The organism is Rhodocytophaga aerolata, from assembly GCF_030503435.1.
GTDB classification, from domain to species: Bacteria; Bacteroidota; Bacteroidia; order Cytophagales; family 172606-1; genus Rhodocytophaga; species Rhodocytophaga aerolata.
Map to the genome: position 1 here is coordinate 749,730 of NZ_JAUKPO010000001.1, position 57,671 is coordinate 807,400.

The 57,671-nt window shown below is 41.1% G+C and carries 50 protein-coding genes and 1 tRNA gene (2 of these 51 cut by a window edge); 16 read left to right on the forward strand and 35 right to left on the reverse strand.

The window, feature by feature from the left end; genetic code table 11:
- Together Q0590_RS02975 and Q0590_RS02980 are read right to left on the reverse strand one after the other, a co-directional pair.
- Positions 1 to 1,171, reverse strand: the 5' portion of a protein-coding gene (locus Q0590_RS02975; protein WP_302035985.1) for a leucine-rich repeat domain-containing protein. 47 nt of this gene lie to the left of the window's left edge; the window shows 1,171 of its 1,218 coding nt (coding positions 1-1,171); the start codon lies at positions 1,169 to 1,171; its stop codon lies beyond the left edge, outside the window.
- A 114-nt stretch (positions 1,172 to 1,285) separates the two neighbouring features.
- Positions 1,286 to 2,308, reverse strand: a complete 1,023-nt coding sequence (locus tag Q0590_RS02980; RefSeq protein ID WP_302035986.1) for an alkaline phosphatase D family protein — start codon at positions 2,306 to 2,308, stop codon at positions 1,286 to 1,288.
- 250 nt (positions 2,309 to 2,558) lie between these two features.
- Here Q0590_RS02980 and Q0590_RS02985 point away from each other — a divergent pair, with 250 nt between their 5' ends.
- Complete coding sequence (locus Q0590_RS02985; protein WP_302036285.1) at positions 2,559 to 3,518, forward strand: bile acid:sodium symporter family protein; 960 nt, start codon at positions 2,559 to 2,561, stop codon at positions 3,516 to 3,518.
- A gap of 135 nt (positions 3,519 to 3,653) precedes the next feature.
- The gene (locus Q0590_RS02990) at positions 3,654 to 4,550 is read left to right on the forward strand and encodes an aldo/keto reductase (protein ID WP_302035987.1); all 897 of its coding nucleotides are present in this window, start codon (positions 3,654 to 3,656) and stop codon (positions 4,548 to 4,550) included.
- 27 nt (positions 4,551 to 4,577) lie between these two features.
- Here the strand turns inward: Q0590_RS02990 and Q0590_RS02995 are convergent, their stop codons facing one another.
- The 5 genes from Q0590_RS02995 to Q0590_RS03015 form a co-directional block, all read right to left on the reverse strand.
- Positions 4,578 to 5,609, reverse strand: coding sequence for a carbohydrate-binding domain-containing protein (locus Q0590_RS02995; protein ID WP_302035988.1), 1,032 nt, complete (start codon positions 5,607 to 5,609; stop codon positions 4,578 to 4,580).
- Positions 5,610 to 5,867: 258 nt separating this feature from the next.
- Complete coding sequence (locus tag Q0590_RS03000; RefSeq protein WP_302035989.1) at positions 5,868 to 8,822, reverse strand: TonB-dependent receptor; 2,955 nt, start codon at positions 8,820 to 8,822, stop codon at positions 5,868 to 5,870.
- A 174-nt stretch (positions 8,823 to 8,996) separates the two neighbouring features.
- Entirely contained in the window at positions 8,997 to 10,172 is a 1,176-nt protein-coding gene (gene porV / locus Q0590_RS03005; protein ID WP_302035990.1) for a type IX secretion system outer membrane channel protein PorV, read from the reverse strand.
- A 111-nt stretch (positions 10,173 to 10,283) separates the two neighbouring features.
- Complete coding sequence (gene porU / locus Q0590_RS03010; RefSeq protein WP_302035991.1) at positions 10,284 to 13,706, reverse strand: type IX secretion system sortase PorU; 3,423 nt, start codon at positions 13,704 to 13,706, stop codon at positions 10,284 to 10,286.
- Positions 13,707 to 13,827: 121 nt separating this feature from the next.
- Positions 13,828 to 14,379, reverse strand: a complete 552-nt coding sequence (locus Q0590_RS03015) for a hypothetical protein (RefSeq protein ID WP_302035992.1) — start codon at positions 14,377 to 14,379, stop codon at positions 13,828 to 13,830.
- A 341-nt stretch (positions 14,380 to 14,720) separates the two neighbouring features.
- Between Q0590_RS03015 and Q0590_RS03020 the strand changes: the two genes are divergently transcribed.
- Together Q0590_RS03020 and Q0590_RS03025 are read left to right on the forward strand one after the other, a co-directional pair.
- The gene (locus Q0590_RS03020; protein WP_302035993.1) at positions 14,721 to 16,160 is read left to right on the forward strand and encodes an MBL fold metallo-hydrolase RNA specificity domain-containing protein; all 1,440 of its coding nucleotides are present in this window, start codon (positions 14,721 to 14,723) and stop codon (positions 16,158 to 16,160) included.
- 239 nt (positions 16,161 to 16,399) lie between these two features.
- Positions 16,400 to 17,392: an aldo/keto reductase gene (locus Q0590_RS03025; protein WP_302035994.1), complete on the forward strand. Its 993-nt coding sequence runs from the start codon at positions 16,400 to 16,402 to the stop codon at positions 17,390 to 17,392.
- A 45-nt stretch (positions 17,393 to 17,437) separates the two neighbouring features.
- On the opposite strand, the gene Q0590_RS03030 is transcribed toward Q0590_RS03025, so the two are convergent.
- On the reverse strand, positions 17,438 to 18,283 hold the full coding sequence (locus Q0590_RS03030) for an N-acetylmuramoyl-L-alanine amidase-like domain-containing protein (protein ID WP_302035995.1): 846 nt from the start codon (positions 18,281 to 18,283) through the stop codon (positions 17,438 to 17,440).
- Positions 18,280 to 18,993 carry a peptidylprolyl isomerase gene (locus tag Q0590_RS03035; RefSeq protein WP_302035996.1) on the reverse strand — a complete coding sequence of 238 codons (714 nt, stop codon included), beginning with the start codon at positions 18,991 to 18,993 and terminating at the stop codon, positions 18,280 to 18,282. Before Q0590_RS03035 ends, Q0590_RS03030 begins: the two co-directional genes overlap by 4 nt.
- A 135-nt stretch (positions 18,994 to 19,128) precedes the next feature.
- Between Q0590_RS03035 and Q0590_RS03040 the strand changes: the two genes are divergently transcribed.
- A complete protein-coding gene (locus tag Q0590_RS03040; protein ID WP_302035997.1) occupies positions 19,129 to 19,470 on the forward strand; it encodes a phage holin family protein in 342 nt (113 codons plus the stop codon).
- A 105-nt stretch (positions 19,471 to 19,575) separates the two neighbouring features.
- Here Q0590_RS03040 and Q0590_RS03045 read toward each other — a convergent pair whose 3' ends face one another.
- Positions 19,576 to 22,143 (reverse strand): PAS domain S-box protein, encoded by a 2,568-nt coding sequence (locus Q0590_RS03045; protein ID WP_302035998.1) that lies wholly within the window; start codon positions 22,141 to 22,143, stop codon positions 19,576 to 19,578.
- A 606-nt stretch (positions 22,144 to 22,749) separates the two neighbouring features.
- Here Q0590_RS03045 and Q0590_RS03050 point away from each other — a divergent pair.
- On the forward strand, positions 22,750 to 23,055 hold the full coding sequence (locus Q0590_RS03050; RefSeq protein WP_302035999.1) for a hypothetical protein: 306 nt from the start codon (positions 22,750 to 22,752) through the stop codon (positions 23,053 to 23,055).
- A 118-nt stretch (positions 23,056 to 23,173) separates the two neighbouring features.
- Positions 23,174 to 23,962, forward strand: a complete 789-nt coding sequence (locus Q0590_RS03055; protein WP_302036000.1) for an oxygenase MpaB family protein — start codon at positions 23,174 to 23,176, stop codon at positions 23,960 to 23,962.
- A gap of 63 nt (positions 23,963 to 24,025) precedes the next feature.
- Here Q0590_RS03055 and Q0590_RS03060 read toward each other — a convergent pair whose 3' ends face one another.
- Complete coding sequence (locus Q0590_RS03060) at positions 24,026 to 25,219, reverse strand: metallophosphoesterase (RefSeq protein ID WP_302036001.1); 1,194 nt, start codon at positions 25,217 to 25,219, stop codon at positions 24,026 to 24,028.
- 160 nt (positions 25,220 to 25,379) lie between these two features.
- Here Q0590_RS03060 and Q0590_RS03065 point away from each other — a divergent pair, with 160 nt between their 5' ends.
- Positions 25,380 to 25,919 (forward strand): NUDIX hydrolase, encoded by a 540-nt coding sequence (locus Q0590_RS03065; RefSeq protein WP_302036002.1) that lies wholly within the window; start codon positions 25,380 to 25,382, stop codon positions 25,917 to 25,919.
- 90 nt (positions 25,920 to 26,009) lie between these two features.
- Here the strand turns inward: Q0590_RS03065 and Q0590_RS03070 are convergent, their stop codons facing one another.
- The 3 genes from Q0590_RS03070 to Q0590_RS03080 form a co-directional block, all read right to left on the reverse strand.
- Positions 26,010 to 26,648 (reverse strand): hypothetical protein, encoded by a 639-nt coding sequence (locus Q0590_RS03070; protein WP_302036003.1) that lies wholly within the window; start codon positions 26,646 to 26,648, stop codon positions 26,010 to 26,012.
- A 4-nt stretch (positions 26,649 to 26,652) separates the two neighbouring features.
- Positions 26,653 to 26,988, reverse strand: a complete 336-nt coding sequence (locus Q0590_RS03075) for a PadR family transcriptional regulator (RefSeq protein WP_302036004.1) — start codon at positions 26,986 to 26,988, stop codon at positions 26,653 to 26,655.
- A 171-nt stretch (positions 26,989 to 27,159) separates the two neighbouring features.
- A complete protein-coding gene (locus Q0590_RS03080) occupies positions 27,160 to 27,768 on the reverse strand; it encodes a DNA-3-methyladenine glycosylase (RefSeq protein WP_302036005.1) in 609 nt (202 codons plus the stop codon).
- Positions 27,769 to 27,933: 165 nt separating this feature from the next.
- Between Q0590_RS03080 and Q0590_RS03085 the strand changes: the two genes are divergently transcribed.
- Both Q0590_RS03085 and Q0590_RS03090 read left to right on the forward strand, forming a co-directional pair.
- Complete coding sequence (locus tag Q0590_RS03085) at positions 27,934 to 28,449, forward strand: pyridoxamine 5'-phosphate oxidase family protein (RefSeq protein ID WP_302036006.1); 516 nt, start codon at positions 27,934 to 27,936, stop codon at positions 28,447 to 28,449.
- Between the two features lie 105 nt (positions 28,450 to 28,554).
- Positions 28,555 to 28,920 (forward strand): carboxypeptidase-like regulatory domain-containing protein, encoded by a 366-nt coding sequence (locus Q0590_RS03090; protein WP_302036007.1) that lies wholly within the window; start codon positions 28,555 to 28,557, stop codon positions 28,918 to 28,920.
- Between the two features lie 105 nt (positions 28,921 to 29,025).
- On the opposite strand, the gene Q0590_RS03095 is transcribed toward Q0590_RS03090, so the two are convergent.
- The gene (locus Q0590_RS03095; RefSeq protein ID WP_302036008.1) at positions 29,026 to 29,619 is read right to left on the reverse strand and encodes a hypothetical protein; all 594 of its coding nucleotides are present in this window, start codon (positions 29,617 to 29,619) and stop codon (positions 29,026 to 29,028) included.
- Positions 29,620 to 29,925: 306 nt separating this feature from the next.
- The gene (locus Q0590_RS03100) at positions 29,926 to 31,011 is read right to left on the reverse strand and encodes an aminotransferase class V-fold PLP-dependent enzyme (RefSeq protein WP_302036009.1); all 1,086 of its coding nucleotides are present in this window, start codon (positions 31,009 to 31,011) and stop codon (positions 29,926 to 29,928) included.
- A 279-nt stretch (positions 31,012 to 31,290) separates the two neighbouring features.
- On the opposite strand from Q0590_RS03100, the gene Q0590_RS03105 reads away from it, so the two are divergent.
- Positions 31,291 to 31,875 (forward strand): outer membrane beta-barrel protein, encoded by a 585-nt coding sequence (locus Q0590_RS03105; RefSeq protein WP_302036010.1) that lies wholly within the window; start codon positions 31,291 to 31,293, stop codon positions 31,873 to 31,875.
- A 92-nt stretch (positions 31,876 to 31,967) separates the two neighbouring features.
- On the opposite strand, the gene serA is transcribed toward Q0590_RS03105, so the two are convergent.
- From serA to sucD, 3 genes are all read right to left on the reverse strand, one after another.
- Positions 31,968 to 33,866, reverse strand: coding sequence for a phosphoglycerate dehydrogenase (serA, locus tag Q0590_RS03110; RefSeq protein ID WP_302036011.1), 1,899 nt, complete (start codon positions 33,864 to 33,866; stop codon positions 31,968 to 31,970).
- A gap of 58 nt (positions 33,867 to 33,924) precedes the next feature.
- Positions 33,925 to 34,890: a YheT family hydrolase gene (locus Q0590_RS03115; protein WP_302036012.1), complete on the reverse strand. Its 966-nt coding sequence runs from the start codon at positions 34,888 to 34,890 to the stop codon at positions 33,925 to 33,927.
- Positions 34,891 to 35,083: 193 nt separating this feature from the next.
- On the reverse strand, positions 35,084 to 35,962 hold the full coding sequence (gene sucD, locus Q0590_RS03120; protein ID WP_302036013.1) for a succinate--CoA ligase subunit alpha: 879 nt from the start codon (positions 35,960 to 35,962) through the stop codon (positions 35,084 to 35,086).
- Positions 35,963 to 36,207: 245 nt separating this feature from the next.
- On the opposite strand from sucD, the gene nhaA reads away from it, so the two are divergent.
- From nhaA to Q0590_RS03135, 3 genes are all read left to right on the forward strand, one after another.
- Entirely contained in the window at positions 36,208 to 37,548 is a 1,341-nt protein-coding gene (nhaA, locus tag Q0590_RS03125) for a Na+/H+ antiporter NhaA (protein ID WP_302036014.1), read from the forward strand.
- A 158-nt stretch (positions 37,549 to 37,706) separates the two neighbouring features.
- Positions 37,707 to 38,525, forward strand: a complete 819-nt coding sequence (locus Q0590_RS03130) for a DUF481 domain-containing protein (RefSeq protein ID WP_302036015.1) — start codon at positions 37,707 to 37,709, stop codon at positions 38,523 to 38,525.
- Between the two features lie 183 nt (positions 38,526 to 38,708).
- Positions 38,709 to 39,368, forward strand: coding sequence for a Hint domain-containing protein (locus Q0590_RS03135; RefSeq protein WP_302036016.1), 660 nt, complete (start codon positions 38,709 to 38,711; stop codon positions 39,366 to 39,368).
- A 410-nt stretch (positions 39,369 to 39,778) separates the two neighbouring features.
- On the opposite strand, the gene Q0590_RS03140 is transcribed toward Q0590_RS03135, so the two are convergent.
- The 14 genes from Q0590_RS03140 to Q0590_RS03205 all read right to left on the reverse strand — a co-directional run bounded on the left by Q0590_RS03140 (position 39,779) and on the right by Q0590_RS03205 (position 51,626).
- Positions 39,779 to 41,095 carry an MFS transporter gene (locus Q0590_RS03140; RefSeq protein ID WP_302036017.1) on the reverse strand — a complete coding sequence of 439 codons (1,317 nt, stop codon included), beginning with the start codon at positions 41,093 to 41,095 and terminating at the stop codon, positions 39,779 to 39,781.
- 250 nt (positions 41,096 to 41,345) lie between these two features.
- Positions 41,346 to 41,816 carry an ExbD/TolR family protein gene (locus Q0590_RS03145; RefSeq protein WP_302036018.1) on the reverse strand — a complete coding sequence of 157 codons (471 nt, stop codon included), beginning with the start codon at positions 41,814 to 41,816 and terminating at the stop codon, positions 41,346 to 41,348.
- 4 nt (positions 41,817 to 41,820) lie between these two features.
- On the reverse strand, positions 41,821 to 42,381 hold the full coding sequence (locus Q0590_RS03150) for an ExbD/TolR family protein (RefSeq protein ID WP_302036019.1): 561 nt from the start codon (positions 42,379 to 42,381) through the stop codon (positions 41,821 to 41,823).
- Between the two features lie 8 nt (positions 42,382 to 42,389).
- Positions 42,390 to 42,818: a hypothetical protein gene (locus tag Q0590_RS03155; protein ID WP_302036020.1), complete on the reverse strand. Its 429-nt coding sequence runs from the start codon at positions 42,816 to 42,818 to the stop codon at positions 42,390 to 42,392.
- Positions 42,819 to 42,826: 8 nt separating this feature from the next.
- The gene (locus Q0590_RS03160) at positions 42,827 to 43,657 is read right to left on the reverse strand and encodes a MotA/TolQ/ExbB proton channel family protein (RefSeq protein ID WP_302036021.1); all 831 of its coding nucleotides are present in this window, start codon (positions 43,655 to 43,657) and stop codon (positions 42,827 to 42,829) included.
- A gap of 106 nt (positions 43,658 to 43,763) precedes the next feature.
- Positions 43,764 to 43,850: transfer RNA gene (locus Q0590_RS03165), tRNA-Ser, on the reverse strand.
- A 160-nt stretch (positions 43,851 to 44,010) separates the two neighbouring features.
- Positions 44,011 to 45,081 (reverse strand): asparaginase, encoded by a 1,071-nt coding sequence (locus Q0590_RS03170; protein WP_302036022.1) that lies wholly within the window; start codon positions 45,079 to 45,081, stop codon positions 44,011 to 44,013.
- Positions 45,082 to 45,113: 32 nt separating this feature from the next.
- Positions 45,114 to 45,899 carry a TatD family hydrolase gene (locus Q0590_RS03175; protein WP_302036023.1) on the reverse strand — a complete coding sequence of 262 codons (786 nt, stop codon included), beginning with the start codon at positions 45,897 to 45,899 and terminating at the stop codon, positions 45,114 to 45,116.
- Positions 45,900 to 45,929: 30 nt separating this feature from the next.
- The gene (locus Q0590_RS03180; RefSeq protein WP_302036024.1) at positions 45,930 to 46,916 is read right to left on the reverse strand and encodes a glycosyltransferase; all 987 of its coding nucleotides are present in this window, start codon (positions 46,914 to 46,916) and stop codon (positions 45,930 to 45,932) included.
- 100 nt (positions 46,917 to 47,016) lie between these two features.
- Positions 47,017 to 47,631: a polysaccharide deacetylase family protein gene (locus Q0590_RS03185; protein WP_302036025.1), complete on the reverse strand. Its 615-nt coding sequence runs from the start codon at positions 47,629 to 47,631 to the stop codon at positions 47,017 to 47,019.
- 51 nt (positions 47,632 to 47,682) lie between these two features.
- Positions 47,683 to 48,909, reverse strand: a complete 1,227-nt coding sequence (locus Q0590_RS03190; protein WP_302036026.1) for a GAF domain-containing SpoIIE family protein phosphatase — start codon at positions 48,907 to 48,909, stop codon at positions 47,683 to 47,685.
- A gap of 6 nt (positions 48,910 to 48,915) precedes the next feature.
- Positions 48,916 to 50,154 carry an ABC transporter permease gene (locus Q0590_RS03195; RefSeq protein WP_302036027.1) on the reverse strand — a complete coding sequence of 413 codons (1,239 nt, stop codon included), beginning with the start codon at positions 50,152 to 50,154 and terminating at the stop codon, positions 48,916 to 48,918.
- Positions 50,155 to 50,159: 5 nt separating this feature from the next.
- A complete protein-coding gene (locus Q0590_RS03200; protein ID WP_302036028.1) occupies positions 50,160 to 50,414 on the reverse strand; it encodes a hypothetical protein in 255 nt (84 codons plus the stop codon).
- A 63-nt stretch (positions 50,415 to 50,477) separates the two neighbouring features.
- A complete protein-coding gene (locus Q0590_RS03205) occupies positions 50,478 to 51,626 on the reverse strand; it encodes a glycosyltransferase family 2 protein (protein ID WP_302036029.1) in 1,149 nt (382 codons plus the stop codon).
- Positions 51,627 to 51,788: 162 nt separating this feature from the next.
- Between Q0590_RS03205 and ruvC the strand changes: the two genes are divergently transcribed.
- Both ruvC and Q0590_RS03215 read left to right on the forward strand, forming a co-directional pair.
- A complete protein-coding gene (gene ruvC, locus Q0590_RS03210; protein WP_302036030.1) occupies positions 51,789 to 52,355 on the forward strand; it encodes a crossover junction endodeoxyribonuclease RuvC in 567 nt (188 codons plus the stop codon).
- 101 nt (positions 52,356 to 52,456) lie between these two features.
- Complete coding sequence (locus tag Q0590_RS03215; protein WP_302036031.1) at positions 52,457 to 53,176, forward strand: hypothetical protein; 720 nt, start codon at positions 52,457 to 52,459, stop codon at positions 53,174 to 53,176.
- A 6-nt stretch (positions 53,177 to 53,182) separates the two neighbouring features.
- Here Q0590_RS03215 and Q0590_RS03220 read toward each other — a convergent pair whose 3' ends face one another.
- Complete coding sequence (locus tag Q0590_RS03220; protein ID WP_302036032.1) at positions 53,183 to 55,246, reverse strand: thioredoxin domain-containing protein; 2,064 nt, start codon at positions 55,244 to 55,246, stop codon at positions 53,183 to 53,185.
- A gap of 174 nt (positions 55,247 to 55,420) precedes the next feature.
- On the reverse strand, positions 55,421 to 57,671 hold the 3' portion of the coding sequence (locus Q0590_RS03225) for an outer membrane beta-barrel protein (protein WP_302036033.1). It continues 521 nt past the right edge of the window; only the last 2,251 of its 2,772 coding nucleotides appear in the window; its start codon lies beyond the right edge, outside the window; its stop codon occupies positions 55,421 to 55,423.

A 57,671-nucleotide genomic window follows, 5' to 3' on the forward strand; every position in this document is an offset into this window, starting at 1 on the left:
TGCGGTAGGGTGTGTAGCTGGGCGATTTTTTGTCTACCGCATTGTTATTCAAATAGAGTAATTTCAGGTTAGGCAACTCAGCCAGTTTCAGGTCAAATTCTTCAATGGTATTGTTGGAAATATCCAGGTCTTTCAGGTTGTGTAATTCTACAATCTGAGCCGGAAATCTGGTAAAGTAATTATGATGGATATGCAGCACTTCCAGGTTTTTCAGTTGACCGATACTTTTTGGAAGCACCATTAACCGGTTGTGGTGGGCATATAAACCTTGCAGGTTAGGTAACTGGCCAACTTCCTGCGGCAATTCCACCAGTTTGTTGTACGACAAATATAATACTTCTAACTGTTGCAGATTTTTTATATCAGGCGACAGGGTTTGAATTTTGTTATGCGCTAGATCCAGTTCATATAATGTCTTTAACTGATAAATACTAGCCGGCACCGTTTGTAGATCGTTTTTATAAAGAATAATAGAAATCAATCCTTGCAACTGGCTTATCCGGTCTGGGATGGAAGTTAATTTGTTACCAGCCAGGTTCAGTTTTTGCAGGCCTGTAAAAGAAGTTATCTCCAGAGGTAGTTCGGTAAGTAAATTTGTATGGAGCACCAGTTCTTGCAGGTTTTTTAATCTGTGTAAGGTGCCAGGCAATCTGGTTAACCCGCTATTGGCCAGGCTTAGTTTTCCGATGCGCCCGCTTCTGGCAAACCTGATTTTCATATCTACTGGTTCTTCCCGCACAGCCGCCATCTGCTTAATCACTGAATCTCTTTTTTCTTCCTCCAGAAAATCTATTGTATTCAGTTCATCCATTAAGGTCTTTAGCCGTTCCCGCTGGGCTTGTGTTCCATTGCCCGACAAATTAACTTCATACAAAGCTTTTAACTTCCTCAGCTTTGCCGGTACTTTGCGGATAATGTTATTAGAAAGATTGATTCCCTGAAGGTTTTTAAACCGGTAAATGTTTTTTGGAATTTTTTTCAGATTCCGGTTACTTAGGTTAAGATAATAAACTGTATCCGGACGGTTGCTTTCCAGGGCTTTTTCAAAAGGTATCCAGCGTTCGGCTTGCTTGTCAAAGTTTAAGGATAGCTTCACTGGTTCCTGGGCGAAGGCGGTAATCTGAAGTAAAATAAAGGTAATTGCTAGACCAAACGCTGGGAAATACTTCATAGCTAAGCAGAAACTAAAATATTAGTTCAAGTTACGAAATACAACGTAGGAATCAAACCCGCCTTCTGCTTTTGTTCTCCTGAAACCATTTATCATGTATACAGAAACAGCTACTTAAAACTGGAATTTTTCTTCCTGCAGCAGTTTATTCTTTTCTCCCCGGATTTGCAGATGCACATTAAGCAGTTGTTGCCAATCTATAGTAATTACTCCAAAATTCAGCACATTCATAAGCTTGCCAACCCGGTAACGGTTTGGTTCTCCTTTATTATTAGTTGCGGAATGAGTAAGTCCGCTGGCCGTAACCTCATATAGGGGATAGGCAACACCCGGATATGTGTATTTAGATATTTCAGCAATATGCCTGTCGCCGCTGAGCAGAATTACACCGGGGGCTTTTGTACTGGAAATCAGCTCAAACAGACGTTTACGTTCCTGCGGAAAATTCGCCCACTTCTCATAAATATGTTCCTCAGGAATCATCTGTATACCACTGGCGATCAGGTGAATGGCTGCTTTGCTGTTTGTTAATTCTTTTTCCAGCCATTGCCACTGCGCTTCGCCCAGAATAGTACCAGTTTCATTGGGTATATACATTTTGTTTTGCTTCATTAACGTATCGCGGAAATACCGGGCATCCAGCAGAATTACTTTTACCTGCTTGCCTTCAGGCCCATAGGTATACGATTCATAGGCCCCCGCTCTGGTACGGCGTTCGCTTCCCGCCGGTACATCCAGAAAATCTAACATAAGCTGCTGGCTTTCTTCTTTTTTTGCATAGGCTTTTCCTCCGTCATTTATGCCGTAATCATGGTCGTCCCATATACCAATGATGGTAGAAGAAGCTGCCAGTTTTTGGTAATCTGCATGATTTTTCTGCACGTCATATTTCTGCTTCATTACCGACATATCGTGCGTATCGCCATAAATATTATCACCTAACCACATCCATAGCTGCGGCCTGTTTTTCAAAATGGGCTTCCACAAAGGTTGCGGATCATACTCGTGGCTACAGGAACCAAAAGCGATTTGTGTTAAGGGTTCAGTACGCAGATCGCTGGAAGTAGTAAGGCGGGGAGTACAGGCGTTTACCAAAACTACGATGATGGAAAAAGCAAACAGATTTTTGAGGTACATAGCCTAAAGGAATTAAACAACAAATAAATAATTTTAAAATTAGGTTGCCTAAACGAGGATTGCATAAAAACAAAGTAAAATTATTGTGAAATTTGCCTTCCAGAAAACCGGCATTGCTACACCAGATACCCGTACAAACCCAGATATGAAATCCATTTCCTCTGAAAAAACGAAAGAAGTTAGCGCACAGCCACCCTCCAGGTATACACACCTACGTAGGTTACTGGCCAGGGCGGGCTTCGATGGGTTTATGCTTTGCCTGTTGCTGATGCTTTTGCTGGCGTATTGGTTTCCCAAGTTTGGCACTGAACAAAGCCCCCTGCCTCTGGAGGAAATTACAACCTATGGCGTTTCGGTAATCTTCTTCTTCTATGGACTAAAGCTCTCTCCGGAAAAACTCCGGGCCGGACTTAGCAACTGGCGGCTGCATGTGCTTATTCACCTTACAACGTTTGTCTTGTTTCCATTGCTCATTTTGAGCACATATACTTTTGCTGATGGAGCTGAAAACCGCTTGCTCTGGCTGGCTGTTTTTTATGTAGCCATTTTGCCTTCCACGGTTTCTTCGTCGGTGGTTATGGTGTCTATAGCCGGGGGAAATATGCCGGCTGCTATATTCAATGCCAGTATCTCCAGCCTGATTGGCGTGTTTATTACACCTATGTGGATAAGTTTATTTCTGAATACCAGTGAGGGAGAGTACAACATCTGGCCGGTAATTGGCAAACTCACATTGCAGGTAATTTTTCCGGTTATAGCAGGTTTGCTACTCCATTCCCGCCTGGGGTCCTTTGCTGAAAAATACCGGCAGCAGTTAAAGTACTTCGATCAGTTTATTATTTTGCTCATTGTGTATACATCCTTTTGTGAATCGTTTGCCCGGAATTTGTTTGCCAGTTTGCGGATGACGGATTTGCTGCTGCTGGCTGTAGCTATGCTGGGTTTATTTTTTTTGGTGTATGGGCTGGTATTTGCTATCTGCCAACTCCTTCACTTCAACCGGGCCGACAGAATTACCGCCTTGTTTTGCGGCTCTAAGAAATCGTTGGTGCAAGGTACAGTTATGTCGAAGGTACTTTTCCGGGATGCCAATACAGTTGGTATTATTTTGCTGCCGATTATGCTGTATCATGCCTTGCAATTGATAGCCGCCAGTATTATTGCCCAGTCTATGGCAAGGAAGCACACAACAAGTATTAGTAGCAAATAAGACTACGGGTAACTGGAGCACATAATACAAGCTGAATACTATTTCTTAGTTCTATGCTCCTCATCGTTTTGATTGTGAAATTTTACATACCCAGATTTTTTACGAACAATATAAGCCTTCATCCGTCATATACTTATGAAATATAATCTATTAGGAAACTCCGGTTTACAGGTGAGCGAAATCAGCTTTGGTTGCATGTCGCTGGGAGAAGACCATGTGGAGAATGCCCGTATATTGCACCAGGCGTTAGATGAAGGAATTAACTTATTTGATACGGCTGACTTATACGGACAAGGGTTGAATGAAATTTCCGTTGGGCGTGCTTTTCAGGGTAAACGGGATAAAGTTATTCTGGCTACCAAAGTAGGAAATCAATGGCGCAAAGACGGGAGCGGCTGGGACTGGAACCCTACCAAAGCCTACATTCTGGAAGCGGTGGAACAAAGCCTGCAGCGGCTTCAAACCGACTATATTGATCTATATCAGTTGCATGGCGGCACGCTAGACGACCCAATAGATGAAACTATTGAAGCCTTTGAACTTCTGAAACAACAAGGCAAAATCAGGTATTATGGTATTTCTTCCATCCGGCCAAATGTCATTCGCGAGTATGTGAGGCGGTCTGGTATCGTAAGTGTGATGATGCAATATAGCTTGCTCGACAGGCGGCCTGAAGAAACGTGCCTGGGTTTGCTGGAGCAACACAAGATTGGTGTATTGGCTAGAGGAAGCCTGGCCAAAGGTATGCTGGTGAATAAGCCGGCTCAACCTTTTTTAGGCTATTCAGCTGAAGAAGTAAAGCAGGCGGCGGCAGCCATTCAACTGGTAAGTAATCCGCAGCGAAGTAAGGCTGAGACAGCTGTGCAGTATGTGTTACACCATCCGGCTGTTACAACGGCTGTGGTAGGTATACGCACGTTAACACACCTGCAAGAGATTACCGGCATACAACAGGCACCCTTATTGTCAGAAGAGGAGATACAACAGTTACAGAAAAGCATTAAAGCGAACAGCTATAGCGAACACCAGTAACTACTTGTTGTAAAATCAGCTCAGGTGTTATACAATATCGAAAAAGAATTGAATATAGGTGTATTTTAATGCTTCCCGTAGAATCATTTTCCGTGAGCGGCGGCTACGCCACCAGTTATCCGGATCATAGTTTTTATCTTCCAGCGCAATTACACCTATTTCCACCCCCTCATAATCCCGCATTACTTTTTTATACGAGAGGCAACTGCGCCGGGCGTGTGTGCCTAAAGAGAGCACATTTACAGAATGTATATTATGTTGCTTCAGCCATTCTTTTAAGGCAATAGCAGATGTATATGTTCTATGCACTCTTACGGGAGGAGAAGGCACGGCTGTTACCTCTGTATCTTTTAATCCCATCCGTTTCAGGTAAAAAGCGGCTGTTTCGGCCATGGTTTTTTCAGAAAAAGCAATAGTCTCTTTGCTATAGGCTGAATAATGCTCATACACCATATCGGCTGCCAGGTAACTGGTTCTATACTCGTTTATTTTTACATTTCTGATATACAAATCACGATTATCTGAGTCGTTTTCGGCATCATTATCGTATTTAATATGCACCGAATGGATAACCGGAATGCTGGGTTCAAGCGGAAAAAAGTACCTTTTCTTAGTCCACCACACAGAGGCTTCTCCTACACAAATGGTATCGTTTACCCATAGCGTAAAATGCGGATATGTTCTATCTAAGGGTGTACCCTGTGCTTCTACCATAATCCGGGAAGCAGAGGGTGTAGTATCAATAGAATCCGGCAATTGCAGATGCAAGGTTCCGTTGCTATGCATCCGGAAGGTACTATCTATGGGGCCGCCCGTTGTAACAATCTTTTTATAGGGATGCGATTTATATTCTTTAATGGCTTCTTCCAGCGCATATTCCGGCAACCAGCCTTCTACTACCAATATTTCAGCTTCTACCCGATCGTTTTGCGCCAGAAAACTATACATACCTAGTATTACCCAAAGAATACCTACGAAACCTAGTAGAGTAACTCCTATAATACTACCAAGAAAAATCTTTAGTAATTTTTTGCTTTTCAACAATCCGTTTATCTTCATTCTACCTGCTGCTAATCTAATTTTATGTGTGATATGAGCTACCTACCAACGCCATTACATACTCAAACAGTATATACGTAGCTGGACTTAGGATATTCCTAATGGGTACCTACCAATTACTCTATATTCTTTGGCCTTTACTGCTCCAGCCATATTTGGTTCATCAAGTTGGTAAGTACTACAAAATTACCAGACATTCAACAAAAAGAGGCCATGTAGCCTCTTTTTTATGGGTAGTATTTTCAGAAAAGTAGCTGCTTAATTTAATAATTCATCAAACGTTAATGAAATATAATATAAGCCACCAATACTTGGATTTCCAAAAGCTTGCGTATAATACTGGTTGAAGATATTAGAACCACCAATTTTTAAAATAGATTTCAGCGGAGCAATTTTATAGCTGATTTGTGCATCTATTGTATTGAAAGCTGGTACGATGGTATTCGTAGCTGGTATAGTGAAGGAAGATTCCCACAGGAAGGCATCCTGCCAACGCCAGGCGATATTAAATCCTATATTTTTAAATACATTCCGGTTGCCCAATGTTACATTGCTACGATAGCGAGGGGTGTTAAACTGAATCTGCCCAAGCTCACTATCTGCATCAATTAAGGCATTGTAAGCTACATTCCCACCAAGCGTATACCCTTTAGGCAACGAATAATCCAGGCCAAGTGCCCAGCCATGCGAATTTACCCGGCCCTCACTACTGGCATAGGATGCATAAATACCTCTTGTACCGGCTAAACCTAACAAGGCTAGCGGGTCAGAGGGACCATTAGTAGGATTGGCCTGTAATAATATTGGCTGGCGGACAAAACTTTTATAAGAATTGTAGTAATAATAGGCATCTATCATTAGTTTATTCGCAATCAGGCTTTTATAACCGATCTCATAAGATTGTACACGTTCCGGCTTAAATTCTTTGAATTGATAAGGTTGCAGAACACCAGAACTTAAGGCTAATTGATACCCAATTCCCAATGCATATAATTGTGCCTGGGCAGCAACCGCCGCCTCCGTAGCTGGAATTCTGCCTGCCTGCGCATCTGCCTGGGCCAGTTGTACCGCTTGTGCAATGGTACTCTGTGCTGTTGCATTTGTTTGAACAGCTGCACCAAATTCTTCTACATTTTGTAAGGTATACGCCGGGTTATTCACCAGATTAAACCGCTGCTGGAAAATAGGCAACCCACCAATTAACCGGGCTTGCGGCGTATTCAAGTCGATATATTGCTCTTGCGTGTTTGGAATACGGAAACCTGTCTGGTAAGATACCCGGAAGTTATGTGTGTTGGCTACTGTATACACGGCTGACAAACGGGGGGAGAACTGGCCCTTAAAATTCTGATTTTTATCATACCGGATAGATCCGGTAAGTTTTAACCGGTCAGCGAACAATTTTTTAGCTGCCTGAACGTATGCTCCATATTCGTTAATGTTAAATTCCTCTCCGTCATCGTCCTGCAAAAATAATGTACCCTCTGAATTCAGGTCGTATAAGCGGTAGTTAGCGCCTACTACTACTTCAGCAAAATTGAAATGTTTGTTAAAATTGTACATGGCTTCGGCATGGTACAAATTGGTTTTGTCGGTGAAGCGTGCTCCGCGTGGGATAGGGGTATTGATGATCTGATCTTTTGCGGCATTGAATTGAGCGGAACCTGGCAGAAAACGGCCCTGGTCGGCAAAAGTACGGGCGGAATTATGTGCCTGCTCCTGGCCCTGCCCTAGCAACCTGGCTTGCAGGAATGCCGCTGTGTATTCGGGAAACCACCGGGTTCCTGGCTTGTACGCTTCATTCATAAAAATACCCAACGTACCAGTAGAATAAGAATCGCCGGAGCGTTCCTGGGTCGTATAAGCCCGTACAAAAAAGTTAGATCCCTTTACTTCTGCCTTATACTGAGATAAATTAAACCCAGTCAGGGAATACCGGTCTATGCCGGTATACATCGTAGTGCCAGTTCCATAGTTACCTTGTAAAATAGCTTCTACGTCTTCTGTTATCCGGTAATGCAAGGCAGCGCTTAGCTTAATGCTTTCTGTATCGTAATTGGCCAATTCCCGTTCTTCATAGCCTGTGCGTGTGACTTCCTGATTCGGAATGATTGCTTGTAACTGGGCCACACTTAATCCGGTAGCAGCGGAGGCAGGCGTAAGGACTTGTTGTATAAACCCTTCATTATTAGCTACATTCTGTAAATTAAACGAATTAGCTGCTTCATCGCCGTAGGTATTTACGCCATTAAAATTCGGATTAGTTTGCCTGGTACTTCCCTCCTGCAACCCTGCGTTTTTGTCGCGAAAATCGTTGGCACGCCAGTCAACAGCTGCCAGGTAGGATGCATTTACTTTGAAGGCAAACTTATTGTTGAATGCTTTGGCATACCTGGCAGAAAACTCCCGCATAAAGCTGGGGTCTACCCCTTCTCTACCCACATTCATCAGTCCTACTTTCGCATTGGCACTCAATCCCTGGTATTGGAAAGGATTTTTGCTAGTCATTAAAATGATTCCCTGAATGGCATTTGGTCCATAGAGCGCAGACGATGCACCTGGCAAAACCTCTACACTTTCCAGATCTATTTCAGAAATACCTACAATATTGCCGACTGAAAAGTTAAGGCCAGGTGCCTGATTATCCATTCCATCTATCAGCTGCACAACCCGCACATTGCCATTCGCATTAAACCCACGGGTATTGACAGATTTAAATGTTAAGCTCTGGGTATTCAGGTCAATGCCTTTGATATTTGCTAAGGCATCGTAGAAATTAGCCGCAGGAGTTTCGCGGATGGTACGCAAATCCATTTTTTCAATGGATACTGGCGACTCTAGAATGCTTTCTTCCATCCGGGAGGCAGCTACTACTACCTCCTGGCCCATAATTACCTGTTCTTTTAAGGATACCGCAATGGCTGACTGATCTCCGCTAACCTCCACTTCCTGGGATTCAAAGCCCACTGTTGAAAAAACAAGCATAAATGGTGGAGGCGTATTGGTCGTAAGGGAAAAGTTGCCTCTCGCATCTGTAACTGTTCCAACCAGCTTACCTTTTACAGAGACATTTACTCCTACTAAAGGTTCATTGTTGGCGGCATCCGTTACATTTCCGGATAGGGTGGTGCTTTGTGAAAAACATGGTTGCATACCCAGGTAGAAGCTAAGGAACAAACAGATTCCAAAAAATCTGGCTAAAAGTTGGTTCATAGGTTTGGTGATGAAGTAAGAAAAAAATTTAACTATTTAAATGTTAAATATTACTAAAGCAATATTGTTAAAAAAAGCCAATAAAAAAAGGTGCTGATTAACTAAATCAGCACCTTTTGGGCATTTATAAAAATAGTATATATTCTTAAACTTTGTAAATGAAATACTTACACATTATTCTACCGGCACATTGGATTCTTCATTCTGTCCGAATTTTAGGTGAAGTGTAAAACGCAGGGTTTCGGCCAGGGGGTTCTGCCGCTGCATAGGTACCAGGTAGGCAAAATCTAAGCCCAGTTTCTGATACCGTAACCCTACGCCAAAGGTAGCATACCGCCGGTTGCCTTTTTCACGGCTTTCTGTAAAATACCCGGCACGTGCAGCAAACAAATCGTTATACCAGTATTCCAGGCCAGTAGCCAGCGATACTTCTTTAATTTCTTCGCTGAAGCCATTTGGCGCATCACCAAAAGATCCTAATGCACCGCTGATAAATGTTTTTTCGCTGTTTCTGTTTCTTCCGGTACTTGGATCAATATCTGGGGTAGGCACCAATAGTTTATTGAAATCTAGCAGCCAGGTTACTTTATTATACGGGTCAAGGTTAAAGGTTAAGCCGGTTCCTATTTTTAAATTGGTAGGAATAAACTCTCTTTCTTCTCTGGTAGTATACGAAATTTTAGCTCCCAGATTGGAGAGATTAGCACCAAAGGCAAAGTTTACATCATTGCCGCTAATATTCAGATCTTTGGTATAATATAATGAAATATCGCCAGCTACAGTATTTCCGGCTCTTACCTGCCCTACCGTATTAGTAAAGTTGAAATTACCCGCCAGGTTAGAGTGTATGTAACGCAAGGCAACACCCATACTCAGGTTTTCTGATAATTTACGTGCATAACTACCGCTAAAAGCAAACTCTCTGGAATTAAAATCGCGGATAGGGGCACCTACTTCGTCGGTAAACTGAATATCTCCCAGGTCAAAGTACGTTAATGAGCCACTGATAGCCTGTCGGTCATCAATTTTATAATATCCGGTGAGATAAGAAAGATACATATCGTTGACCAGTTTAGAAAGCCAGGGAGTTACCGAAAGAGCCATCCCAAACTTGCTTGGAGCAAAAGGTAACTTAGCCGGATTCCAGTAACTGGCATTAGCATCTGGTGAAAGTGCTGCGCCTGCATCCCCTAAGGCACCAGAACGGGCATCGGGAGAAATGGTTAAAAATGCAACAGGTGTAACAATAGCGCGGTTGGTGGTATCTTGCCCTCCAATAGCGCCCTGGCCTGAGGCATAGTTAAAAGCCATAAACAAAACAGACAGCAGCGAAAAGGAAAACTTATTCATCGGATAAAGTATATAATTGGATTGTAAATATAGCAAAGAATCAAATAAATGGATTCAGTAGATAAAAAAGTGCTGTTATTTGATTGTTTTTCTGCATGTACTTTTTGTAACCTATTGAAAGATAATTAATTTATTCATCTGAAAGGCAGATGAGTAGTCAGCCATAGAACGAACAGTGATCTTATAAATGTATATGCCTTTGCTTAATTTATTTCCTTTATCACTTATGCCATCCCAGGTTAAACTCCTAATATGTTCCGGACTATTAGCCACTTGTGTCTGCATTGTTTTTACCTGCTGACCAGCCGTGTTATAGACTTCAATACGGATTTCCAGCTCTTCTCCTGCCCGGTTATGGTCAAACTGAAAGGTTGTATATTCCCGCATAGGGTTGGGGAAATTGAATAAATTAGCTAGAACTAGTTTCTCGCTGCCCGCCACGATAAAATGGATAGATGCCTCGTTGGAATTATTATGTACATCCCAGGCCTTCAGGGTTAGCTGATAATTTCCGGGAGCCAGATTCTGGAATGGATAAACCAGTTGCCCTTGCTGATAACTTTCCGGACCGGCCGTGTAATACTCATTCAGAAGCAGGGTAGTATCTCTTCCACTGCTAAGTGTAACTCTAATGCCATGACCAATACCAGTACGGGTAATATTTATGCCGCTTTCGTCAGAAAAATACGCCAGCAACGATGTAGTAGAGCCAGTAATGCCTCCACTAACAAAGGTAGTATCGTTCATAAACAGGCGGATTTGAGGAGGTATGTTGTCTGCCGCTACTTCCTGGGCACTTCCTCCTATCACCACCAGCTGCGCTCCGGAAGCATCGCGTAAACTTGCCTCTTGCTGTGCATACAGGCTGATCTTGCCAGTATCAAACCGGTAGTCTATGTCTTTGGGTACCACAAAACTGAATTGAAATACCCCATTTTTAACGGTGGCCTTTCCCTCATATAAAGTATTCTGCTGTACCTGAAAATTCATCTGATTGCTTCGTTCGGTACCCAACGTAGACAGGGTACTGGCTTTGTCATACACGGTAATGTATACCAACCCATTAAAATCCGCTTGCAGGGTGCTTGTGCCTGGGATCTGAATCTGCCCTTCTATGTGTACATGGCTTAATGCTTTTAATGTATCAACTCCCTGACTAAGGTCTTTTCCGTTTATTCTGGTAATGGCTGCTTCCTCCTGCGGATAGGCCAATCGCATAGAAGGATCTCCCAGTAAAGCAAAGTTGCGGTTAACACTGCCACTTAAGCTGTTATTTTTCGTGTACTTAATAATATCTCCCAACCGTGGCCTTTGTCCATCTTTTTGCTCAAATACTGAGCTGTAAAAAGCGGTGTTTAACGCATAGTTTGTGTTGGAAAACACAGGACGTGTGGTAGTAAGTAAGCCAATGGCACCTCCCTGGGGGTGGAGCACAGCATATTCTGCACCAGATACCCGCAAGGGATCGTCGTAGCGCCCAAACTCGCAGGTAGCCGTTACCAGCAAAGGCATATAGGCATTTTTCCAGCTGTTAATTTGCGGCACGGTTAATATTTGCTCTTCTGTCCAGCCGATTTCACCTCCATGTCCGGTATAATTCACTATTAAGTGGCCTTGCTGTATCGCCTGATCAATGGATTTTTTTACTTCAGGGGCTGTTTGTCCGTTGGGCGAAGAGTTTTGTGGAAAAGCATCCAGATAGATCTTACTCAGATTATACATTGGATAGGTGCGGCTTACTTGGCTGGCGAGCCTTTCTGCATCCAACTGGTGCGTATTGTTGTCGCCGTCGTCGGCTACAAAAGCTATTTTGTTACGCCATTTGCCTGTGGTGTTTGCATCGGAAGCATACCGGATAAGTTTTTGTACAACCGCTTGTGCTTCGGCCACTGATTTTATTGGTAACCTGCCAATAGCCACGTCCATGGTATGGTCGCCTTGCATGTTTTCTGTCCATTCGCCTTCCGTTTCGTCCATAAATCCATAATAGTCATCCGACGAATAACTAAAAATAGGATGCAGGGATTCTCTGGATTCATAGATGGGAACAAAATTGGTGTTGCCCGTTATGCGGTTTTTGTAATCATAGGAAGCATCGCCCAGCAGCAGCACATATTGTAAGGCATTATTTTTTTTATAGAGATAGCGGATAAAGTCACGAATAGCTGTTATATCTTGCCTGCCAGAAGAAAACTCATTATAAATTAAGGCGGGTGTAGTCACTGCTACGCTTAATCCATCATGCGATTCACGGAAGGCTGCTAGCTGGTGAGCTTGTTGCAGAAACTGGGGCGGTGTAATAATCAAAAACTGGGGTACTGCCAGGCTATGCAAATCCTGATTAGGTATTTTCTGTACAGTCAATGGCGCATCAAAGGTACTACCTGTAAAAGCTATGTATTCTTTTAGCTTGCCGGTACTTGCCGTAAAAGTGGCCTGGTTAGTAGTGAGGGAAAATAGCTGATTTTTGGCTTGTAAGGGATCAGTAATATCCCAGATCCGCAGCGCCGGGCTTGCCTCTTGTACCTGATACGTCACCATTGGATGGTCCAGGCTTTCCAGTGTCCGGAAGCTGGTCTGGTTAGTATATACTTTCAGATGCCGTTTTACTTGTATACCCACATAATTTAAATATCCTTCCGCCCGGGTAGCTCCTTTGAGGTCATACACATAGTTCAGCGTTACTTTATCTCCCTGCCATGTAGCAGGCAGTGTGAAGCTACTAATCTGGTTGATGCCTTTCAGGTCATATCTATCGGACGAAACCCCAGGAACCGATTGTGTACCTACCGTTACTTCATTGGCTTTCAGGTTAAATGTAGTAGTTCCGTTAGCCCTGGCCATTACGGCAGAAGTTATATGCACTGTTGAATTAGCTACCAGGCCGGGTAGCTCAAATTCTAGGGTTTGGGTACGGGCTGCATCTACAAACCGTTCGCCATACCATTCCCTGCCAGAACCTGTATAGGCGGGGTCAATAGAAGCCAGCTGGTTGCGTTCCTCCTTTTCATGAAATACATACTCATCAAAAGTAGCAATAGGAATACCTGCGCCTGATTCACTGGGTTGATCTTGTATCCGAAGTCCTGGGGAAGGGCCAACGGTTAAAAAATAAAATGTAGTATCACTATATAGATTAGTCTGGTGTAAAAATTTTTTCTCTGCCTCATTATAACTGACTGAATGCGGACTTTGGGCATAAAACAAAATATAATCAGCTTCATTAAACTGCCCATCTTTTTCTCCTTCCACATAAATGGCATTTTCTACCAGGTCGGAATGCCGGAAACTACTATTAGCTTGCGGCAGCATACCCCCCCCATTGCCATATAGTTTAATCTGTTGCGGCAGCAAAGAAGATACATTAATTCCAGCCTTCTGTAAAAATGCCCTATCTAGTTTATAGATTCCTTTTTTAGTTATTCCAATCTTATACCAGTCACTAGCCGCCAGCACAGAGGGCTGTGCGGAAGAGGGATGGTACAGACCCAGTATCAGTAAAAGGAAAAGAAGCCACAGGCGAAAGAAAGGCATACTTATGTATTCTATTAATTTAAATCTAACGGATCATGAACCCTCGCAAAAAGGCCTTTTGTGCTTGGCCTTTTGTTAAGAATAAGGCAGTTATTGCAGGTTTTGTGTTAGCATTTCTTCTTTACTGTTTGAATGCTATTGTTTGTAAAATTTTCATTTTCTCTCCTAACTCTTCACAATCTTCACATACAATCATTAATCTGTTCTTCTTAGGTAAATCATTTGTGTATGCACCAATAAAACCCGAATTAGCCTTCTGTTCAACTATCTTGAATCTTTTGTTATTTACTGTAATCGTTTTTATCTGATAGCTTGAATCTTTATCCAAATCACTTAGATCATTGGAATACCAACCATAGTCAAAAATTAAAGTATCTCTCTTATTGGTAATACCTCCAACATAGCTGTCTATTCCTCGAATTTTGAAATATAAATAAGCAGTAGGGGCAGCAATAGTAAATGAACCTAAATCTATCGTATGCCAACCGATAATTTCTGACTTACTATAAAATTTTTCATCCTCAATCAGGATGTTGTAAGGTATTTCTTTATAGGTTAATAAATAATTCTGAAGATAAATACCCGCTATAGTTACAATTACTATCGTCGCAAGACTAAACAGAATTGATTTATTTGAAAATCTAATCTTTTCTATACTTAATCCTCTCTTCATTTAATGAATGCTTACAACCAAATATACACAATTACAGCCTTTTACTGGAGACTCTTTAGTATACTATAGTTATGGAAAAGCACAAGCCGATGTAACAAAAGTAGCCCAATCTTATTATTTTTGGTAGCTACCTGGCCGGCGCACATTTGTTGATGAAGGTAGGAACAAAAGCTGTTAAACGTTACCGGGTAGTTATTGCAAAGGAAATATTTAGTATGCCGCAAAACTTTAACCAATAATTTGCAGTTATTTGTGCTTTAGCGATAAATCCGGCTGCTTATAACTGCCAGCCTACCGTATGCGATGAAGACAGCGTAATTTATACAATCACATAGTTTTATATGAAATTAACTTTTTGGGGAGCTGCACGGCAAGTAACAGGCAGTATGTACCTGCTGGAACTGGAAGACGACTACAAAATATTAGTTGACTGCGGCACCGACCTGGACAGGCAAAAAAGTACCAATAAAGATAAAGTAACGGTTGCGTACAGCATATTTCCGTTTGAACCTTCTGATATAGACGTGGTGCTGCTCACCCATGCGCACATAGATCATTCCGGCAACTTACCCAACTTAATACGCGAAGGCTACGAAGGACAGATATTATGTACCGCTCCTACCCTGCCACTAGCTCATTTGCTCCTGCAAGATTCGGCTGCTTTAAACCACAGACTACTCAAGCAATTGCACAATGGTAACGGACACGGCAAGCGGCGGTCTAAGAAAAAACCTAAAATTAACCCGGCTGAACTCTTTCTCGAAAAGCAGGTGAATGAAACCGTAGAGCAGTTTGTTACCATTGCCTTTAATCAGAAGTTTAAATTAACGAAAGGGGTATCGGTTACTTTTATTCCTACCGGGCATTTGCTGGGTGCAGCAAACATTGTCATTGAAGTGGAGGAAAATGGCCAGAAGAAAACCATTGGCTTCTCCGGCGACCTGGGCCGTAAAAATTATCCGTTGTTACAAGACCCACATCCCTTCCCAGAAGTAGATTATTTGATTTGTGAATCTACCTATGGCAACCGGCGGCACAAAGCTACCGGAACACCGGAAGAGGCACTGTCAGCTATTATCCAGCAGGCATGTATTGATATTCCCGGCAGGCTCATTATTCCAGCGTTTAGTGTAGGGCGTACGCAGGCTTTGTTGTACACCCTGAATAAACTCTATACCGATCATAATTTCCCTCCGATTAAGGTATTCTCCGACAGTCCGATGGCTTACCAGAGTACCAAGGTATATCAGAAGTTTATCAAATACCTGAACAAAGAAGCACAGGAATTTTATGAGGAAAACGAGGAGTTATTTGACTTTGAAAACCTCATTTATGTAGAGAAGATGAAGGATAGCAAAGCCATTTCCAATTACAATGAGCCTTGTATCATTATTTCTTCTTCCGGCATGGTACAGGGCGGACGCGTAGAACACCACGTAATGACCAATATCAGCAACCCATATGCAACCATTCTGATGATCGGCTATGCGGCTGAAGGGACGCTGGGCCGGAAATTACTGGAGGGCATGCGTAGTATCCGCCTCAAAAACAACGATGAGTTGCCTGTATTAGCCAATATTCAGAGTACAGACGTATTCAGCGGCCATGGCGACCGGGATGATCTTACCAGATTTGTCAAATACCAGCAGCCGGATAAACTCCGCAAAATTTTTCTGGTCCATGGCGAATACAAAAGCATGACCGATTTTCATGCACACCTGATCCAGGAAGGCTACAGCCAGGTAGAAATACCTACATGGGGGCAAAGTTATCAGTTGTAATGGTATGGGTGTTACTTTGCTGGTAGCTTCTCTTTACCTAACAGTAGCGGCTCTTTTGTTACGAACTCTCGAAGTTTTTGAAAACAACTGGTGTAAAAGATCCTAATTGGAAGTATCATGTTATCGATATAATTGAGCCATAATTAGTATTTTTTATAAACCTCCTAAGGTTATCCCCGTAATAGATTTTCAACATATTTTTTCTTTATAAACCAACCTGATAAAACCAATTCAATTGTATGGAATACAGAAAACTAGGCAACAGCAATATAGAAGTGTCTGTGATTGCCTTTGGCGCATGGGCTGCCGGCGGATGGATGTGGGGCGGTACCGATCAGCAGGAATCTGTCCGGGCCATTCAAAAATCTATTGACTTAGGTGTAACTACCATTGACACCGCAGCGGTATATGGTTTCGGCTTAAGCGAAGAAATCGTAGCAGAAGCTATAGCCGGCAAACGCGACAAAGTACAGATATTAACTAAATATGGGCTCCGCTGGGATACTACACGCGGCATTTTTTATTTCGATTCGCAGGATGCCAAAGGCAATTTTGTAAAAATTAACAAATACGCCGGCAAACAAGGTATTGTTGAAGAATGTGAAAGAAGCTTAAAGCGGTTGAAAACAGATTACATAGACTTGTACCAAATTCACTGGCCAGATCCTACTACGCCAATTGATGAAACCATGGAAGCCGTAAGCACCCTGCTGAAAGATGGGAAAATCAGAGCTTCTGGTGTATCTAATTATAATGTAGATCAACTGAAACAGGCCCAGAAAGTAATTCCACAGGCTTCAAACCAGGTACCGTATAGCATGGTAAACCGGGGAATAGAAAACGAAATGGTGCCGTATTGCCTGGAAAACAATGTTGGTATTCTGGCATACAGCCCCCTGCAACGCGGCTTACTTACCGGCAAAATTACAGCCGACTATAAATTTGCCTCTGGTGACCACCGTCCGGGTACTGGTTTTTTTAAGCCGGAAAACGTAGAACGAACCAATGCTTTTCTGGAGAAAATTAAACCGATGGCCCAGGAAAAAAATGTTACGCTTTCTCAGCTGGTGATCAACTGGACAACTCGGCAACCAGGTATTACCTGTGCTTTAGTAGGTGCCCGCAATCCGGCACAAGCCGAAGAGAATGCCAAAGCTGCTCAATTTACTTTAACCAAAGAGGAAATAGATACGATAAACAGCCATCTGAGCGAATTGCAGCTGGTAAGTTAATCCCATATGCCCTGTGAAGTTGGCTGAACTTCACAAGGCATATACTTATTTTTCTATGACTCTTGCCACCATGATCCCTGACTGATTTTTATTTCCCAGCAGGTATTCAGCCAGAGGTTTAGTGCTGACTACTACCTTTTTCTCGTCCAGAGAGGCATGCAGCAGGTGTATGCGGTTGTTTTGCTTTTTCGCAAAGCCTACATGTACAACATCCAGGCCTTGGATTCCAGTGGTAATAGCTATAATATCTCCATCTTGCAACTGGCTTTCTATGTTGCTTACCTCTGCTTTGGGGATAAAGCTATACTGACGGGTATTTAGTTCTTTTTCGATACTTCCTATTTTCTGGTAATAGCTATCATCCTTCAATGCCGGATAAGCAGCCCGGTGAGTAGACATAAAGTTAAGGGGTTTCTGATAGGGCTTACCGCCTAGTTGCCCGGTAATTACCTGTAAGAAACCTTTTTGTTCATTGTCATAGAGCCACTCTGAGAAATAATGCAGGCGTGACGGATAACCATCCAGTACGCCATTGCGGTAGCGGATCTGTTGAAGTACCTGAGAATAACTTTCGAAGGAAGGGGAATGCTGCTTTACACTGGTAGCCATCGCCAGCGTATTTTCAAGAAAAGTAGTGCAATCCTGTTCCCGCAGGTTGACTATTAGTTTTTCTCCATCGGGCCGCTCCAGGGTATGGGCAACATACGGTGTACCCTTCCACTGCTCGCCTGCACTAACTACTAGGGTGGCTAACGGCAGTTGTTTTTTTGCTTGTAGCTGCGTAAGCGTTTTTTCCCAGAGAGCTTGATCTTGCGGTGTAGAAACTACCTGTGCTGTTGCCCAGGCACTTACAAGTAAACTCAATATACAACTCACTATACTTTTCTTCATATCTTTTTCACGACAGGTATCACCCGGACTCTGCCCCGCGGCTCTATTACTTTATCTTCTATTACCTTTACCACATGGGCACCTATCGGACTTCTCACCACAAACACATCTCCTTTTTTAGCAGTAGCCATTGCTGCTTCAAATTCGGGAACCATGGTACCTTCCCACAACCAGCCTATATCTCCCCCTTGTTTTGCTGTTTCGTCCTGTCCGTATTTGGTTGCCAGTTGGGTAAAATCTTCGCCTTTTTTTATTTTCTCCAGATACTGGTTGGCTTTTTTCATGGCCTGTAGAGTATCTTTTTTGTTGCTTCCGTCGGGCTTTACATAAATATGGCTTGCCTTTATGCGATAAGTGCTATCATAGGCAGCTATTTTAAATAGCATGGCATAGTTATCGATAAAAAGCGGACCCACGACCTCTCCTATTCTGGAATTAAAAAACATCGGCTCCATAAAAGAGTCCAGTTCACCACGGGTATACGTACTTACTTCATAGGGTGCATCGCTGTTTAATGAAACAAACAAGGAATCGTCTTTAGTGGCACGGAAATAGGCTTTGCGTACTTCCGCCCAGGTCTGTACATCGCTGCGGGCCTGTAAGGAATCTGCCTGACTTTGGGTTTGAGCCTGCGCCTGATCTACCTGAGCCATCAAGGGAGCGGCTATCAACAGCATAAAAAACTGTACGAGCACAATGGATAACTTCATGAATACTACTAAAATAAAAACGTGAAAATGATTGTATTTAACAAATATACCGAATTTATCAGGCTTCTGCCATATCCCTAAATTAACTCTTCTATAGGTTTTTCGTACAAAATCAAAAATAAAACGAATATAGCTATGGACTTTATCATTCACTTATTAATTAATGCGGCTATTGTATTTATCGTGGCATATATTATGCCATCTGTACATGTCAGAAGTTTTGGAACAGCCATATGGGTAGCTTTGCTCCTGGGTATATTAAATGCAACTATTGGGTTATTACTGCGCTTGCCACTGAATATTCTCACACTAGGGCTACTTAGCTTTTTTGTCCGCCTGCTAGTAACGGCCGTCATTATTAAACTGGTAGATAAACTGGTAAGAAAATTTGAAGTAAAGGGCTTCTGGCCTGCGTTAGTAATTGCGCTTGCCCTGGCTATTGGAGGCACTATATTAGATAACATGCTGCTCAGCTAGTACGCTTTTACATTTTATACGTTTATAAAGGCTGCCCGCAAAGGCAGCTTTTATTTTGTCAGGGGAAACGCTCCAGGTATTGCTTAGAAGCCAGGCCAGGACTTTTTAGCTATGTATATTCGTTAACCGTACATTAAATACCGATCCTTTTCCTGGTTCGGAAGCTACATCAATGTCTCCTTTAAGCTTGTCCAAGGTCTCTTTCACAATATACAAACCTAAGCCACTGCCTGTAGACCGTTCACTGGCTCTAAAAAACATATTGAATATTTTATTGATATATTCGGGGTCAATACCTATTCCGTTATCTTCTATTCCAATTAAAGCGGCCTCTTTCGTAACACGTACTCTTAGTGCAACGTGGGGAGATTTTTTATCATCCCGGTACTTGCAGGCATTGGTTAAAATATTATTGAGTACCACCTGCACCCGTTCCTCATCTGAATAAAAAGGATGGTCTGCTTGTAAAGAAGTTTCTATCGTAATCTGTATCCCTTCAAACGTTGAATACTGTGCTTTTAAATTTTGTAAAAGAGCCGGGAAATCTATTTCTGATACATTCAGGCCGAGTCTGGCATTGCGGGAGTAGTCATTTATTTCATGAAGGGTGCCATCAAGTTTGCGTACACTTTTTTCGATCAAACCAAGGTAAGTATCTGTTTGTGGATCTACTTCTGTAATACGAATAACATTTATCAAGCCTAGTACGGAGGTTAGCGGAGCCCTGAGGCTATGCGATACACTGTATACAAACTTATCCAGTTCGGCATTTATTTTCCGGAGCTGTTCGTTCTGGTGTTGTAAATTCTTTTCAAACAGCTTCCGTTCATTAACATTCAGTATGGTTCCATACAATTTTACAACTTTGCCATTTTTATCGTGTATGGGTTTACCAATAACATTCACATACATAATTTCCCGGCTTACCTGGTCTACAATGCGCAGATCCAGGTTGTAGGGTAGCCCTTGTTCAACTGCTGTATTAATGGCTGCCTGCAAGAGAGGCCAATCGTCAGGGTGATATAAGGCAGCCAGTTCCTGCAAAGGCGGGGCGCCATTGCTCTTGCTTAGATGGTGAATGGCAAAAACCTGATCTGACCAGATAGCTTCTCCAGTATATATATTGAATGCCCAGTTCCCGATCTGGGCTACTTGCTGGGCCTCTTGCAATGTGCGGGTATATTCTTCCAGCTGCTCTTCCGACTTCTTTCTTTCGGTTATGTTATGTCCTACACCCTGGATTTCAGCAACCCTGCCCGTTTCATCGTGTATGCCTATAAATTCCCACTCACTCCAATGCATATCGCCTTTTCTGCCGGTAGTGCTGAAGAGCAAGGGAACAATTTTGCCCGGATTAAGGATACATTCCTGAACCATCGTCTGGAAATCTGGCAACTCATCCGGTGAAATGGTGAGGCTTGCCGGTTGTCCCAGAAGTTCTTCAGACGAATAACCAATATCCTTTAAAAACTGTTGATTGGCAAAGGTATAATTGCCACGGCTGTTTATCCGGACCAGGTAGTTGGTTTGAGAATCAATTAAGGAGCTAAGCAGAATTTCACGTTTTTGTAATTCTGCCTCATAGTTTTTTCTATCGGTAATATCTGTAATGACACCATCCATAACCGATGGCTGGCCGGCTTCATCCGTTTTTAGCCATACCCGGTTTCTGATCCACCGGATTTCTCCGGATTGGTGTACGATGCGGTATTCGGCTTGAAAGTATTTTCTGGCTATTAGTTCTTTAAAAGCCATTTCTACCAGCTTTTTGTCTTCCCGGTACACCATGCTTTCTAAGATGGAGCCATTCTGATACAACTCATCCGGACTATAGCCCAATACCTGCTTGGCGGCTTGATTGATAAAATTCAACTCCCTGTTTACAAAGTACGACGACCAAACGACATCCTGTATAGTAGTTAGAATGTTATTTAGCTTATCTTCACTTTGTTTCACCAATAACTCGGCTTGCTGGGCAATTATATTACTGGCCGTTTCCAGTTTTTCATTGGCAGTGGTTAACTCCTCGTTTAGAGAACTTAGCTCCAAGTTAGCAACTTCCAGCGCATAGTTTTTATCCAGGTATTGTCTGGTACGTTCGTTTACTTTATCTTCCAGTGTGCGGTTAAGTTCTGTCACTGTCTGTTCAAAGTCTACCTGCCGGGTAATATCAATGGCCATAATAAAGGCAACAGGCTTGTTTTTTCTGGTGGTATAGTGCGTAAATACATCTACATAGATAAGTTCGCCATTTTTCTTTATATGCCTCCCCGGGTTTAATGTATCAATTCCGGCTGCATTATTACCGGTCCATTGTATATCTTGCTCTCCGGGCATCCGAATGTCATGCATAGACATCATCAGAAATTCTTGCTGCGTATACCCATATACTTTACAAGCAGCATTATTTACAGCCAAAATCTTCTGACTGGCAGAATCAATTAACCACATGGGGTTGGGATTCTGCTCAAAATACGATTTGTAGAAATTTCCGGAAGACTGCAGTTTGTGAGTAGAATTTTTGATCAGCAGGAATAGCAGCCAAGAGGTGAAAATAACATAGATTACGCCTTTGTAACTTTGATACTGCGTTAACTCATTTATTGATTGCAGATTAAGCAGTATAAGTAATATTCTGTCGCTTCCATATATCCATGTTATTCCAAGTATCAAATATAAAGCACTTATCCAAAGAGCATTTTTTTCTTTCAACACGCTTCTATCTATTTAGACTCACCTGCTTCACAGATGATAACTGATAAACAATAAAATGATTGAACATAAACAGTTTGTTCAATTTGCACGCATCGTGTAATAGATACTGGGTCTGCATGGCACATGGTGCTAATGAAAGACCGCTACTAACAAAAATATAGCCCCTAGTTAGTATGTGCTATCGATGCTTATACATTTTGGTCACCCGATAAGGCTTGCTAAGCACATTTCTAAAACACTTCTAAAGCTTAACACTTTTTGGGCCGAACAAATTGAACGTTCAAAATTATTGTAATTTTAAGTAAAAACCCGAAAAACAGGCGTTACTTTTATATAATAAGTTGTAATCCCTCCAAAAGTCAGCTGCTTTTTGTAATCTTCGGACTGATATTTATCTGCATTACGGTAGAAAAACGAACCTATCTGGAGCATATATGGCCTTAATTTTCAAATTACATATTCTTATTTGACTATTTTTTCAATAATAAACTAATAACATAGACATAACAAATTAGTAATATAGGACTTGAGTCTGCCCGTGTTTTTTTTACGTTATTAGCGGTTATGAAAGCAAAAAAAGCAACACAACGGGAACTTGCCACCACCATTCTGCAGAAGATTAATGAAGCCTTGGAAGGCGTTGATACAAAAGCTATAAAGAAAATTAAGCGGTCGGCAGAAAATACAGCTACTAAACTGGCCAGGAAGTTTACTACCGCCGTAGAAAAAATTTCACAGAAAGAAGCGAAAGCTACCAAGAAGCAAAATAAAAAATCCAAAAAGGCGACTAAAAAAGCTACCCTCAAAGCCGCTCAAGACAAAAAAATAGCCAGTAAAAAAACGAAAACTGAGAAAGCACCTGCAAATTAGGTAAGTCTCCTGCTGCCCCTTCCACTGCACAATACTATTTTACTAGCCTGGTCTATTGCTAACATCCTACTAGAACTTGCCTTGTAACAGGTATGTTATGCTGTAAACACTTTTGTATATGTCTACAGAAACACTTTCTCAGGTAAGTAAAATAGCCAGTCCGGTGGCAAGACGTATCTGGGGAAACCCGGATACAGTTTTGCTATTCTTTGCAGGAGGTTCAGCAGAATTTGCTGCGATAAAAGCTGTAGACTGGTTATTTTATACCAACCGGTTACCTTCCTCCCCGATCGACCGTTTTTTTGAAACCATGGAATTTGCACAGAATGTGTTTCTAGGCAAGCCAGATACATCTGCCAGGTCTGTGAAAACGATTAATCAAATACATAAAGGTGTAGAAAAATCCCGTGGCATGGAAATTCCCCAATGGGCTTATAAGGATGTGCTTTTTATTATCTTACATTATGGAGAGCGGGCTCACGAGGTAGTGTTTGGGCCATTATCCAACCAAGACCGGCAGTCTTATTTTGAAGCAGTAATGGCATTAGGTCATCATATGCACCTGCAAGACCTTCCTCAGACCTATGAACAATACCTGGAACAGCGGAAACATCACCTCATGCATGATTATGAAGCAAGCCCACTTACCCAAGAGTTGATGCAGGCTTACCGCAAAGCATTGGGGCCTGTCAGATATTATCTATTAACCCTTGTACAAGCATGCCTTATCCCTCAAAAAATAAACCGGGTACTTGGATTTAGCCCCAATCCTTTGATTAACTTTTTGCTGCGTATGTACCATTACCTGCCAGGCGAAGGCAACAAACTCCGATGGATTCAAGCTATAATTTTGCCGGTGCAGTATGCCGGGCGGCTCCGTAAACTGGCTAAAAAGGATATCTATTAACCATTTAATTAACTTAGTTGCATGATTAGGCTCTGTAAATCATAGCCTTTTCATTTAACCAGGTTACAGTAGCTTTTTCCGGAACATGATAATAGGTGGCTTATCCAAGGCTGTGGGTTCCAATACTTTCATCCATACCTCGCCGTTCGTATAATAATTTATCTGGAATATCCCTTTATGTGCATGAGTGAAAGAAGCCTTGCCGCCTTTGTGTACGTACGATACCTTACTACCTGAGCCACTTACAATAAAATGATTATGATTTGCATGGAAATATTGCAAGTTGTGGTCATGTCCGGCGGCATAGATGATGTTCTTATATTTTTTAAAAACCTTCAGCAATCCCGACCGCATACGCCGGTACAATGGATGAGACATATCTTCATGGGCACCAAAAATACCTCTGTACAAAGGATATAAAGAGCCTGCCACTGGCAAAGGTATATACAATTTTTTATGTGCCGCAGTAAGCGGAAAAATATGATGCTTCATAGAGAAGTTGCCTCCATGCAAAGCGTTGCTGTACAAGGGATGATGAGCAGCTACTACTATTTTCCTGTGGCTGTTTTTAGCAATGGCCTCATCCAACAACTGAAAAAAATGCTCTTCGCTTTTGGCTTCACATTTAAAATAAGGGCCAATGGGTTTCAGTCCGCGTTGTACCCACCATTGCGTATTAATAATAATTAGCACCACATCATCTGTCAGGTCCAAACATACTGGTCCGGGGCAGCCATTATCTGGCAGGTATACATTACCTCTGTTGAGGTATTCTTCAATATATGCTTCCTGGCGTTTTAAATACTCATATCCGTCTTTTCGCCCTTTGTTCCAGTCATGATTTCCTGATAGAAAATAGACTTTGCCTGTATACGCTGCAAAAATATCGAGTTGGGCTTTTATCCGTGCTTCAGAAATATCCCGTAAGCGGTGTTCCGGATCGGGTAAGCCTCTGGGGTAAATATTGTCTCCCAGAAACACTACAGCCATTTTATCGTTAAACTTGGCTATTTGCTGGGAAATCATGTTTAAAACCGGATCTTTTCCATTCAGTGAAGGATGGCCCATATCTCCTACCAGTAACACTGTATAATCTAATTCTGTATCTTCGGGTGGTTTGCTCCGCTGCCAGCCTCTTTCCTCTTTTTTGTAATAGGGATATTTACTTTTCCAGCGGTCTCTTATACGTTTAGAACTGATTCTAAACCGTTTTACTTTAATATATTGGCGTTTCAGGCGTGTAGGTATATAAAACATACGATCTGGCAAGCTTCTGTTCAACAAATTTTATAAATACACGGCTTTCATCAGAAAACCATTTATCAGATATACTTTGTTACTTATAACTCTTTATATAACCAAAAAGGTTTTCATATTTTTGATATTTATACACATTTTCACTCAGCATTAGCGTACTATGCCCTTTATTCAATTACTAACAAACTATAAAACAACTGATACCGCAGAACGTAAGATGCATCAGGACATGCTGACATTTGCCAATAGCTATCCGCAATGCCTGGAACGGAGCCTGGCCATTGGGCATATTACTACCTCTACCTGGATTACCGACTATAGCCGCACCCATGTTTTACTAACTCACCACCGCAAACTAGACAAGTGGTTGCAATTGGGCGGGCACGCCGATGGAGAAAGCAACTTATTTAAATCAGCCATGAAAGAAGCGATGGAAGAATCAGGCTTGACAAGGATTCATTTTCTTGAAGATGGTATATTCGATGTGGACATCCATTTGATACCGGCCCGCAAACTGGAGCCTGCTCATTATCACTACGATATCCGTTTTTTGATGGAGGCAGATAAAAATGAGCCATTAATTATATCGCACGAATCGAAAGATTTACGGTGGGTAGAGATAAATAAGTTGATCGACTTAAACCCGGAGGAATCTATTATGCGGATGGTAAGGAAGCACCAGTCCAGGTTTATGGTTTAGTGCTCTCCTCTTTGGCCTTAAAGCAGCTTATAATATGTCAATAAAAAACCAGAATTGGCCTGTGTTTGAAAGGCCGTTATTTACTGCTTATTAAAAAGCCAATCTATATTTTCTGAATAAAAACAGCGGTACATAGACCATCCCTAAAACAGCTGTAATGATAAATAATTGATTACCTCCAGGCATGTGCATAAGTTTAAAAAATACAGCATTCGCCAGAGCTTCAGAACATAAAAAACCAATACTAAACAACACGAGTTTCATTGTTATTCCTAGTCCATCGTTTGGAGCTTGCTTAGCCAATTTATATTGATGAAACCAATACAGAGGCAAAATGAATAAACAAAAGGCATATTGATTGATAAAGGCTAAGTCGTTCATAAAGGCCCAATCATAATTATTTAACAGCCTAACGCCATTAAGTAAGATACAAATGAAGAACAACAGGGATGCTAAAAATGCCAGAACAAAGGTGAGTTTTTTCATAGTGATAGATTTAGTATAGGTGATGGTAGTTATTTCCACCTGAATATTGCCTAAGCCTTCTTCAGGGCTAAAGTCACTAAGTACTTTGTTGAGAGCAGATTCAAAACCGGAGTCTCTGCTCATTTCATATTCAACAGCACAGCAAATATGATCTAACAGATCATTCAGAAGCGCAGATTCATCGATTCCCTCCTGGTGGATCTTATCCCGAATGTATGCGATTTGTTCGTTGGATAATGGCATTTGCTTAATAACTGGAGGATACTTTAAATAATCTACTCATGGTAAGTAAAAAAAGAGAAAACTCATTAACCTGCTCTTTTGCCATCGCCTGGCTCTTATCTGTTAATGAATAATATTGCCTGGTCCGGTTATCTACCTCTATTGACTCTACTTCTACTAAACCTTCTGCTTTTAATTTATATAGTGCAGGATATAAGGAGCCTTCTTTAATAATTATTTCATTGCTGGTTAACTCTTTTACCTTCTGGCAAATTTCATAACCATACATTCTGCCATGCTCTGCCAGAAGTTTCAAAATAATCGGCTTTAATGTGCCCCGGATTAGTTCTTTGGAATACATATTATTTTTACAATACCTAGACAAGTATACTAAGTTTGTCTAAGTATTACAAATAAAAAGTGAAATATAATTTATAGAAATCTCTACAGATTATTTACATTAAAGCAGATGACAAACCTTATACCCGGTAAGTATACTGCCTTACTTAAAACTACTTTTGATTGGAATGATTTATTGTAGGGTAGCTTTTAGTTTCACTGGGTAGCTAACACAAGGATGGCCTTTAATATAGAAGCGGTAAGGCAGATTGGCACCCTGTGTAATGCCAATCCTGGTAGTAGTCACTATCTCAAAAGGTAGGTTATGCTGTGGATACGTATCTGGCGAGAGAATATAAAACGGAGGCTGCATCAAACTGATGCCGTCCATAGAACGGGTAATCTCCATGGCTTGCACAAGTTTACCCGGGCCATTGCAAAGCTGTTTAAACACGCCTACTTTTCGCCGGAGCTGCATCAGCTCTATACCGGAAATAGGCTCCAGTGCCCGTATGAGCACAGCTTCTCCTACTCCTTCCGGGGCGGTAACTACATTTACACAATGATGTATACCATATATTTGATATACATAGGCGTATCCTTCCGGCCCAAACATAGTAGCATTGCGGACTGTTTTACTCCGGTAGGCATGGCAAGCCGGATCGCCCCAGAGATAGGCTTCGGTTTCTACAATTTTTCCGCATGTTACACCTTCACTACTTTCATGTACCAGGTAAGCGCCTAGCAAAGCGTTGGCTACGGTTATAGTATCTTGTTTATAAAATTCCTTGTCTAAAATCATAAATAACTGGAGCTGAATATATTCCGGCTTAGCCGATGAGTAAACCTTCCGGCAGCTTTAGCGTATAAAAAATTAGCAATTACAAGTCCGGTACGTTCATGTTTATTCACCGGGGCAGATGATTTACCGGGCTTTCATCTGACCTGAAACAAACACCTACTATTGATGAAAACGATCACAACAGAAGAAGCGTTAAGGCAAATATATGCGAAAATAAACGGAATTAAATATGCCATGCTTACCTCCGTTGGCCAGGATGGCTTATTGCGCAGCCGCCCGATAGCGTCTACAGAAGCTGAACAAAATGGAGAACTCTGGTTTTTTGTTTACGACGATTCAGATAAGGCGAATGAAGTGGCCAGACATTCGCAGGTAAATCTTTCTTATTCAGATAATGCAGGTACTCACGTATCTATATCTGGTATTGCCAGGATAGTACAAGACCGGCAGCGAATGGAACGTTTGTGGAATCCGTTGTTCCGGGCATGGTTTCCCAAAGCATTGGATGAGCCAGGGATTGCGCTGCTATGTGTAACTATTGAAGAAAGTGAATTCTGGGATACCACTTCCAGCAAAGTAGGGCAATTATTCCAGATGGCGAAATCCATTTTAACAGGTTCACAGGCAAACCCTGCCGAACATAAAGAAATTAAACTAGGAACGGCTACCGGGAATTCCTAATCTAAATAATATTTACTACTGCAAAAACCCACAATTTGATATGATGATTGTGGGTTTTTTATTTATTTACGTCTCCTTAGTATAGTAATTTACAATCCTAGACTTATGTTACACATCCGGACATTCTTTGTAGTTATTGTTAGTATCTTGTTATCAGCCTGTTTCCATAGCTTGCAAGCTCAAATCCTGAATACTAAACTTCAGGTGACCGTACGCGACGACTCAGGTAATTTGGTAGAAGGAGCCAGTATACGCCTGTTTACATCAGAGGAAGATTATAACAAAGAACAAAACCAGGTAGGCAAAACCATCCGGACAGATGAAAAAGGCCGGGCGAGTTTTGATACTCTGGAACCTAAAATCTATTATATCATTGTAGAAAAAGGAGATATGGATAATAGTGACGGGGGCACAAAAACTGAAGCGCTTACGCCAAAACGGATAAATAAAATAACTATTATAATCTCGTAACCTGCTTCCTATTAAACAGCAATACCATCTCCCTGGCAGAAGATGGTATCGTTAAGTGTATATTTACAAAGGCTTTTTAAGGGAATTTAATCAGCTTGTTTTCTATCAGTATAAGGTCTTTTTGCTAGCAACTACGGCTTCCTGTAATTCTACACGCTGGCCATTAATTTTTCCGACAATGAAAGCATCGGCAATACCCATTTTTTTAATATCATTATTGAAAGCCTGAGCGGTTTTGAAGTTTCTGAATTTCCCCAGTGTATATTTATCCATTGTATCCACCTGCTCCTTCTTCAACCTGGCTAGTTCTTGCATATATTGATTCATATTAAAATGCTCGAAAGCACCTATCTGCACTTCAAAGAATACCCCTTCTTGTGTATCGGATTGCTCACTTAAGGTATTGTTGATAGTTACTAAGCTATCAATTGTTGGTTTTAACCCATTAAGTTCGCTTAACTGGACTTTCAATTGCCGGTTATCCTGCGCTACTTGAGGCCATTTTCCAAATAATGGCTCATTCACCTCCGATAGAATAATATAACCAAGGCTCAGTACAAAAAGAATGGCAAATATGATAGTGGTGGTAATAAATATTTTGCTCTTAGATGCCAGTTCTTCATTTTCGCTTTCCAGATCCAGTTTTTCGTTTTCCAGTTCCAGATATTCCTGATGGGTAAACTCGTTTGTTGCTTCCATATCTTAAAATTAAGGATATTATCAGCCTCAGAAAGTTGAGTTTTCCTCAAAATAGCAGTTGTACCAAAGTTTATTTTTTTTATAGCTGGTTGGTAGCTCTAATCTTATTTTTACCTACTATGTTCGGTACATAAATATGCCAGAAGTGGTACAAAAGCCCTTGCAGCTACCTGTTTATGAAAGCATTAGTAAATCAAACAATCCCACTTCTTATAAAAGTAAATGTAAGATGCCATGTATTCTATCGACAATTGGCAGATCAGGTACACGAAAAAAGCCACAATTGTTACTCATTGGCTGCTCTTTCTATTTTTCCAGCCGCTTAAGTTCGTCGATCAGGCGTTGCGTTTGCTCTATAGTAACAGCCGGAAAATTGGCAATACGAATCTGCTTCTCTTTGTAACTGCCATAGCCACTGCCAACTACATTTCCTGTTTGTGTCAGCTTTTGAATAAGATCTGTAGAACCGCCAGCCACATCTGCAACAACCACTGTTGGCGACTGATGGTCCGGATTTTGAACAAATGCTTTTACGTTCTCACTTTGTTTCAGGTAGGTATATAGCATAGTTGCTTTTTGCTCGGCTTCCTGCCGTATGGCGGCTATGCCTTTTTTGTTCATATCTTCTGCTATTTTCCCAAGCAAATAGATTCCTACTACGTTTGGCGTGGCGGGCGTTTCAAAGGTTTTGAACTTACTCCATAAGGAAGGCAGGCTATGATAAGTGCCTACGGTAAGCCCTTTCTGCTTCAATAGTTCGGATTTCTGCAAGCATTTATCATTCACAATCCATACGCCCAACCCGGCAGGCATACCAAATCCTTTTTGCACGGAAAAGAAGGCACAATCTATTAGTTGAAAATTAAGATCAGGATAGGGAGCGGAGGACACCATATCTACAGCAAAAAGCTTATCAGTATATTTTTGCTTTAACGTATGCATATCCGCTACTGGCATAGTAACCCCAGAACTTGTTTCATTATGAGTAAGGCAAACAAGCTCTGCTCCGGCAGGAATTGTCACCTGCGCCAGATCAAAGCCCTTACCAAACGGCATTTCCAGTTTATTGGCTTTTTTACCTAATTCACCGGCAAACTCGTAAAAACGTTTGGAGAAGGAGCCATTCACCAGGTGAAAACTTTCTTTCTCTACACAACTCTGTAAAATCCGTTCCCATATTTCGGTAGCAGAGCCGGTAAAGAGCACAGCAAAGTTATCCGGAATAGAAAGTAACGTCTTGAGTTGTTCGTAGGTAAACTGGTAAATAGCCTTGAATTGCTTGCTCCGGTGTGAGATTGAACCAATCTGCTCCCTCAATGCCTGTTGTAAATGCGTTTCAAAGGATGGATACAAATGAGCCGGACCTGGCGTAAAGAATGTCTTCTGCTGCACGGAATAGGTGATTAAATGTTACTTACAATATGGCCTAAAGTTAGAAACTTTAGTTTGTGGAATAAAACAACTGATACACTTTTTCATCACTAGCATTTCCACACCTGATTTACAGGCCATTATATCAGGCAAGTAGATTTCTTACAGAATTTATTAAAAATATTACATGCTAATGGTTTACTTCCTGTTCATTTTGTAATCAAGGAATGTAATTAGCTACTAAATTACGGCCTGATATAATTTAACTCAACAAAACCTTTATTAAATTACTTTACAACAATGAAAAACAAATTATCTGTCTTATTTGCCCTATGCCTGATGATCTTCTTTGCTCAATCTGCAAAAGCCCAGTATGAAAAAGGAGATATATTAATTAACCCAGGTATTTCTATCGGGGGATATGGCTATTACAATTATGGCTTATACAGTAATTCCGGAGGATTTTTGCCCCTAACCATTAATGCCGAATACAGCATTAACGATATGTTTAGTGTAGGCGGATATGCCGGGTATTATTCCCGTACCTACAAATATAGCAATGATTATAAAGACAGATGGACGGCTTTATCTATTGGTGCAAGAGGTACGTTACATGCCAGTGGTTTATTAAACGATCAACTTGATTTGAATATCAATGAAGAAAAGCTTGATATTTATGCTTCTTTATTGCTAGGCTTTGAAACATATTCCTGGAAGGTAGACGAAAAATGGGGTGGCTCTAATTACTATAACAATGGCAGCCGTGTATTTCCTGGGTTAACGTTTGGTGCAAGATATTTCTTTACGCCTAAATTCGGTGGCTACCTGGAACTTGGCCGTAATGCTTTTGGCTACTTAAACTTAGGTGTTTCCTTTAAACTATAATTTTCTTCTCTCATACATATACACAATTGCAAAGAGCCGCAGTAGTTTACTGCGGCTCTTTATTTTTATACTTACTATATCCTTGAGAATTATTAGTATAGCATCCGGAATTTTATGGTATGGGATATATTTTTAAGTTCTGTAATTACTTCTTTGTTATATACTTTATTGATATCTGTAATTACATAGCCTAATTTTTCATTAGTCTTGAGATATTGGCCGGCAATGTTAATGTGGTGTCTGGCCAGAATACTATTAATCTGGGCAAGAATGCCAGGCACATTCTCATGGATATGAATCATGCGGTGCGCATCAGTTAATTCTGGCAATTGCAGGTTCGGGAAGTTTACACTCATAAAAGTGTTTCCTTTATTAATGAACTCTACAATTTTACCAGGAACAAAATTAGCAATATTCACCTGTGCCTCTTCAGTGCTTCCACCAATATGAGGCGTAAGTATTACATTCGGCAAGCCGCGTAGTTCATTTAAAAATTCCTCTTTATTCGTTTTAGGTTCGTAAGGGAATACATCAATAGCTGCGCCAACTACTTTTTTACTCTTAATGGCGGCTACCAACGCAGGAATATCCACCACATGGCCACGGCTCAGGTTCAGGAAAATAACGCCATCTTTCATCATCGCAAACTCCTTTTCTCCTATCAGGTTCTTATTGGCTGCCCGGCCGTCTACATGCAGGGAAACAATATCTACTGTGTTAAGTAATTCTTGCAGCGTATTACACCGTTTTACATTACCCAGAGCTAATTTCTCCACCACATCGTAGTAATATACCTCCATACCCAACGACTCGGCTAGCACAGAAAGCTGGGCACCAATATTACCATATCCTACTAAGCCTAGTTTTTTGCCTCTTATCTCAAAACTATTCTTCGCCGATTTATCCCATTTACCCTGGTGCATCCCCTGGCTTTTGTCCGGAATATTACGGATCAGCATAATAATTTCGCCTATAACTAGTTCTACCACGCTGCGGGTATTGCTGTAGGGTGCATTAAAGGCAACAATTCCTTTTTCAAGGCAAGCATTCAGATCAATCTGGTTGGTGCCAATACAGAAGGCCCCAATACACATTAACTTATTGGCATGCTCCAGTACTTTTCTGGTAACCTGGGTTTTAGAGCGGATACCTAAAATAGTCACATCTTTAATCCGTTCGCAAAGTTCATCCTCATCCAGGCCGCCGGCTACTACTTCTACTTTGTATCCTTCCTTCCGGAAAATCTCTACAGCTCTTGGGTGAATGTTTTCCAGTAGCAATACGCTTATCCGGTTTTTCGGATACGATAAACTCATCGGTAACTTATTGTGATACAGGAACTCATCAAGGCTAGGCGCAATATGATCGGCTTTGCTTAGTACACGTTCGCGTTCTACATTTTCTGTAAAGGCATAAAATTTATTTGCTAACCCAGCTTCTTTTATCTCATAATCTGTGTAGCCATCGCCAATTACGTAAATATCGCCTTGCAAACTCAAGCTTTTTATCTGCTCTACCTTTCCTTTATTGGCACACAAGCGGTTGCTGCGGTCGAAACCGATAATATTTCCTTTCTCATCGTATACAAAGGTATTGGCAAATATATTTTCTTCTTTTATTCCGAAGGCTGTTACTATTGGTGTAATAAACTCCTTAAACCCATTGGATATGATTAAAATATTACTGGCAAACTCTTTAAAAAATTTCTTATTCCGCTCAAAAGAATCTGATATTTTAGTCCGTAAGCGTTCAATTAACAAAGGTAAATGTGCTTTGTTTGCCTCTAATAAAGCAATTCTTTTCTCTAACGATTGAGTAAAAGACAATTCACCATTCATGCCCAGATCGGTAATGTGCTTGATCTCCTGAAGGATTTCTTCCTGCCGTGGATTATTTTGCAAAGAGATAGCACCTAGTTCGTCCATTGCTTCTACTTTGGTAAAAGTGCTGTCAAAATCAATAATGATGTACTTATTGAGGGTATTGTCCATAGAGTTTTGGTAGTATAAAAAGTATCCGTTTTCGGGCCGAAAAGTTACGAATTGTTTTTTAAACCCTCTCTAAAAATTTTAGGGCACGCTCTTCAGACCAGAATTTGCCAGATAAACTATTGCTGTAAAACCCGCAATGCCCTCCTTCTTCCGGTGCTTCCAGGTATACATGCGGGAGGTCTTTTACAATGGAGAAAGGAAAACACTCGGGCGAAAGGAAAGGATCGTTTTTAGCATTAACAATGAGCGTAGGAATAGCAATGCCTTTTAAAAAATGCTTGGAACTGCACTGCGTCCAGTAATCTACGGCGTCTTTAAACCCATGCAAAGGCGCAGTGTATTTATCATCAAAATCTTTGAAAGTTTTTATTAGATGGTAATCCTTGTCATTTATTTTATCGGGCATTAGCAGAGCCTTGCCCTTCACTTTTTTACGCAGGTGTTTCAAAAAGCGACTCATATATACTTTATTGCCAAACCCTGCCATTTTGGTAGAACCAGATTGCAGGTCGCAAGGCACCGAAAATACCACCGACCGCTTTATCTGAGGCCTAAGGTCGGCTCCCCTTTCACCTAAATACTTGAGCGTAAGATTACCTCCCAGGCTAAACCCTATCAGTACAATACTATCATAGGCTTTTTGCGTTAACACATGGGCAATCACCTCTTCCAGATCTTCCGTAGCTCCGCTATGATAAAAACGCAGGTTTTTATTGATTTCTCCCCCACACCCCCTAAAATTCCAGGCAAGGGCATCCCATCCTTGCGCGTTCAGCTCTTTTACCATGCCCTTAACATAGGGTCGCTGAGAATCGCCTTCCAAGCCATGGGACAGTATGGCTATGCGGTTATTTCCCTTGCTTGACCAATCCAGGTCAAGAAAATCATTGTCTGAAGTGATCAGCCGTTCACGTTTATATGTCACCCCCTCCACTTTTCGGAACAGACCCGGAATAATGGTTTGCAAATGGGCGTTAAAGAGATAGAAAGGAGATTTATAATCGGAAGTTGGAATGACAGGCATGAAGTTTAATGGGTTGATGTGCTGATAGGCGGATAGGCTAATTACTACTACATCTTCATAAAGTAAAAAGAAAATGTATCCAAAAAGTTCAAAACAAAAGCGGTACGGATGCATACACCCATACCGCCTGATTTATATTCTAACTGACTGCCTGTTCATCAGCACATTTGCACATAAATTTATCAGCACATCGTTATGCTTTGCCCAATGCTTTTAACATAGTATCGCCGATTAATGCCGGAGATTCTACTACATGAATGCCGCATTCACGCATAATGCGCATTTTTGCCTCTGCTGTATCATCGGCACCGCCAATAATAGCGCCTGCATGGCCCATTCTTCTGCCTTTAGGAGCTGTTTGACCTGCAATAAAGCCAACTACTGGTTTTTTGTTCCCGGTCTCTTTTATCCACCGGGCAGCCTCCGATTCCATACCTCCACCAATTTCGCCAATCATTACGATTGCTTCCGTTTCAGGGTCGTTCATTAACAATTCTACGGCCTCTTTGGTAGGTGTACCAATAATAGGATCTCCCCCAATACCAATGGCTGTAGAAATCCCTAAACCAGCTTTCACAATCTGGTCGGCTGCTTCGTAGGTTAATGTACCGGATTTGGAAACTATACCTATTTTACCTTTTTTAAATACGAACCCAGGCATGATTCCTACTTTTGCTTCTTCAGGCGTAATAACGCCGGGACAGTTTGGACCTATCAGCCGTATATCTTTTCCTTTCAGATATTCTTTTGCATAGATCATATCTTTGGTAGGAATACCTTCCGTAATAGTAATAATTACTTTTATACCTGCATCTGCTGCTTCCATAATGGCATCGGCAGCAAAGGCTGGCGGCACAAAAATAATGGATACATCCGCACCGGTCTTTTCTACAGCCTGCTGAACAGTATTGAATACCGGCCTGTCCAGATGGGTGTTTCCACCTTTTCCGGGCGTAACGCCACCTACCACATTCGTACCATACTCAATCATTTGCTGGGCGTGAAAACTGCCTTCGGAGCCCGTAAAGCCCTGTACGATAACTTTAGAATTTTTATTGACCAGAACGCTCATAGTAAAAAGAAAAGTTTTGGCAAAAATAGAGTTTATCTACAGAAAGAAAAACCGGAATGGTAATTTAATTCTGCCTGGCAGAACAAAGTTTTTTAATTGGCCCGTTTTTTTATCCATTTTTATTGGTGTTATTGACTTGCAATCCCATTAGAAAGCCTAAAAAAGAGGGTTGCGCAACTTTTTAGACTAGTACACGATATGTACTATACCGACCTTCTTCCACCTGATAAAACCTTGCCCGGCATATGCAACGAAAAACCGTCCGTATCATTCAAAAACTAAGAAGGCCTTTTATTCAGTTTATACAACTGGAGCAATCCAGTGGCATTATACTTATTGGGGTTACTTTTTTATCGCTGATGCTGGCAAACAGCCAGTATAGTGAGCCTTTTCTGGCACTTTGGGAAAAACATTTATCTATCAATTTTGAAAACTTCCACTTCGATCATTCCCTGCTGCACTGGATAAATGACGGATTGATGGCTATTTTCTTTTTGCTGGTAGGCCTGGAAATTAAGCGGGAGTTGCTGGAAGGAGAACTATCTAGCGTCCGGCAAGCGATGTTTCCTATATTTGCTGCCCTTGGCGGAATGATCGTGCCAGCCATTATCTACTCTTTATTTAATTTAAATACGGCTACTTCTTCGGGCTGGGGCATACCGATGGCTACCGATATTGCTTTTGCCCTGGCTATCCTCTCTCTGTTAAGCAACCGGGTACCTGTTTCCTTAAAAATATTTTTAACAGCATTAGCTATTATTGATGATTTAGGGGCAGTTATAGTAATTGCTGTATTCTATACGGCTGATTTGTCTTTGCCTTATTTATTTAAAGCGTTGCTTGTATTTTTGGGGTTACTGCTGCTAAACAGGATTAAGGTAAAAAAGCTGTTCATTTATGTGGTACTGGGCATTCTCCTTTGGTATTTTATGTATGAATCGGGGGTGCATGCTACGGTAGCTGGTGTATTACTAGCTTTAACTATACCCTACAAAACGATGCTTCCCAAAGACAAATTGGTGCATATGCTGCAGAACAAATTTTCCCAGATCCGGAAAAACGTTCCCTCTCCTGAAACAACCTCCCGTATGATTATGGAAGAAATAGAAGAGGTAGTGGAAAAAACCAGTTCGGTATCTCAGAAACTGGAACATACACTGCATGGGTATGTGCTCTACTTAATCATGCCTATTTTTGCCTTGGCTAATACCGGATTAGTGCTGGAAACTGAGTCATTTTCAGAAGTGCTGTCACCTGGCGGCATTGGCATTTTTTTAGGACTCGTACTTGGGAAGCCTCTGGGTATTTGCCTGTTTTGCTGGTTAGCTGTTAAAACGAATATATCCTCTTTTCCTGAGTACACAACCTGGCAGCATATTATTGGGGCAGGCTTTCTGGGAGGTATTGGTTTTACCATGTCTATATTTATTACGCTGCTTGCTTTTCAAAATGCTGATCAGCAGAATATGGCAAAACTAGCTGTGTTATTTGCTTCTTTAACAGCGGCCAGTATCGGGTATATTATTTTAAGGAACAGCAAAGCAACAATACCGGACGAACAACTGGAAGAAGAAGAAATAATGTAGGTTATCTGGCAGCAAAGAACTGAAGCATACCTATATTTTGTACTTTATCAGGAATAATATCTAGTGGCACAAATTTGTAAAGGAAGCTATTCATAATTTACAAAACCTGTTATTTTTGCGTCAGCAAATAACCTATTATCCTTTACCACCTGCTTTTCATGCAACGATCTATTTTCCTGGCCTGCGTATTTTTCTCTTTTTTTTATTCAATTCTTCTAACAGCTCAACCCACTACCTCCGATTCATTAAAAATACAGAGAGCCGATTCTTTGCTCAGCGAAAGCAGTTTGCCTGCTACCCCCAATGATCCGTTTATTAACTTCGATAGCTTACAATACCGCTTTATTGGTGATGGAAACTTTACGAGCGGAAACGTCAACCGTAGCCTGGCTGTTATCCGGGCAGAGATTGCTTACAATGGACCTATTGTATCGCTTACTACTCATCCCCGGTTCACCTATGGTAAGCAAAATGGTGTGCAAGCCGAACGGGATACCTATGTGGATTTATTTATTGATATCTATAAACAAAAAAAAATTTATGGGTTTGGCCTGGGCACACTGGAAACCAGTAATTTGAGAGGTATCACTCTCCGGCAATTGGCTGGAGCAGGTATTGGGTTCCGCCTGGCACAGGATGCTAAACATACTTTATCGGTAACGAATGCAATTATTTATGAATCAACCGATTTTAGAGAACGGACAACAGTTAGCACCTTACGTAATTCTACCAGGCTAAAAGGCACGCATAGCTTTCTACAAAACCGTATCCGCTTCAATCATCTCACGTTTCTTCAGCCTTCGCTTAGTGATATCTCCAATGTACGCTGGAATACTATTCTGTCTTTGGAATTGCCGCTTAGTAAATGGTTTGCTTTACGCGCCGGATTTGAGAATACCTATGAGAGTATTGTGGATGAAACCCGCCGAAAGAATGACTCCCGTATTACCTTTGGCTTCTCTGTGGGCAATAAATAACTATTCGTCGAACAAATTTTTATTCATGTACTATTTTATGTAAATTGGTCATAAAATAGTACAGGTGTACATTATAAGCCGGGCTCTCTGGCCATTCTATTACTAGTACAGGTTTCAATGCTGATGTACTTTTTTTCAAAAATGCACTAAACTTTTATTTTGTACACCTTATACACCTACTGTATGTTCAATTTGGCTGGGTTGTATTCCCGCTTAAGTGCTACCCTACTTTTTACTAAGGGTATGCTTTTTTTAGTCAACTTATTTCTATTACTGTTCATTTGCTCCGCTTCGTATGGACAAGTGTATGAAAGCAAGGCAGAGGCCGCTCAATTACCACGACTTACCAGGCAGACTTCCGCACAAGGTTTTCCTGCCGGAAGTTTAGTATTGATGGCTGACGGCAAAGAGAAAAAAATAGAAGATATACAACCAGGTGAATGGGTGGCCTCTTATGATCCGGTTCTAGAGGACTATGTAGTAAGCAGCATTACACATATACATTCCTCTACCCTAGAGGAGCCAATGATTTCAATTATGCTTATCTTAGATGATTTTTCGGCTTCTCTGCAGCACTATGGAAGCTTAGCAGGAGTTTCGATAGTTAGTACTACCACGGCAAAGATACTTACCTCTAAAGGGCCTACTCACCTGCAGAACCTTACGGAGAATGATGTTTTATACTGCTACGATACGGCGGCTCACCGGTTTCTACGCTTCCGGATGTATACTCGTGATATGTTGTTGCCTGATGCCGCAGCTCAACCTGTTTATCAAATAGAAACAGAGGCGAGAAACTACATTATTAATGGCACTGTATTCTTGCAAGCTGATGAATTATAAATTCGAATGGCTAGCTAACTCTTGCAAATACGATAATACAGACATAATGAAAATAAAAGCAGTATAAAATATTACTAGCTCAAGTGAAGTAAATTCATGGTTTTGCCTTCCCAGGCAAGCAGCCATAAACTGAGAAAGTCTTTTTTTGAAATACATATAATTTTTATTGGATGTGTTGTCTGCTGTTATTCATCCTCTCCCTGCAAAATTATGTAAAACATTTCAGGCTGGGTACGTAGAAAACTGCTAAATCTTACCTACTTTTTCGTCGTGGACTTAGGCCAATGAGTGAGTAATCTTTTGTTCAACTCATCATACTGTTCTAAAGTGAATTGAAAAGAAAATATACACAAAACAATAATGTTATTTAAGTTCTGCTGTAAAACGGGGTACAACATTATTATTTTTCCTTATGAATTACTAAACATAGCTTGATGCACACTGTATTGTTTGTTTTGCATCAGCCTAATTAGAAAAAATAATCCAATTATAAAAAAGAGAATAAGCGCAAAAATAGAGTTCCGCATGTTACCGGTTATGTCGGTAATAATAGCATAGGTGGCGGTTCCTATTACAATTCCTACTTTTTCTGTCAATTCATAAAAGCTAAAATACGACGCATGATCGGTTGTGGCTGGCAATAACTTAGTGTAAGTAGATCTGGACATACTTTGAATCCCGCCCATTACAATGCCAATAACGATTGCAATGCTGTAAAACTGTATGGGTTTTGTTATAAAATAGGCGACCAAACACACAACTATACAGACAACCATTGCCAAAGCCAGGGTCAGGATATTTCCTATTTTTTTCGATAAGAAAACAAATAACGACGCTCCACCTATGGCTATCAGTTGAATAAGTAACATAATAGTTATTAGGTTAGCTTCCGGCAATTTCAGTTCTTGTGCAGCAAAAAATCCGGCCAAGTACATGATTGTTTGAAAGCCCATGCTATAAAAGAAAAACGCCGCCAAAAAACTGGTAAGCCGGGGATGCAGTTTTAACTCTATAGACACTTTTTTTATCTCCTGAAATCCTTTCCATAATAGCTTTCTCTCAAATCTGTTCTGGGTTTTATTATCAGGTAAATAGGCAAACGGATACAAAGAAAAACCCAGCCACCATACTCCTACCATTAAAAAAGAGAGCCTTACAGGTAAAAAATTTTCTCTACTTACACCAAACCATTCTGGCTTTTCAATAACTACCAGATTAATAAGTAGCAATAATACACTACCCACGTAGCCCAAAGAGAAGCCTTTTGCACTAACCTTATCGTATTGATCTGGTGTGGCAATTTCGGGCAAAAATGCATTATAAAAAACCAGGCTACCTGCATAGCCAATACTAGCGCCTATAAATAAAAGTATGCCCAGTGAAATATGGTTTGCATCGAAAAAAAATAATCCCAGGCAGGAAAAACTGCCCATAAAAACAAAAAATTTCATAAAATTCTTTTTTGTCCCGCCATAATCGGCTATTCCCGAAAGTAAAGGAGATAAAAGAGAGATAAATAAGAAAGCAGTTGATAAAGAATAGGTATACACCACGGCGCTTCTTTTCATCATCCAAAGAAAGGGAACAAGGTCGCTTCCATCTGGTTGTTTTGCTACAGCATTGAAGTATATAGGAAAAATAACCGTGGTAATGGTCAGTGTGTATACAGAATTTGCCCAATCGTACATACACCATGCGTTCAGCACTTTAGGGTTGTTCTTTTCCATGGCACTTACAAGAGCTATACTTTACAATGATTTTGGCAGGTTATTAATTAGTTTGATATTTGCTTCAAGCGTTGGTAAATTATAGTAATATAAATAATATACGTTCACAAAACTATATTTTGCTGGTTTATAATATTGCATATAATACTACACGATTTATTTATTCAATTGGTAAGCTATAGCTCTTATAAAACAAAAAAGTCTTTCCGGGACGCGGAAAGACTTTTTTGTTTTATAAGGAGGAGATACGTTAGATGCCTGCCTGTTCCACTCTTTTGTTAGAAGAGTAGTTTAGTTTAAGTGCATTTGCTTCACGCAATTGCAACTTAACATCTGTTAATATTCCCATCTTGGTCTCTTTATCTACTTTCATAGACATCCAGATCATTTCTCTTTCTGCTTCCGGAAGTTTAGCCTTCTCCTGTTCTACGAATTGAGGAATTTGATTAGTATTAATAAAGACATCATTTACCTGTACCCTTGGTTCTTGTCCAAATTTATTGGCTTCTTTAGGTTTACCAACGTAAATGTAGCTTACTAATGACTTCTGCTCAATTTCCTGCAACTGGGTAGATTGTGGAATACGCTGCTCTACCATTATACTGGTATCCCGCATTTTAGTGGTAACCATGAAAAAGAATAAGAGCATGAATATAATATCTGGCAACGAACCAGTATTAATATTAGCACCTGCTTTTGACTTTTTTGTGAATTTTGCCATAATCTTATTGTCCTACGCTTGTGGGTTCTGCTTCTGATAAACGACGAGGATATACTTTTTGAGCGTATTTCATCATTTCATCTTGCTTTTCATCTTTCGGATCAAGATCAAGATATTGCTCTATGGTAATCCCTAATTTTTCAGCTCTCAGTTCATTATAGGCAGCAGAAAGCTCATCTAATACACGCAGATATACATCATATTGTGTTCCTCTATCTGTTTTTAAAGAAACTACTGCTTCTTGTGGGCTTTCAGACATTGTTGGATCAGCTCCATTATTTGCCAAGAACTTTTTAGCTTCACTGCGTAAATTATCGATTGCCATCGGCTCATCTTCTACCAGTAATTGATTTTTAGAGTTAACAATTACCTTGAAAACATTGCGGTCCTTCAATTTAACATCTACAGGTTGGCTCTCATCTTTCTTAGGAGGCAACAACATATTGATCCCTTTATCAGCACCAATAGTAGTGGTCACCAGGAAGAAGATCAACAACAGGAAGGCAATATCTGCCATAGAGCCGGCATTAATTTCGGGTGTACCCCTGTCTTTCTTTTTTGCCATAACAAAATTTATTTAATTAAACTAGTCACTTCTGTGTATATAATAGCAGCAAGGGCTATAAAGAACAACAGATAAACCGTGATAAGTCCTCCACCAATCAATTTAGAGCCTGACTCCCCAATACCAAATTGAGTGTACATAGGAATAACTTCGTTGCCTGATAACACATAAGCTATACCAAATACAACCAAGATGGCTACTGCACCCAGGCCTGATTTAAGCAAAGCCTTGGGATCGCCGGCGGATTGTATTAATGGAAGCACTACTGCAGCAATGGCACACAAGAATATAAGAATATAGGAAATATATAAAGCTATATCTATCCAACCTGCACCTTCATCTGCTGTAGGAACTGCATCTTGTGCAAATGCCCCTGTTGAACTTCCTGCTACTAATACAATAAACGCAAATATTATTAGAAAAATTCTATTCTTCATATAATTTTTTATTTTATAAGGCTACCTTTTGTTAAACTGTATTTTACCAGAATATCTACTAACGAGATAGAAGCATCTTCCATCTGGTTAACAATAGAATCTACTTTGGATACAAGGTAGTTATAGAATACCTGTAAAATAATAGCCACAATCAGCCCCCCTACCGTTGTTACCAACGCTACCTGAATACCACTCGCCACAACCGTTGGAGATACGTCACCGGCAGCCGCGATCGCAGCAAAAGCCTCGATCATACCCACAACCGTTCCCAAGAAACCAAGCATTGGCGCAAGAGCAATAAACAGCGAAAGCCAAACTAAGCCTCTTTCCAGTTTACCCATCTCCACAGAACCATACGATACAATAGATTTTTCTACCATATCCACACCTTCAGGTGCACGTAGCAAGCCTTGCGTAAAAATGGAGGCTACCGGACCTCTGGTGTTTACAGTTACGTCTTTAGCTGCTTCAACACCGCCGGTATTTAAAGCATCTTCTACCCTGTTTAATAGCTTTCTTGTGTTAGTGGAAGCCATGTTTAAAGTAATAATCCTTTCAATAGCGATAGCCAGGCCAAAGATCAGACAAAGCAGAATAGGAGTCATGTAAGTGACACCACCTGAGATAAACTGTTCTTTAACCACTTGGTGAAAAGATTTCTCTTCAACAGGCGCGTCATCTGTAGTTGCTACAGGAGCGATTTCTTCCATCTCGGCAGCTGCTGGGGCCGCAGCAGTATCAGCAGTGGCTGCACCAGTAGTATCTTGTGCTAACAGGTTTGCAGAAACGCCAAATGTCAAAGAAAGGGTAAGCATCAAAGAAGCTAATAACTTTTTCATAGAATAAGGTAAGGGTTAGCGATTTTTTTTAGGTTTAAAAGGTAAATGATTAAAATTAAAATAAAAAATTGCAGATTAAAATTAAATTTTATTTGGTTCTAGGCAGCAGAGAGGAAGGGATTCGAACCCTCGATACCATTGCTGGTATACACACTTTCCAGGCGTGCTCCTTCAACCACTCGGACACCTCTCTATATGATAGTACAAGTTATGCAGTGTTCGTTTTTTTATCAATTTTCTAATATAAACACAATCTTGTGGCACAAAGAAATTAAGAAAAAAGTGCATATGCAAGTTTTAAAATACTTTTTTCATACCTTTTATTCGTAAAATTATACTATAGAACATATAGGTTATGCCATTTCCCCACGGATAGAGGTAGTTAATGTAATTTTTAAAGATTCCATAGAATTTTCTTTGCCTAATAAATACATCAATTTTGTTATGCCTGCCTCAGTGGTCATATCCTTTCCGCTTAGTACGCCTATCTCCTCTAGATGTTTACTTGTAGCATATTTGCCCTGTACGACTTTCCCTCCCACACATTGCGATATATTTAGTACACATATATTATGTGTAACAGCTTCTTTTAGTAACTCAGTAAACCACTCTGCTGTAGGTGCATTCCCAGATCCATAACTTTCAAGAATCACCCCTTTTAAATCTGCTATTTTTAGTACACATTCAATGGTTCGCCGGTTAATGCCAGGAAAAAGCTTTAAAATAGCCACCCTGGTATCCATTTGGGTGCTATACTGCAGCTTGTTATGAAAGATATAGGGCTGAATAGCCGAATGATTATACTCTATAGATACACCGGCTTCCGCAAGGTATGGATAATTTTCAGAATAAAAAGCATCGAAATGTGCACTTTCCACTTTTTTAGCCCGGTTGCCTCTTAACAAATAGTTATTAAAATAGATACATACTTCGGGCACCAGCGGTTGCCCTTGTGCATTGCGGGCAGCAGCTATCTCCAGAGCCGTAATAAGGTTGCGGCGGCCATCGGTTCGCACAGCGCCTATGGGTAGTTGCGACCCGGTAAAGATTACCGGTTTATTGAGATTTTCTAGTAAAAAACTTAGAGCAGAAGCACTATATGCCATGGTATCTGTTCCGTGTAGAATCACAAAGCCATCATAATAATCGTAATTCTTTGCAATGATCTCCACCATTTCTGCCCAGTGAGCTGGTGTAACATTGGAAGAATCGATGGGCTGGTTAAAAGCAATAACGGTCAGCTCAAAGTCGAATCGGTTGAGCTCAGGTATTTTTTCTACAATCTGCTCAAAATCAAAAGGAATCAGATGAGTACCTGTTCTATCATATACCATTCCGAACGTGCCGCCAGTGTACAACATTAATATAGCGGTAGTGGCTGCCTGACCGGCGGCTGTTTTAATTTTTGTGGTGGTATAGTGCATAGAAACGGGAATCGGTTATTCTTTAATATACTCTATTGCATTCTAGCTGAATAAGTGTTCATAAGTTGTTTGGCATTTTCTGTTGTAACCGCTGCGACTTCCTCTATGGATACTTGTGCCAGGTCGGCTACTCTCTGGGCTACAAGAGCTGTATAGCTTACTTCATTCCGTTTACCCCGGTATGGTACTGGCGCCAGGTAAGGGCTATCGGTTTCCAATACTATATTTTTCAGCTCCATAAAGGGTAGCACCTGATCCAGCCCGCCATTTTTAAACGTACTTACGCCACCAATACCCAGCAAAAAACCCATATCTACCACCTGCTGTGCATCAGTTAGCGTACCTGTAAAACAATGAAATATACCTGTTAACCCATCTACGCCTGTTTGCTTAAGCAAATCTACCGTTTCCTGAAAAGAATTGCGGCAATGGATGACGACAGGCAACTTATGTTTTTTAGCCAAATCTACCTGAAAGACAAAGGCTTCTTCTTGCTGTACCTTAAACTCAGTAGACCAGTAATAATCCAGGCCTATTTCACCTACTGCTATAAATTTCCGTTTGTTCAGCCACTCTTCAACCAGCCCTAACTCTTGCTCAAAAGTAGCCGTGACATAGCATGGATGAAGCCCCATCATGGCAAAACACTGCGTAGGATATTGTTCTTCCAGCCGCAACATGCTTTCTATAGAAGTATGGTCAATGTTGGGCATGTATATTTGCTGCACCCCTTGTTCAAATGCCCTTTCTAACATTCTCGGTCTATCAGAATCAAACTCTGGTGCATAAATATGGGCATGCGTATCTATTAAATTCATAAGTCAATTTTACTTCTGATTACTTTTTCATTATCTGTTTTTATATTCTCTGCCTTTCCATTGCAACGTACCGGGTATAAAATAATATAGCAATGTAAGCATTGAAAAAACAATCATGTATAGTTCATACACCCAAACGTATTTGATTAAGTGTAGTTCCTTAATTTTGTGTAACACCCATATCAAATACGCAGTGTCTACCAACAGTTTCAATAAAATAAGCATCCAGCCTATCTGGGGAGCTGCCCACATAAGAAGAACTAAAACAGGAAATAAGAGGGCTTGCAGCAGAAAGATGCTTTGTATATAAAAAGGCAATTTTACAGCACCAGCCATCCACCGTTTTCTTTGCTGCAACAGATCTGATAATGTTTTCATAGGTTGACTATACGCCAATACCTCCTTAATAAGTAAATGCCTGAAGCTAAATCCCTTATTTACAATAGCATGGAACAAAGCAAAATCCTCTGTAACAGAAAAAGGGATTGCTTCATACCCTCCTACAGATTCATAAGCTTCTCTGGTAACCAGCATATTATTGCCCATAACGGTTATGGGGATTTTGTTTTCCATAAACACATGCACCAACCCAAAAGCATAGGCCCAATCTAACGATTGCAGGAGATGAAACAGCTTGTTGCCTTTAACAAGAGTTATTCCAGAAACTATTCCGGTAGTTTGTACGCAGGCAGCCAGCATAGTTTGAATCCAGAAAGGCGGTACTACAATATCGGCATCTGTTGTGAATAGATATTCTCCTCGAGCCTGCTGCGCCAGCTGAGCCAGTACATTGGCTTTTCCTTTGGCTAAACCTATAGTTTTCTCAATATAAACTAGGCGAAAGTTAGGCTTATCCTGTATATAAGCTTCTACCAGGGAAGCGGTACGGTCTTCGGAGGCATCATCTCCAATAAGTACTTCACACTCACTGGCAGGATAGGCAAGCTTACTTACTGATTGCAGACAGGAAATAATGTTTGCTTCCTCGTTACGGGCTGCTATCAGAATAGAAACCATGAGCAAATCTGGTAGTTTGAAGAATAAAAACCAAAACAGTGAGCTATCGGTATAAATAAAGCTACTTCTCTATTAAATAAGGGCAAGATAGGGCTTTTAATTAGAGTTTCTCAAAGGTATAACCTAAGGCATCAAAATGCTTGAGGTAGCTGGGCAATACGTATTCCAGGTTTTTTCTGGCTTTGAGGCTGTCGTGAAAGATGATGATGGTGCCATTTTCCGTGTACTTGATTGACTTATCCAGACAGGCGGCTGGAGATAATTTCTGGTCAAAATCTCCGGAAAGTACATCCCACATAACAATCTGATGGGTTTTGCGGATACCTGCGGCTTGCTGCCTGGTTATTTTTCCATAAGGCGGCCTGAATAATAGTACTTCTTCCCCACCCACTTTTCTGAATTTTTCTACATTGTCCAGATATACCTCTACCGGAGTTTTCCATCCATTCAGGTGATTGAATGTATGATTACCCAGACTATGTTTTGCTTGCTTAATCTGTTCATAGATTTGTGGGTATTTGCGGATATTGTCTCCTACACAAAAGAAGGTTGCCTGTGCTTGATATGGCTTTAATGTAGCTAATACCCATTCTGTTACTTCCGGAATCGGGCCATCATCGAAGGTAAGGTATATTTTCTTTTCGGTTCGGGATTTATGCCACGTAAACGAAGGATATAGCCAGTGAAGTAAAAAATTATTTTTATGCCAGTACATGAATTATCTGCAAAATACATGATAGACGAATGCCGATAAAAAGCATCCTGCTTATTTTTTCCTAACTCGGCAAGAAAACAACGTAACATCATCCGCATACTGGTTTCCTGAGCGGAATCCATCAATCAAGTTTACCAATTTGGTATGTAATTCTTCCGGACTGGTTTCTTTATTTTCTTCAAAGAACTGCATCAGCCGGTCATGGCCAAACTCTTCATCCTCTTCATTACGTGTTTCTACTACGCCATCTGTGTAGGTCATCAGCAGAAAGGACTGAACTTTTTCTATCACTACCTTATCCAGAAAGGGCAGGGGATGAAAAACGCCTAAGACAGTCGTACCTTTTTCCAGTAACTGAATTTGCCCGGTCTCGTCGCAAAAGAAAGGGGGATTATGGCCGGCATTAATAAAGCTAAACCGCTGGGTATCTCTTTCATATAAGCCACAAAAGAATGTAATAAAGCTACCTCCCCCCGAATTCTGGTAAATTACATAGTTCAGTTCCCGCACAATTTCCTCCAGATTGGTAGTGCGGCGGGCAAGGATACGCAGCGAAGCCTGAAAATTGGACATTAATAAAGCGGCAGGCACACCTTTACCGGAAACATCGGCTATGCCAAGCAAAAACTTATCTTTATCTATTTCTATAAAATCATAATAGTCGCCGCCAATAGAGTGATGCGGAAAATAATAGGCTTTTACCTGCAAACTTTCATTATTGGGCATTTTCTTTGGAAACAGCATGGTTTGCACCTGCTGGGCAATTTCCAGTTCTTTATTTAATGCCTCTTGTGCTAATTGTCTACGGGCTAGTTTCTTATTTTCGATGGCTACCACCATAATATTAGTCAGGGTTTGAACGAAGGTAGTATCAATGGAATGCTCTTGCCCGTCTTTTCGCATTTCGGTAACAAACACGTAGGCCAGTACCTTATCTTTATGATAGACCGGTATTACAATGTCGAACTCTTTAAATTCCTGTGGCAGGTCTATCTTCTCCAGAATGCTTACTTCTCTGGTATTCAGTCCGGCTGGCTCAATGGGTATTTGTGTAAAATTTACCTCTGTACCAAAACATACCTTGCTTTGCCAAGTATTATCCTGATTAAGGATATACAAGGCTAGTTTGCTAATATTAAGGTTGGCACGCAAGGTAAAATTATATATTTTATACAGGGAATCTTCCGGCAGGTTATTGTTAATTGCCTGAGTGATTTCCAATAAAGAATTGAGTTCAAGCTCCTTTATGCGGAGTTGTTGTTTAGCTGCGTTGATCAAGAAAAGTTATTTATTTAAGGTAGTGGGATCATACGCATCGCGCAGGCCATTACCAAACAAGTTGAAAGCCAGCACAAGCATACTGATACAGAAACTAGGCAAAAATACTAAATGCCAGCTATCTTTGGTACCAATTGTATAAAAACCTTCATTGATCATGGTTCCCCAGGAGGGCATCGGGGGTTGTACACCTAATCCAAGAAAACTTAAACCTGCCTCAGTTAATATAGCAGAAGCAAAATTAGAGGTGACAATAACAATAAGCGGACCTAAAATATTAGGCAGAATGTGGTAGAAAACGATACGCCAGTTATCCATACCTAGTGAACGGGCCGCCTCTACATATAATTTTTGTTTCACAGACATAATTTGTCCACGAACGACACGGGCTATTTCTACCCAGCTGGTTAAGCCCACAGCCACAAATACTACCCATAATCCTTTGCTTTGCAAGGCCATACTGATAGCAATTACCAGCATAATACTCGGAATAGACCACACAACCGTCATCAACCACAGAATAAAGCTATCTACTTTGCCTCCAAAGTAGCCTGCTAATGATCCCATAGAAACACCCACTAAGACCGCTATCAATACAGAAACAAACCCGATAGATAAGGAAATACGCACCCCAAACAACAGGCGGCTTAACATGTCGCGGCCGGCCATATCTGTACCTAATATGTAATTACGAGGTTGTATACATTCTTCCTCAAATCTTTTAAGAAGTTCTGTTTTGGATATGGTATGAAGTTTTTCATTTACATCCAGGTAGCGGATAGTTTCGCCGGAAACTTCATAGTTTTTTCCACCTAGTCTAGGAGAATCGCCAATAAATAAAGGTAACACAGCATTTACAATGGAAAACTTTTTCTCTTTTTCTCCTCCATTCAACTCCTTCACATACACATCTACATCATCTATCCGGTACGATTCAATAGGGGTGATGGTATAGCTGCTCTCCTGTCCCACAAATATGTGCTCAAAAATGTTGACCTGCGGCACATCCATATTCTTCCGGATACGCAACATGGTTACTCTGAATCCAATAGGTCTTTTTTTGATCTGAACGGCACTGTCATTTACGTTAGGTGTCTGGTCGGACATGATCAGGTTGCCAAGCATGGTAATAAGTATGCACAAGACAATAACAGCCAGCCCAAAAACAGCAGGTTTGTTGTTTAGAAATCGTTTTTTTACATAATAAAAAGGAGTTTTTACTTTCTCCCGTGCAACTATGGACATACTACCTATTTACTATTATGAGCTAATAAGCCAGCTTTTGTGGCTAAAAAATAATATTGTTTGTACTCACTTTCGAAGTCCAGTTCATCAGCTACCAGTTCTTCAGAAGCGGATTTAAAACATTTGATCCATCCTTTTGCCAACAGACTTTGTAACGTTTGTTTTAGCTCATGCTCTGGTAAATCTAACTGATTGGCCAGGGTAGCAAAAGCGGTAACAAAATATAATTCATCCATCACATCAAATTCTGCATCGGTCATGAGCAAGGTAGTTTGTTGATTAGGTATACTGTATTTATTGTATTTATTAAATTGAACTGACTTTTATTTCAGCTTTCTGCCTTTCCAGGAATATCCTTTTTTATGGGTAACAATTCCAAAAAAAGAAACATAGAAAACATAGAGTATTTGTAACGGAAAGATAAACTTCACAAAATCAAGCTTTTTCAAAAAAGACAGTACTGTTGCCAAAAATACGAATTCAACAGAAAATTTAACCGCAATCTGTATCAAAAACATACGCATAGAATAATTGCCCGACAGCAGCAGTGATAAAGCGACGATTACACTGAAATTACTTATAAATATAAAAACAGCCAGTGCACTTACCCGCCAATCGATGTACAAGTTCCATTTGCTTGCCCATCGCTTGCGTTGCTGTACGAAATCAGAAAATTGCTGTTGAGCCTTTGTATACACAATTGCTTTCTGGCTCTGCAAGAATAATACCTTGCCTGGAAAGGCTTTGTTTATTTTCTGCAGCAGAAAGACATCGTCGCCAGTGGCTGTTCCTGATGTATGGGAATAGCCGCCTACCTCGACAAAAGCCTTTTTCGTAAAGGCCAGATTAGCCCCGTTGCACATAGCTGGCACACCTAAAGCAAGCAACGCTGCACCTGACCCAATAAGGCTGGCAAACTCAATAGTTTGTAATTTTTCAAACAGGTGTTTCTCATTATAGAAGGTTACAGGCCCACTGATGAAGTGAGGCTTTTTAGCTATATAGATGTTACTAATTGCTTGCACCCAGGTAGGCTCTACCCGGCAATCTCCGTCAGTGCAGATAATTAATTCACCGGTTGCTTGTGATACGGCCAGTTCAATTCCTCTTTTCTTATAATTGCCTTCCGGTAAAATAGAGGGTATATGTTCTGCTAAGGGCAGCAAATATAAGGTATATGTTGCCTGCTGCTTATACGTAGCAATAATAGCTGCTGTGGTATCCGTAGAATGATCATCCACTACCCAAACTTCCGTTAACCTGGCAGCATAGGTTTGTTTATCAAGATCTTGCAGTAAGGAAAGTATATTTTCCTCCTCATTCCGCACAACCATGATTACTGATACTTTTGGAAGATTGGCAGAGCTTTCGCCACTCCATGTAGTATCGCCCTTCATCTGTAGCCAGCGAATCCAAAAGATAAGCGTCAGCAGTGAATAGGCTAAAGTAATTGCTGAAATGAGAACAGTCAATGTAGCGAATTATACAAATAAAGATGATCTAATGAACCGAAGCTTTTGATACGAATAAATCTTACATAAAAGCCGGATAAAATTAACTATAAAATGTTTACCTCCGGCAAAATTACCCTGCCAACAAACCCTTTTACCGGAAACTCTTACTATCTTGCGTAGATGGCTAATTTGGAACTTCAAGAACGGATTATTTTAGGCGTTGATCCCGGCACCCGGTATATGGGATACGGTATTATTGTGGTGAAAGGAAAAGAAGTAAAGCTGCTGCAATATGGTGTTATCAATCTAAGTAAATATACCAATCAGGAAATTAAACTGAAGAAAATTTTTGAACGCGTAACCTCCTTAATTGAAGACTACTTGCCCGACGAAATGGCCCTGGAAGCTCCCTTTTATGGTAAAAACATTCAGTCTATGTTAAAACTGGGTAGGGCACAAGGGGTAGCTATGGCTGCTGCCCTGGCCAGGGAAATTCCTATAGTGGAATATGCGCCTAAGAAAGTAAAACAGTCGGTAACCGGCAATGGCAATGCTTCTAAAGAACAAGTAGCGGCCATGTTGAAAATGCTCCTGAAATTTGATGAAGATCCTAAATTATATGATGCTACCGATGCACTGGGTGTAGCCATGTGCCACTATTTTCAGGTAGGTGGCCCACAAGAGAAAAAATCTAAGGGCTGGGGATCTTTCCTGGCCGATAATCCGGACCGGATAAAGAGTAAGTAACGCCCACAATAGTACCTGGCTTTCGGCTTGTAAGAATGCTCTTCAAATACAATAAACTAACAACGGACTATCTCTTATATTGCTCTGCTTTTGCTCTAGCTATGAAACTTATACGTACTCCGTTCTACCGCATTATACTGTTGATAGTTGTCGCTTTTCTCCAACATACGTCTGTTGTGCAGGCACAGGATACACTTGCTTCCAAATCTGCCCTTAAAGTAACCCGCTTTCTGGAAGTAGGTGTCAGTGCCAATGCTTATAGAGGGGATTTATCAGCTAGTTATCAGAAGTGGAATCCGGCTTTCCAGGCTGGCTTAAAGCTAAATTTTAAAAAGAGAGTAAACAGCCATATTAATCTGGGTGTTGGCTCGGTTAGCGGGGAGAATCTGATGTACACAGTAACGGCTGAAAATGGCTCTGCTGCTACGCCTAATACGTTTTTTAAAACAAACTTTATTGCGGTGAACTACGATTTACAGGTGCATTTGCTGAAATACAAGGGTTTAATGGTCTATGTAAGCCAGGGATTAGGTATTATCCGCTATGAGCCTAAAGATGCCCAGAACAATAAATTACTGGCTGATTTCTCTAGCCGTGCCAGCAACGAATTGTATAGCAATGTATCAGTTGTACTTCCTACACAGGCAGGAGTTACTTATATATTGCCCAATGGCTATGGCATAGGCTTCCAGGCTGGGTGGCTGAATTTGCAGAACGACTATATAGATAATATTTCTCAGTGGGGCACCCGTCAGAAAAAAGATAATATACTCATGTACCGTTTTGCCTTTATGGTGCCGCTGACGTATACATCTAACTAAGTAATTTTAGGCATGCACATCAGCTAATTGATGAATGGCGTCAATCACCGAATAGACCGGCAGTTTGCAGGTTTTGTTATAACATACATAGACAGTAGTTTTACCGCCCACCACTCCCCGGTTTTCCAGCAAAGGCAACCAACTTTCCACAAATGTACCAGCTACTACTTTATTGGGATAATAATATTGCTCCAGCTCTTTACGGAAAATTTCTGCTTCCGGACCCACAATGGCAATTTCGGCAGTAGATTGTGCCCGGAAAGCAGCCAGCGAGGCCCAGTTCGACATATACTGCGGATCGGATAGAATCAACTTTTTAACAGGCGCCAGCATACTATCTACTATTTCTGTATACGTAGGTATGTCGAGCAGCAAGCCGAGTTTATGTAGATTTTTGGCCATAGCTGAATTGGAAGCCGGAATTACATTATCAAAAATCTCTTTTTTGCGGGCTATTAATTTCTCTGCATGTATATCAGTAAAGAAAAACAGCTTTTCCTTTTCGTCATAAAAATTAGCCACCACATATTTTGCTAAGGCTTTTGCTTCGTGTAGCCAGTCTTCATCAAACGTAGCTTCATACAAGGCAATATAGGCATCCATTACAAACGCATAATCTTCCAGGTAGCCGGCAATGGTGGTTTTGCCATTTTTATAGGAATGATATAATTGATTCCCACTGCGCATATAGGTTTTAAGAAAGTTGGCATTTTGCAGGGCCATATCCAGGAAGGAGGGTTCACCAAAAACTTTATAGGCATCTACCAGTCCTTTCAGCATTAGCCCATTCCAGGAACACAATATTTTATCGTCCAAACCCGGACGTATGCGTTCTTCCCGGATGGATAATAGATGTGCCTGAAGCAATTGATTGGCTTTTTTGAAAAGTTGCGAATCTATTCCTTGAGCTTGTGCAAAGGCTTCTTCTGTAGCCTCTCTGTAGAGAATGTTATTGCCATGCTCCCAGTTGCCTTGCGTCGTTATATGGTAATACTGGGTAAATACATCTGCCGGGATTCCCAGTAAATCTACTTCCTGCAAAGCTTGTTGCCAGTCTTGTGCAGTCCATACATAAAATTTTCCTTCTTCTCCTTCACTATCGGCATCCAGCGCTGAATAAAAGCCACCTTCCGGGCTGGTAAGTTCTCTACGGACAAACCCGATTGTCTGATACACTGCTTCTTTATAGAGAATTTCTCTGGTAGCATTATACGCTTCTGCATACAAACTAACTAGTTGCCCATTGTCGTAGAGCATTTTCTCAAAATGAGGAGCGAACCAGTGCTCATCTACCGAATACCTGGCAAAGCCTCCCCCTATCTGATCGTAAATGCCGCCGAAAGCCATCTGATCCAGCGTAAGTTTCACATGAGCTAGTGCCTGAGCATCCTGGGTAATGTGGTAGTAGTGCAGCAGAAACAGGTAGATGCTTGGCATGGGAAATTTTGGAGCTTTGCCGGTACCTCCTTTTATAGGATCAAATTTAGTAGCCACTTGCCCAAACATAGTGCGTAATTCCTCTACCGTAAAACTTGATTCCTTGCCGCCTAGCCGGTACTTCTGGATTTCGCTTAAAGCAATACTTTCTGCAAACTGTTCGGCTGATTCAGCTAACTCAGCTTTATGTGTAGGATAGGCATTGGCTATATTTAACAGTATTTGTGCCCAGTCTTTGGGAGGAAAATACGTACCCCCATAAAAGGGCTTCATGTCAGGCATCAGAAAAGCATTCAGTGGCCAGCCGCCATGTACACCCATGGCCTGCACGGCATCCATATAAATCGCATCCACATCTGGCCGTTCTTCGCGGTCTACTTTTATGCATACGAAATGCTGGTTCATAATCTGAGCTATCTGTTCGTTTTCGAAGCATTCCCTTTCCATCACATGGCACCAGTGGCAGGCCGAATAGCCTATACTTACAATAATCGGTTTGTCTTCTGCCTGGGCTTTTTGTAGGGCTTCTTCTCCCCAGGGATACCAGTTTACCGGATTGTAGGCATGCTGCAACAAATAGGGGCTGCTTTCGGAAATAAGTTTATTTGGAGCTTTCTGAGAATGTGAGGCCATGGCAGTAGGAGTAAATAGATATACTGTAAAATTAGCTGTATACCAGAAAACGTCAATAACTACTTTTGAGTTAAAAAAATATAGATTTTCAACAACTATCTATAAAACAAAACCTCCCGGGCTACAGCTGACTGTTTTCCGGAAGGTTAGCACATGTTAATTATAGGGGCTTACTTAGTTTCGGTTGCGTCCGTTGCGGTCATTTCTTTCTTCATCACTATTATTTCCAAAATCTTTGGCACTGGCACCTGTGGAGAAGCGGCGGATGTTGTAGGTGAAGGTGAGCATAAAATACTGCTGCAACACATTGGATTGCACATCTTCCACATATAGCTCCGTTACATTACGGTTGATGCTGATATTCTGCTTCAGCAGATCGTACACATTCAGGCTAACTTCGCCGCGCTGATTTTTGAACAACTTCTTACCGATACTCATGTTCCAAAGCAGGTAATTGTTATCATACCCTGCCGACAAACCTGTGTTTACCTGATGATTTAAATCCGTCCGGAAAACAATTCCTTCCCAGATGATCCAGGACAACCTTGCCCGTGACGACTGGTTGAAGAAATTGTTGTTCAGTGCCGGACGCAGCGAGTTTCGGACAATGTTATACGAAGACCTGGTAGACAGGGTAAAATCTAGCTTTTCGCTGATGTTGCTGCTGATAGACATACCCAAGCGGAAATTGTTGGTATTAGCCAAATTTATTTCCTCATTGATCATCCCAGGCCGTCTGGAAAAATTGACCGACCCTCTTACGTTAAAGTTGGATTTTATAAATCCAATAGGTTGTCCATAGCTGGCGAAGGACCGTACGCTCCAGTAGCCATCCAGGTTCACGGGCCGCGTTAGCTGTGAGCCTCTTTGCAGTTCAATGCCTTCTTCCAAAATGGTAGGTTGGTCGGCAATGAAGGTGCTGTTGGAGATATAATTATTAATAATTTCACTTTCTACAGATACAAACACAGACCGGTTGGTTTCTGTATTATGCGACCGGTAACGGCCTCTGAGCCAGTTATGATACGACTGGTTTAAGTTTGGATTTCCGCTTCTGAGTTGCAGCGGGTTTGAATTGTCTATTACATCTTGTAACTGGCTCACTGAAGGCTCATTTGTCCAGGTGCGGTAGTCGAATTCCAGATTTTTAGACTGGCTGAACTTGTAATTCAACTCCACCGAAGGCAGTATACTTTTGAAAGTCCGGTCCATAGTATACTCTTTAGGAAATAGCTGGTCGTTTTTCAGCTGGGCATGCTGATAGGAAGCTTCTACTTCAAATCTGATTTTTTTTGTATTGTACTGGTACCCAACTTCGGTTTCCTGAGTAAGGTATTCACTCCGGAATGTGTTACTTAAGGGGATATTCAGCAGGCGATAATCCAGGTATTGTTCTGAAAAATCAAAGGTACGTTTATCGGAGTCGTTTACGCGGTTGCCTATTTCATATTCAATTTCAACCTGGCCATTCTTTCCAATGCCTTCTCTAACAGAAGCTTCTGCCTCCCAGGTAAAACCAGTTCTATTCAGGTTAGTATATTGATTCAGAATAGTATTGTCTGCCTGGTTGGTAAAGAAAACATTATTGGCTAAGCGGTAGCTATCCCCTATGCCGCTGTTATACCCAGTATTCAACCTCAGCATTACGCCGCGGCCTTTTTTGGTAAAATTGTGGCTATAAAAAATATTATTATTAAAGTTGATATTGGTATTATCAGCATTCGAAGTATTTTCTGTCTGATTTAGAGGTCCATTATCCGTTACTGTATTGCCAAAGAAATAGGATTCGTTCCCAAGCTGCTGAATAGATACATTGGGTCTGACCAATATGCGGTTGCGGTCGTTAATTTTATAATCCAGGCGCATGTTAAACCGGTGGCTGGCTTCATCGGCCAGGGTGCGGTTTTCTTCAGAATAGACTTGCCCGGAATCTGAAGACAGGATAAAATCACGAAAACGGGTTTGCACCCCCTGGTTTTGCCGCTGGGTGTAGAAATAACTACCGCTGGCTTCAATCTTTTTGCCCCACAATTCACTATAGTTGATTCCGACCAGGTTGGTTTTGATTATGCCATTTTGCTGCCTTTCTTCCCCCTGGTTGTTAGGGTCGGCTGAGAAATTGAGTGTATTAATATTGTTGCTTAACCCGGTAATGGTTACCCGGCGGTTTCCGCTGAACAGGTTTACACTGCCGCCAAACAAATACCGCTCATTAGTGCCATACCCAGCAGATACGCGTCCGAACTGGCCGGTTTTGCGGCTAGGCTTAGTGATGATATTAATCGTTTTAATCCGTTCGCCATCGTCAAAGCCACCCATCTGTGCCCGGTCACTTTTCTGGTCAAACACCTGAATACTTTCTATTACCTCAGAAGGCAGGTTTTGAAGGGCCGTATTTACATCGTCGCCGAAAAAAGGTTTGCCA

Bases quoted from the DNA above. Each gene is read 5' to 3' on its own strand.
- Q0590_RS02980 (WP_302035986.1), bottom strand. From the start codon at position 2,308: ATGTACCTCAAAAATCTGTTTGCTTTTTCCATCATCGTAGTTTTGGTA.
- Q0590_RS02985 (WP_302036285.1), top strand. From the start codon at position 2,559: ATGCTTTGCCTGTTGCTGATGCTTTTGCTGGCGTATTGGTTTCCCAAG.
- Q0590_RS02990 (WP_302035987.1), top strand. From the start codon at position 3,654: ATGAAATATAATCTATTAGGAAACTCCGGTTTACAGGTGAGCGAAATC.
- Q0590_RS02995 (WP_302035988.1), bottom strand. From the start codon at position 5,609: ATGAAGATAAACGGATTGTTGAAAAGCAAAAAATTACTAAAGATTTTT.
- Q0590_RS03000 (WP_302035989.1), bottom strand. From the start codon at position 8,822: ATGAACCAACTTTTAGCCAGATTTTTTGGAATCTGTTTGTTCCTTAGC.
- porV (WP_302035990.1), bottom strand. From the start codon at position 10,172: ATGAATAAGTTTTCCTTTTCGCTGCTGTCTGTTTTGTTTATGGCTTTT.
- porU (WP_302035991.1), bottom strand. From the start codon at position 13,706: ATGCCTTTCTTTCGCCTGTGGCTTCTTTTCCTTTTACTGATACTGGGT.
- Q0590_RS03015 (WP_302035992.1), bottom strand. From the start codon at position 14,379: ATGAAGAGAGGATTAAGTATAGAAAAGATTAGATTTTCAAATAAATCA.
- Q0590_RS03020 (WP_302035993.1), top strand. From the start codon at position 14,721: ATGAAATTAACTTTTTGGGGAGCTGCACGGCAAGTAACAGGCAGTATG.
- Q0590_RS03025 (WP_302035994.1), top strand. From the start codon at position 16,400: ATGGAATACAGAAAACTAGGCAACAGCAATATAGAAGTGTCTGTGATT.
- Q0590_RS03030 (WP_302035995.1), bottom strand. From the start codon at position 18,283: ATGAAGAAAAGTATAGTGAGTTGTATATTGAGTTTACTTGTAAGTGCC.
- Q0590_RS03035 (WP_302035996.1), bottom strand. From the start codon at position 18,993: ATGAAGTTATCCATTGTGCTCGTACAGTTTTTTATGCTGTTGATAGCC.
- Q0590_RS03040 (WP_302035997.1), top strand. From the start codon at position 19,129: ATGGACTTTATCATTCACTTATTAATTAATGCGGCTATTGTATTTATC.
- Q0590_RS03050 (WP_302035999.1), top strand. From the start codon at position 22,750: ATGAAAGCAAAAAAAGCAACACAACGGGAACTTGCCACCACCATTCTG.
- Q0590_RS03055 (WP_302036000.1), top strand. From the start codon at position 23,174: ATGTCTACAGAAACACTTTCTCAGGTAAGTAAAATAGCCAGTCCGGTG.
- Q0590_RS03060 (WP_302036001.1), bottom strand. From the start codon at position 25,219: ATGTTTTATATACCTACACGCCTGAAACGCCAATATATTAAAGTAAAA.
- Q0590_RS03065 (WP_302036002.1), top strand. From the start codon at position 25,380: ATGCCCTTTATTCAATTACTAACAAACTATAAAACAACTGATACCGCA.
- Q0590_RS03070 (WP_302036003.1), bottom strand. From the start codon at position 26,648: ATGCCATTATCCAACGAACAAATCGCATACATTCGGGATAAGATCCAC.
- Q0590_RS03075 (WP_302036004.1), bottom strand. From the start codon at position 26,988: ATGTATTCCAAAGAACTAATCCGGGGCACATTAAAGCCGATTATTTTG.
- Q0590_RS03080 (WP_302036005.1), bottom strand. From the start codon at position 27,768: ATGATTTTAGACAAGGAATTTTATAAACAAGATACTATAACCGTAGCC.
- Q0590_RS03085 (WP_302036006.1), top strand. From the start codon at position 27,934: ATGAAAACGATCACAACAGAAGAAGCGTTAAGGCAAATATATGCGAAA.
- Q0590_RS03090 (WP_302036007.1), top strand. From the start codon at position 28,555: ATGTTACACATCCGGACATTCTTTGTAGTTATTGTTAGTATCTTGTTA.
- Q0590_RS03095 (WP_302036008.1), bottom strand. From the start codon at position 29,619: ATGGAAGCAACAAACGAGTTTACCCATCAGGAATATCTGGAACTGGAA.
- Q0590_RS03105 (WP_302036010.1), top strand. From the start codon at position 31,291: ATGAAAAACAAATTATCTGTCTTATTTGCCCTATGCCTGATGATCTTC.
- serA (WP_302036011.1), bottom strand. From the start codon at position 33,866: ATGGACAATACCCTCAATAAGTACATCATTATTGATTTTGACAGCACT.
- Q0590_RS03115 (WP_302036012.1), bottom strand. From the start codon at position 34,890: ATGCCTGTCATTCCAACTTCCGATTATAAATCTCCTTTCTATCTCTTT.
- sucD (WP_302036013.1), bottom strand. From the start codon at position 35,962: ATGAGCGTTCTGGTCAATAAAAATTCTAAAGTTATCGTACAGGGCTTT.
- nhaA (WP_302036014.1), top strand. From the start codon at position 36,208: ATGCAACGAAAAACCGTCCGTATCATTCAAAAACTAAGAAGGCCTTTT.
- Q0590_RS03130 (WP_302036015.1), top strand. From the start codon at position 37,707: ATGCAACGATCTATTTTCCTGGCCTGCGTATTTTTCTCTTTTTTTTAT.
- Q0590_RS03135 (WP_302036016.1), top strand. From the start codon at position 38,709: ATGTTCAATTTGGCTGGGTTGTATTCCCGCTTAAGTGCTACCCTACTT.
- Q0590_RS03140 (WP_302036017.1), bottom strand. From the start codon at position 41,095: ATGGAAAAGAACAACCCTAAAGTGCTGAACGCATGGTGTATGTACGAT.
- Q0590_RS03145 (WP_302036018.1), bottom strand. From the start codon at position 41,816: ATGGCAAAATTCACAAAAAAGTCAAAAGCAGGTGCTAATATTAATACT.
- Q0590_RS03150 (WP_302036019.1), bottom strand. From the start codon at position 42,381: ATGGCAAAAAAGAAAGACAGGGGTACACCCGAAATTAATGCCGGCTCT.
- Q0590_RS03155 (WP_302036020.1), bottom strand. From the start codon at position 42,818: ATGAAGAATAGAATTTTTCTAATAATATTTGCGTTTATTGTATTAGTA.
- Q0590_RS03160 (WP_302036021.1), bottom strand. From the start codon at position 43,657: ATGAAAAAGTTATTAGCTTCTTTGATGCTTACCCTTTCTTTGACATTT.
- Q0590_RS03170 (WP_302036022.1), bottom strand. From the start codon at position 45,081: ATGCACTATACCACCACAAAAATTAAAACAGCCGCCGGTCAGGCAGCC.
- Q0590_RS03175 (WP_302036023.1), bottom strand. From the start codon at position 45,899: ATGAATTTAATAGATACGCATGCCCATATTTATGCACCAGAGTTTGAT.
- Q0590_RS03180 (WP_302036024.1), bottom strand. From the start codon at position 46,916: ATGGTTTCTATTCTGATAGCAGCCCGTAACGAGGAAGCAAACATTATT.
- Q0590_RS03185 (WP_302036025.1), bottom strand. From the start codon at position 47,631: ATGTACTGGCATAAAAATAATTTTTTACTTCACTGGCTATATCCTTCG.
- Q0590_RS03195 (WP_302036027.1), bottom strand. From the start codon at position 50,154: ATGTCCATAGTTGCACGGGAGAAAGTAAAAACTCCTTTTTATTATGTA.
- Q0590_RS03200 (WP_302036028.1), bottom strand. From the start codon at position 50,414: ATGACCGATGCAGAATTTGATGTGATGGATGAATTATATTTTGTTACC.
- ruvC (WP_302036030.1), top strand. From the start codon at position 51,789: ATGGCTAATTTGGAACTTCAAGAACGGATTATTTTAGGCGTTGATCCC.
- Q0590_RS03215 (WP_302036031.1), top strand. From the start codon at position 52,457: ATGAAACTTATACGTACTCCGTTCTACCGCATTATACTGTTGATAGTT.
- Q0590_RS03220 (WP_302036032.1), bottom strand. From the start codon at position 55,246: ATGGCCTCACATTCTCAGAAAGCTCCAAATAAACTTATTTCCGAAAGC.